The organism is Propionispora vibrioides, from assembly GCF_900110485.1.
Lineage (GTDB): Bacteria > Bacillota > Negativicutes > Propionisporales > Propionisporaceae > Propionispora > Propionispora vibrioides.
In genome coordinates this window covers 173015-230685 of the sequence record NZ_FODY01000004.1, presented here as the reverse complement: position 1 = coordinate 230685, position 57671 = coordinate 173015, and the positions used below count along the sequence as shown (strand labels likewise).

Sequence of the window (57671 nt, the reverse complement as noted above, 5' to 3'; positions counted from 1 at the left end):
ACCGATATTGTCGTGCAGGGCAATACCAAAGTATCGACCGAAAAAATTACGGATATACTGAAACTGGAAAAAGGAAAAATCCTGAATACTAAGACGCTGAATGAAAATGCCAGAGGCATTGAACAGTATTATCATGATCAAGGTTATATTCTGGCTAAGGTCAGTGATGTGTCGATGAGTCCTGGCGGAGTGTTGACCGTTTCCATTAATGAAGGCATGCTGGAAGACATCCAGGTAAAAGGAAACGACAAGACTAAGGACTATGTTATAACCCGTGAAATGAAACTGAAAACGGGACAACCTTTTAATGTAAAGGATGCCCGCCGCAGTATGCAGAAAGTGTACAACCTGGGTTATTTTGAAGACGTTAACATGAAACTGAACCCGGGTAAAGAACCCAATGCCGTGGTGCTGGAAACCGATGTGGTGGAACAAAAGACCGGTACCTTTACCATCGGCGGTGGTTACAGTGAGAATGACGGGTTAATCGGTATTATTGAACTGGGGGACAATAACTTCCGGGGAACCGGTGACAAAGCCAAAATCCACTGGGAGTTTGGCGGCGATACCAACAATAAGAACTACAGCATTGGGTATACTAAGCCTTGGCTGGACAGCAAGGAAACTTCGGCCAGCTTTAACTTTTATGATATGACCAATGAGTATACCGATTATCAGAATGGCAAGTCATTTTCGACTTACGACCGGAACCGCAAGGGATGGGATGTTACGTTGGGCCGGCCGCAAAATGAGTATATGAAAAATTTCATTACCTTTAAAAGCCGGGACGACAAATATGTGGAACATGTGTCAGGTACAGATGTAAGTAATGATACAGAATATTTACAGGATAATTTCGGCTTGACCCACAGTGTCACCTTATCAAGAGTATATGATTCCCGTGATAATGTGTTCAATCCGACTGAAGGTAGCTACTATTCCTTATCGGCAGAATTTGCTGGCCGTTTTATGGGCGGCGAGTTCAATTTCAATAAATATACGGCAGAAAGCCGCAAATATTACAAGGTTGGTAAGGACCAGGTTGTTGCAGTGCGGGCGGAAGCAGGCTATGCCGACGGCAAAATGCCGCAAAGCGGCAAGTTTAATGTCGGTGGCAGCGACAGCCTGCGCGGCTATGACGATGACCAGTTTGAAGGCGATAAGATGCTGCTGGGTTCGGTGGAATACCGTTTCCCGATAGCCAAAAAGGTACAGGGTGTTGTCTTTAGTGATATCGGCAACGCCTGGGAAGGCGAAGGCTATAAGTTGAACGACCTGAAGGGCAGTGTCGGTGTCGGTGTGCGGGTCAATACGCCGCTGGGACCGGTTCGCCTGGATCTGGCTAAGGGTTCGGAGGGCGCTAAAACTCACTTTAGTTTTGGCGGTCAGTTCTAACTGGATAGAGGACAAGCTTCTCGACAGAGAACGATTGTTCAGGCAAGAGTCAGGTGCAGGCCTGACTCTTGCACTATTCATTGATGAGAAAAAATGTTAAACCGTTGCACCTGGAGGTGTACCTGCTATGAACAAGAAGCCTTTGCGCTGTTGCCTGAGGCTGTGCTTGCTGCTTATATTCTGTTTGTTGCCTACGGTGGCGGGCGCGGCTGAGGCTACGGTGGTAGATTCTATTACTGTTGTCATTGTTCCCGCTCCGGGAGCGGCTAAACCGCCTGTTTTGGTGGCAAAGCGGATGGCGGCCAGTGTCAATACGGTAGGAGAGCATGTGCTGCTGGGTCATAAGGTGGCAGATATTGCTGCTAATGAGGCGGCTTATGAAAAAATCATACAGGAAGTATTTGACCGGGTGCTCATTGGTTATGAAATCTATCAGGTACAAATTGAGCCGGGCAATAACAGTACCATTACGCTGGAAGTGGCTCCCTGGGGAGATACGGTGGAAAAGGTTGACTGGGAATATGACTATGGCGGCCTTTCGCCGGAGATGGTTGCTTTGCTTAAAAAAGACCTGGGGAATCTGGAGGAAAAAGCTGACAATGTTTTACTGGGATTGCCGGTGGACGCTGTTGATTGGGCGGGAGCAGTAACTAAAACGCTGATTCGCGATATATTCGATGAACAGTTGCCGGAATTTCGGCCCAGCATGGATATTGTACCGGGACAGCATACCATGATCCGGGTGTCAGTGGTACCTATGGGGAAAACCATTCAAAACACTACGGTTTCTCTGCGTTCGGAGACCATTCCCAATTTGCTGTTGTTCCAAATGCGTCCTGCGGTGGATGCGTTAAGTAGGCAGTTAAGAGGATTGCCGGTAGCTTTCGTTGAGCGGCATAACACTTATTTTACCGGTGCTTTGGCGACAACGGCCGTTTCGCCCGAGACGATCAGGAAATACGGCTTAACGGTAAACCCGGTCATCAATGCTGGTCAGGACACCGATGTACTATTGCAGGTGGAAACCAGCCGTTATAAATTGTGGCTGGAAGGTTATCTGGATTTTGGCCGGCAGGAGAATAATACTTCGGCTAAGCTGCATATCGGCAAGTACCTGGACAATCGCAATGAAGCCTTTTTTGAAGCCGGCTTTGTACCCGGTACGGTATCCTGGGAGCTGGAACCGGGCTGGGGTCACCGGTTTACCGCTAGTACAACAGCCGGATTTAAGTATGAACTGACTCATGGCAAAAATATTCTTTGGCTCCGGCAGCATTTGAGTCCGTCGTGGGATATGCGCCTGGAGCATACGGTGAAGGATCACCACAATGAACTGGGGATTCGTTATAAGCTGCATGAGTTTGCGAGCCTGGAATATGTTGTTGATGAAAACGATCATTGGCTGCGGCTAGTTGGTAATTTGTAGGTTGAACAAGCCGAAGCTCCTTGTTATAATAGAAAAGGACAAAATTGATGCCGTACGGCAAGAGAGAAGGGTTACAATGTTGAAACTGGAAAAGAAACAGGTAAAACTGGTTACAGTGGCCATTGCATTATTTTTTGTGTTGGGAATCGTGGGTCTGGCTTTATCGCAGAGCCATTTATCCTACGCGGCAGGTGCAAGCAGTCAGTCGAATATCGGTGTGATTAACGAACAGATGGTCATTTCCCAGCATCCGGACATTGCCAAAGTGCAGGAAACCATGAATGCGGAAATTGACCAAGCCAAAAAAGATTTTGATGCCAAAACGGCAAGCATGAACGACCAGGAAAAACAGCAGTACTATTCGCAGACTTCGCAACGCTTGAGCTTAAAACAGCAGGAACTGATGGCGCCGGTACTGGATAAAGTCAGAAGCGCTATTCAGGAAGTGGCGGCGGCTAAAGGTTTGACCGTGGTATTGGATAAAAGTAATGTTGTCTATGGCGGCCAGGATATTACCGATGAGGTATTGAAAAAAATCGGCGCCAGCAAATAAATAAGGCTTACTGAACCGAGCAGGTAATCCAGCTCGGTTCTTCACTAGAAAGGGGGGAGCCGGAATGAATCGAAAGGTACCGATTTTTTTACTCTTTTTAGTTACCGCAGTTCTTGTTACCGGTTGCAGTTCCCGGTCTTCCCAACAAAATACAACGCCTCCTCCCGCCGCGCCAACAGTCGGTGTTATCGATATGCGGCAGGCGGTGCAGGCCCATCCGAAATACAGCGAGCATGAGCCGCTGCAAAAGGCTATCACTACGCTGGAAGCCCAGCTGGCCGCAGCCCAGACCGGTGCCGCTGCAACCCCGTCAGGTAATCTCTCACCGTCCGGCAGTTATGGCGATCAGGTGATGTCTGGCGTACAGGCTACTCTGGAACAAGAATTTCGGGCAAAAATGACGACCAAGCAAAATGAGCTTACTCAGCGTCTGGAAAAAAAAGCGGCAGAGCTTAAGGCCGGAATAGCCGAGGAATTAAAGGCCTATACGGCCGAAGTGGAGCCAAACTATCAGCCCCAAATTTTTAATTTGCAACTGAAAATGAAAACGGTACAGTTAAGCAAAGAAGAAATAGACAGCCTAAGTAAGCAAATGGAGGCCCTGCAAAAAGAACGGGATGAAAAAATTGCGGCTAAAGATAAGGAACTGGCCGACCAACTGACAGAACAGATGAAACAGGAGCAGGCCGGTGCCAACACAGAGCTCAATCAATACGCTGAGCAGCTCCGGAAAGAACAGGCGGCACAGGCAGTGGCCAAACAGCAGGAAGCGGCCGCCCGCATCCCAAGTACAAGCGCTTCTCTCAGCATGCCGTCCGGTGGTGACCCGCAACGGGTAGAGTTGGAGCGGCAATTGGCAGCTAAACAGCAGGAACTAAGAAACTTGGAAGATACCATTGTCGAAGCGGTAAGGGATAAGGCGGCTCAAATTGCAACAGCCAAAGGGTTAAGCGCCGTTTTGACCAATGTAAATACGAATATCAGTGCGGTGGATATTACGTCCGACGTAATTGCCGAGTTTAAGAAGCCATAGGGCGGTATATACTATGTCTTAAAGAAATAGCCAGTGTTCCGCCAACTTTGAGACTGCAAATTAAATTTGCGAGGATTTTTTCGTAAGGCAAGGCGGAGGAGGCGTACCTAGCGGACATAGGTAAGCCGACGACAACGAAGCTTTACGGAAAAAGGTCCGTGAAGAAATTGTAGGTTCAGAGCTGGTGGAGCACTAACTAGGTTTGTTTCTTAACGCTATGCACTTAAGGATGGAGGAAACAGGATGAAACGTACGATGAAAACTTTGCTGCTGCTGGTTGCAGTGGTGGCTGCGGCCTTGCTGTTTAGCGGCTGCAGCTCAACCCAGAATGTCGGAGTGCTGGATGTCAACAAGGTGATGACCGACAGCCCGAAAGTAAAGCAGTTCCAGGACCAGCTCAATACCAAGGGCAAGGAACTGAGTGACCAACTGGAAAAAGATAAACCGAACATTTCAGCGGAGGAGTTTCAAAAACGCCAGGAAGCGGCCTATAATGAATTTCTGAAAATGAAACAGGATATGGAAGGCCAGATCGACACTAGCATCAAGCAAACACTGGAGCAAGTGGCTAAGGATAAAAAAATGAGTATTGTTCTTTATAAAAACGGGGTGGCCCAAGGCGGTACGGATATCACCGATGAAGTGATCAGTAAACTGCAATAGTGCCCGGGGAGGCTTTTGGTTGAAATGAAGTTACGCGAAATTGCTGAGTTAGTCGGTGGTAGCGTTGTGGGAGACGAAACTGTCGAAATACGAGGAGTTACCAATATTGAAGAGGCCGGCAACGGTGACATTACCTTTGCTGTGCCACCTCATCTGGAAAAAGCGGCAGCTTCCCAAGCTGCTGCCGTTATCATCCCTTCTGATATTCATGAATTTGCCAAATCGGCTGTCCGGGTGGATAATCCCCGCATGGCTTTTGCCAAACTGTTGGAACACTTTACACCACCTGTGGCAGTAGAGCGGGGAGTTCACCCTACGGCCGTCATCGGGAACCGGGTTACCTTAGGACAAAATGTCGCCATTATGGCTCATACTGTGCTGGCTGATGATGTGGTAATCGGTGATAACACGGTGATTTATCCCCATTCCTATATTGGTGCCGGTGTGGTGATTGGCAGTAATACGCTGATTTACTCTAATGTATCGGTCCGGGAGGGCTGCCAGATCGGCAGCCGGGTTATCCTGCAGAACGGCGCAGTCATCGGCAGTGACGGTTTTGGTTTTGTGACTGTCCAGGGTCGTCATCATAAAGTGCCTCAGGTAGGGAATGTCATTATTGAGGACGATGTGGAGGTTGGCGCCAATACGGCGATTGACCGCGCCACTACCAGCAGTACCGTTGTGAAACGGGGAACGAAAATTGATAATCTGGTTCATTTAGGCCATAATGTAGTAATTGGGGAAAATTGCTTTGTTGTGGCATTAACCGGCATCTCTGGCAGCACCAAGGTAGGCAATCAGGTTACTTTTGCCGGGCAGGTAGGTAGCACCGGTCATATTACCATTGGCGACAACTGTGTATTTGCCGCACGGGCAGGCATCATTGGCGATGTGGCACCCAACTCGTTTTATGCCGGTTTCCCGGCCAGGCCGCACAAGGAATGGCTGCGCTCCGAAGCCTATATTAATAAATTGCCCAATTTGGTCAAAAAGGTAAAGGAACTGGAGAAAAGGGTGGCGGAGCTGTCCCCGAAGGAATAACGGATAAGACTTTAAAAGGTATTAGTAAGGCAAAGGCGGTTAGGTAACTCCTGACCGCCTTTGTGTTGGTTGGCACTTGTTTCCGGCAGGATTTCCGACAGAATATGCTGAATATGAATACAGAACCAATGTCTTTGAAAGTAGGGGGATTTTATCAATGCGAAGGCTGCTTTATTTCTTATTGCCGCTGCTAACTTGTATCAGTTCCGTTCAGGCGGCTCCTTCGCTGGCTGGTTCCACCGGTATGATTGACAATCCGTCGGCTGATGTGCTGCGCGAGGGACAAGTATCGGCCGGCTATTATCATGTCGTCGAAGGAAATCAATTTTCCTTTACTGCTCATGTAGCGCCACAGACCGAAGTGGGGGCCGTTATCTTCCGTGACCGGGACAGTGAGCGTATCGGACTAAACGCCAAGTTCTCCCTGCAGCAGGAGCGGGTGAATACGCCGGCTGTAGCGATCGGTGTCGAAGGTCTCACTGGCTACCGGGATACTTCCTGGTATGCAGTAGCCAGCAAAAGCTTGCCCTTTGGTATTCGTTTGCACGCCGGTATAGGAAACGGCCGGTTTAACGGCGTGTTTGGCGGCGTGGAAAAGCAATTAAATTCTTTAAGTGTGCTGCCGGGAAAATACTTGCCCACGGCATCGCTTATGGCCGAATTTGACGGCCGGCAAATGAATTATGGACTCCGTTTTGCCGTAGCCCCCGGTGTTAAACTAGACGGTGGCTGGCGGAAGCACGGAAGCTATTTTGGCATTAGTTATACGTACTGATGGTAAGTGCATTTTATTCGATGGCTAAGTCGCCGGATAATTCCGACTAAGCTTCGGGCAGTGTCACCCCCGCAGTCAGTCTCCCTTTATGTCTGGAGGAATCCTTGATGATCTATCAGCTTGTGAAATTATGTAGCCGTTTGTTGTGCTTGCTGCCTGTCAGACTGCAACGCAGTGCCGGTAATTTGCTAGGAGCCGCCTGCTGGCCCCTGGTGCCGCCTAAACGGCGCCGTATGGCCATTGACAATATTATGCGGAGTTTGGCGGTAGACAGACCGACGGCGCAGAAAATTGCCAAAACCAGCGCGACCCGCTTTGGGAGAATGTTTACCGAAGTACTTTGCCTGCCCGAGCTTAGGGCGGATAATATTGGCTGCCGCGTGGAGCTTAACGGGAAGGAGCATTTGGAAGAGGCTTTATCCTATGGGCACGGGGCGGTGATAGCCACGGCTCATGCCGGCAATTGGGAACTGTTAGGAGCGTCATTGGCAATGCACGGCTTTCCGTTGATCGCTGTGGCGCAAAAGCAGACCAACGAACAAATGGACCGCTTTATCAACGAATACCGGACCATGGCGGGCATGCATGTAACTTATAAGACCGGCGTCCGGGAGATGATCAGGATGCTAGGGCAGGGTAAAATTATCGGTTTGTTAATGGACCAGCATGCCGGACGGGACGGGGTGTGGGTGGATTTTTTCGGCCGTCGGGCCTCCACGGCGACAGGCGCCGCCGCTCTCGCCCGGATGAAAGGAGCGCCGATTGTACCGGCCTTTATTACCGAGAAGCCGGACGGAACGCATACCGTGCTGCTGCATCCTATTGTGTGGCCCGATAAGACCGAGGTTAAGGACGAGGATATCCGCCAAACCACCCAGCGTCTGACGACTATTATCGAAGCCCACATCCGCCAATACCCGCAGGAATGGTTCTGGCTACACAACCGCTGGAAACACTCCCCGGATCAATAAGGGCTAAAAGAACCACTGTTCTTTGGGTTAGTGTACTTTGTCCTAGCTATATGGCACTTTTCCTTCTGAAAGAGGGTGCTTCAACAATAAATATTACCAAGATTGCGGGAGCTGCCGAAATAGTAATATTAGGGTAGCTCCATTCTTTTTCCGGCGTTCCCCCGTCGGCCTTTTCCGGGAATATACGTTCCGTAGGATGAAAAATGGCAGGCTTACGTTAAGAAATCCGTTTGTTTGAGCGAAGCGAGTTTACGGATTTTAGTAAGCCTGCCATTTTTCAAGTATGTTGGAGGACAGGCCTAGCCTTTTTGGTCCTTTTGTGGCAATGACAAAAGGACAACAGCCGTAAAGTACTTACTATACTTTAAGTCGATAATAGGTCGAGTAGAAGTATCTTCAGCCGCTTTTTCAAGTCTTTTGGAGTGTCAGGCCTAGATTTTTTGCCTACTTTTGTATCATGACAAAAGTAGGGAAGGAGATCTTCCAGTATATACATTACGCAATTATAGTATATACGAATAGACATAAAAGTGATATACGTGCTATAATATAAGCCGGAAAAGAGGTGAGTGACTCATGCCGGCTATTAGCAATAAAAGAGTGGATACGGTAAAAAGAATGATGAGAAGACTGCTTACCGATACCTTTAACCGTGACCTGTTGACCCTGCTCATTGTCAGCATCGTAATTGGGTCACTGCTCGCCAGTACGGTATCGTTAGCAGCCAATGCTTATTTTTCCAAGACACTGGCGAACCTCGTCGGTGACTATGGTGAATATGATCTGGTGATTCAGTCACGTGAAGAAATGAAACAAGATACGGCGACACAGATACAAAAAATTATTGATGATGTTTTTCCGGGAGCAGTCCTTAAGGAGGGACCGACCATTACCGGTAAAACCAACTTTTTCGTATCGTTACCGGCTCAGTACCGGACTAAAGAAGTATATGAAAATATGGGGAAAACCTTCGGCAGCATACCAGGCGGTGCCGGTGTAGGCTTTATGACCGAACCGCGTCTGACCCTGCGTGGCGTGCCAGAAGGAGCCCGCAATATGTTGATTGAACGGATTGAGCAAATTGACGGTGTAAGTTTTGCATTTCATGACGGTGCTTCCATTGGAGTTATTTTGACCTCGCTGGATAAATCGTCAGCCGTTAATGAGCAAATTAAGTCGCTGTTGCAGCAGTATCAGGTAGTGGAAATCAGTTTTCCTGTAGGCAGCGAACCGGCCAATCCGATTCGTCTGGGTCAAGCCATTACCGATACTATGAAGGAACGGCTTAAAGTCGACTATGCGGAGAATGTTTCGGTAGACGGCAAGGATGATGATATGACGGCTACCGTCAGCACAATGATGGAGTTAAAGCGCTTTCTGGCAGCCTATGCTTCGGACATTACCATCACGCTGAACGACAGTGCCAAGCTGCTAAAAGGAGATTCCGTGGTATTTCAGGGCAGTGCGGAAAGTGCGCCGGTTAACGGCGCGCCGGTCGGCACAGGTAATGTTTTGGTGGAAGTGACCGAAGTGGAAGCTAACGGTACGGTGAAAGGCATGATTACCCAGGGTGATGCGTCGCAGCTAACCAATACTCAGGGGTATAAGCTGACTAATAATGTAGTCGGCGAGGCCGTGGGAACAGTTGCTTATCGCAATCCCCGTCAAGAACTGGGTAATGCCTTGGGAGAAACCAATAAGTTAGTAGCGCAGATTCCGGGTTTTGCTGCTGACGGACGCAACGTATCGGATATTGCCTTACAGACATTGAATAATTATGATACCAGTGTTGCCGGTTTAGAGAAGCTGCTGGATAATTTGCAAGCGGCAGGCAGTACGATTCAGACGGTAACTGGCAGTCTGGCTAACCTTGATACCCGGGCTATACGGAGCCAGGTGGATAATTCGAACCAGGCATTAGGAAATCTGGCCACAGGTATGCAAGTGCTCCAACTGATCAATCCGGATGCGAAAAATACGGTAAACAATATTACCGGAGCACAGCAAAACTTAAATAATCTCAGCCAGACGCTGGGAGCTATGGAGTCAGTATCCGATCAGGCCCGGCAGGCGCAAAGCGTCATTGACGGAATCACTGCCAATGGACAAACGACTATTGCTAATTTGCGGGCTTTTGATGCGGCTGGCGCTAAAAAGAATCTTACCGATGCGCAAAGTCATCTGGCCAAGCTGGATGAAGTCAATATCCCGCTGGTTACAGCGCAACTACAGTACTTGTCGGCAGCTGTGCCTAATCTAAAGGATGAGGAAATCGGCCATTCTATCAAGCTGTTGGATAAGTTTATTGCCGGACAGGTTATTCCCGGTGAACGTATCCAGATTCTGACCAGCCGTAATATCAGTACCGATGCGATCGCGCCGATTGTATATGAAAAGGCCGGTCACAATAATGTATCGCTCTATTCAACCGACCTGGGCGTCATGGAGCCTAATGCCCGGGGCGAGGTTTACAAGGTACTGAGCGAAGTGCGGGCCACGCTGGCCGGCATGACGGCGATCATTATTACCCTGGTGTTTTTGGCGCTGGATCATACTTCGGTCATGACCGTGATGCGCCGCAAACGTCTGACGATCAAGGAGACGCGCCAAGGCTGGCGCGGTGTGTTATACCGCCTGGCGATTACTTTTACCGCGCCGGAAAGACGGTACGGTATGGCCATGGGAGCAATCATGCTGACGGCTATGTTTATTTTGGCTAAGGGTGGTATTCCGTATCTGCCCTGGCTTGGTGTACCGCTGATCGGAGCTATGCTGGGACTGATTGCGGCTAATTACGCCGAAAAAATTAATCCTGTGTCAACTGAAGAGGTTATGGCCGGTGAAGCTATCGGCCTGTCGTTCGATGAGATTATGCGGGAAATCGTTATTCCTGCCGGACGGCCTGGTTTGCTGCAAAAACTCAATACCCGCAAGGTGAAATTCAAATAAAACAGGGAAGGAGGTGAGCAGACATGTTAGAAATTCAACATTTGAAGAAACATTTTGGCAAAGTGACGGCGGTGGAGGATGTGAGTCTTCAGGTGGCGGCAGGCGAAACCGTCGTGTTGATGGGGCCGTCGGGATGTGGCAAATCAACCACCATTCGTACTGTCAACCGCCTGATTGAAGCGGACGGCGGCTCCGTCCTGTTTTGTGGCAGGAATATTTTGCACATGAACGACGAGGAGTTGCGACAGGTCCGGAAAAAGATCGGCTTTGTATTTCAGCAGTTCAACCTGATTAGCCGTCTTACGGCGGAGGAGAATGTCATGCTGGGCCTGATTATGGACGGTATGCCCCGGGAGTTGGCTAAGGAAAAGGCCCGGGAGGCACTGCGCAAGGTAGGCATGGAAAGCCATGCCACGCACAAGTCGGGTGAAATGTCCGGTGGCCAGCAGCAGCGGGTAGGTATTGCCCGGGCCCTGGCGTTTGAGCCGGAACTGATGCTTTGGGATGAACCGACGGCTTCCCTTGACCCAATTTTGGTACGGGAAGTATTGGTGGTCATGGAGGAGCTGGCTAAATACCGCTCCAGTGCCATGCTGGTGGTGACCCATGAGATACCCTTTGCCTTGCATGTGGCTGACCGCATTGTACTGATGGAAGAGGGGAAAATCAGGGAGGAAGGCATTCCTTCCGAGGTGTTTGTCCGGCCTGTTTCGGATATCGGCAAAAAGTATAAGGAACTGATTGAATATCAGACTAATACCAATACCCTGACGCTAGCTGGCAAGCGCATTGCGTAAGCTTTTAGCGGAAGGCGAAGTTAGTGGTCTGGCAATAAAATTTCACAAATTCTTTCACTTTTTCAAAGTAGACAAACCACTAGGCCGAAATAGGCCTGTAGAAAAAATATCCTGCTTATCTATTGCGGGATACAGTAAATTTCTGTAGAATAAGGAAAGGTTATCATGTCAGAAAGGTTTATATACTATGCAAAATGAGACGACCCTTGCCCGGCGAATATCGTATACCGGGATTGGACTGCACTCGGGACAGGATGTGACGATCACCCTGTGTCCGGCACCGGCCCAGACCGGCATTGTTTTTGTTAGAACCGACTTGCCGGAAGCACCGCAGGTCAGGGCCTGCGCTTCTTATGTTACTAATACGATGCGGGCGACGACCCTGGAGAACGGCCCGGCGAAAGTCTTTACAGTGGAGCATCTTTTAGCTGCACTGGCTATGTTGGAAGTGGACAACTGCTTCGTGGAAATCAATGCGGTGGAGCCGCCGGTGGCCGATGGCAGTTCCCTGGTTTTTGTCAGGCTGATTGAGGAAGCCGGTAAACAGGAACTGGCAGCCCCGCGGCAGATTTTTTGTGTAACAAGGGAACACACCGTGCGTGTCGACGATAAATTTATTACCATTTTGCCCTATGACGGTTTACGGGTTTCCTTTACGTCGGTCAATCCTCATCCTGCGCTTGGGGTGCAATTTGGCGATTATGAGATAAATCCCGCTACGTTTACCGAGCAGATTGCGCCGGCCAGAACCATCGGGTTTATGCACGAAGTCAAAGCCCTGCAGGCAAAAGGGCTGGCACTTGGCGGCAGCATGGATAACGCCGTGGTCTACGAGGACGGCAAGGCGTTAAATCCTTTACGTTTTCCCGATGAACTGGTGAGGCACAAAATTTTGGACGTATTGGGTGATTTAGCGCTGGCTGGCCAGCTTCGCGGTCATATCATCGCGGTTAAGTCCGGCCACGCCTTAAATACGGCATTAGCCAGGGATATATTAGCAAGCCAAAATAGACTCTAATGTGGGAGTGATGATACCGATGTTATCTTCAGCAGAAATTCAGAAAGTGATACCGCACCGTTATCCGTTTTTATTGGTGGACCGGATTATTGAACTGGAACCGATGAAGCGGGCCGTGGGCATTAAATGTGTTACTTCGACCGAACCGTTTTTCCAGGGCCATTTTCCCGGTCATCCGGTGATGCCGGGCGTGCTCATTTTAGAAGCCATGGCTCAGGTCGGTGGTGTGGCTATGCTGTATCCGGAAGAAAATCGTGGTGATATTGCGCTGTTTGCCGGCATCGACCGGGTGAAATTCCGTAAACAGGTCGTTCCCGGCGATCAGCTTAAAATGGTGGCTGAATTGATTAAAGTCCGCAGCTCAATGGGGAAACTTTGGGCGGAATCTTTTGTGGACGGCCAATTAGTGGCCGAGGGCGAATTTTTATTTGCCCTGACTAAACGGTAAAGGTAAAGCAACGTGTTTGATTTTTATATAATATCGTATGCTTAAGAAAAAAGGCTGAATTTGTTTGAAAAATTGTGGAAATAACCGCAGAAAAGGAATAAGAGCTTTTTTTGGGCTAAAATGAATTGCCATACCGTGACTGGTGAGTCGGATTATATGAGTAGAGAGTAGGTAATGCGTGCAAAGCGGTATCAGCCATGTGCTCATTTTTAAAGGAGTTGATATACGATGAAACCTGAATCTGTCGTAATTCCATTACGTAAAATACACGAAACAGCAGTCGTTCATCCAGGGGCACGGATCGGTAAGGATGTGGAAATTGGTCCTTATGCGGTAATCGGTGAGAACGTACTCATCGGCGACGGCACGGTCATTGGCGCCCATGTTGTGGTTGACGGCTGGACAAGTATCGGAAAAAACTGCGTGATTTTCCATAGTGCCTCGATTGGCACCGAACCGCAGGATTTGAAATTTAACGGTGAAAAGAGCTATGTGTTTATTGGTGATAATACCAAGATTCGCGAATTTGCCACCGTGAACCGGGCAACCGGTGAAAATGAGGAAACCCGAGTGGGTTCCAACTGTCTGTTAATGGCTTATACCCACGTGGCACATAACTGCGTAGTGGGCAACCATGTAATTATGTCCAACGCCGCGACACTGGCCGGCCACGTCATCGTGGAGGACCGGGCGGTCATCGGCGGGTTGGCCGGTGTGCACCAGTTTGTCAAAATCGGGCGCAATGCCATGATTGGCGGCGCTTCCAAGGTAGTACAGGACGTACCGCCTTATGTAATTGTCGACGGCCATCCGGCTAAGGTTTCGGGGCTGAACAATGTGGGCATGTCCCGTTCCGGCATTAGCCTGAATGCGCGGCGCAACCTGAAGAAAGCTTATAAACTGCTGTACCGCTCGGGCTTAAGTCTGGCGCAGGCCATCGCCGTAATGGAACAGGACCTGGAATCCTGCGAAGAGATTGAACACTTTATGCGTTTCCTGCGCAATGCGGAACGGGGAGTATGCCGCAGCCGCAAGGATACGTCTGAATAAAGGGGTATTGGTTGATGAAAAAAATCGGTTTATTAGCTGGTGTTGGAAGACTGCCGGTAGAATTTGCCCGTGCCGCTCGCGGCATGGGCTTTGCCGTGATTGCGATTGCCCTGCTGCCGGAGGTGGATGAAGAACTATCCCGGACGGCGGATGTGTTTTATTCCATTCCCGTGGGGGAACTGGAACGTATGCTGACGGTGTTGAAACAAGAGGAAATCACCCAGGCTACGATGATTGGCAAAGTGACAAAGGAATTGTTATTTAGCGGCGTACAACGGCCCGATGCCCGGCTGCAGAAGCTGCTATTCAGATTACCTGATCACAAGGATGATACGATTATGTTGGCCTTGGTTAAAGAACTGGCTACTGAGGGAATCGGCATCCTGGACCAGACCGCCCTGCTTAAGCTGCTGATGCCTGCATCGGGTGTGTTGACCGAACGTCAGCCGACTCCGCAGGAAGAAGCTGATATGAAGTTCGGTTTTACCATGGCCAAGCATATGGGTGATTTGGATATTGGTCAAACGGTAGTTGTCAAAAATTGTGCCGTCATGGCGGTGGAAGCCATTGAGGGTACCGATGCCTGCATCCGGCGTGGCGGTGAGTTGGGCCGGGGCGGAGTTACGGTGGTAAAAACAGCCAAACCCGGTCAGGATATGCGGTTTGACGTCCCCAGCATCGGGCTGCAAACCATCCGTTCCATGGTGGAAGCGGGTGCTACGGCGCTGGCTATGGAGGCCGGTAAAACCCTGCTGGTGGAAAAAGAGGCTGTGCTGGAATTGGCTAACCGCCATCAAATGACCATTGTGGTTATGTAACACTAACGAGTTATAACAGAACATTCCGGCAGCCGAAGGCGCGTAAGCGCCTTTTTATCATACTTAGTGCCTCGCTAGCTTTGAAACTGAAAGATGACGACAACGCTGGCTGGTGAAATTTTGACCGTCAGTAATTTCTGTTTTCAAGATTGGGGAGTACTAGTATCGTGTAACCTCTAAAACAATATATAGGCTGGCGAGGTGATTTTCCGTAAGACAAGGCGGAGGAATGAGGCGTAGTGGTTCCTACGCCGATTGACGACAACGAAGTATTGCGAAAAATATTCCGTCAGAATAGTATTGGGATTAGAGGTCACACGATACTAATAGCCGGAGGATTTGTTTATACTATAGAATACCCGCATCTTATGGAGGCTGTGCTATGCATAAAATTATGATTTCCGTCGGCGAGGCATCGGGCGATTTGCATGGAGCCAGTTTGGCAGAGGCCCTGAGGCAGCTTGAACCGGATATTGCCGTATTCGGTATGGGTGGACAAGCCATGCGTGACGCCGGCGTGGATATCGTATACGATATTGCCGATATTAACGTTATGGGTTTTGTAGAAGTAATTAGAAATTTGCCCCGCCTTTTTCGCCTGAAAGATAGTCTGGTTGCGCTGATGGCGGCCGAGAAACCGGATGTGCTGGTTGTGATCGACTATCCCGATTTTAATATGCGGCTGGCTAAGGCAGCTAAAAAACAGGACATACCTGTGGTATACTATATTAGTCCACAGGTATGGATTTGGCGTAAAGACAGGGCTAAGGATATTGCCGCCATGACCGAACAGGTGGCTGCAATTTTTCCTTTTGAGGCTGACGTGTACCGGGAAGCCGGCGCCAACGTGACCTTTGTCGGACATCCACTCTTAGATATTGTGAAACCCAACTGGGATAAAGAAACTGCTTATCAGCATTTTGCGGTCGATCCGGAGCATCCCGTTGTACTTTTGATGCCTGGCAGCCGGAAGCAGGAAGTGGACCAACTGCTGGATATTATGCTGTCGGCGGCGGAAAAAATAAGAAGAGTTATGCCGGAATGCCAATTCCTTTTACCGGCGGCTACGACAATTTCCCGGGAAATGCTGCAAAATAAGCTGGATAAATATTCCTTGCCGGTGCAAATTACTACTGGCAATACCTATGATTTAATGCAAATTGCCAACCTGGCCATTGCCGCTTCTGGCACGGCCACGCTGGAAACGGCGCTCATGCAGGTGCCGACCATTGTTGTGTACAAGACTTCGCCAATTACGTACTTCATTGGAAAGCAACTAATTAAAATTCCTTATGTCAGCCTGCCTAACATCATTGCCGGACGTCAGATCGTCCCGGAATTGCTGCAGGAAGAGGCCAACGCTGACCGGGTGGCTGATGAAGCCTTGCGGATTTTGTCTGATTGGGATATATACAGTCAAACTATAGAGGATTTAATTGCCATGCGCCAGACTCTGGGCAGCGGCGGCGCCGTACGGCGTACCGCCGAACTTGTTCTGGAAGTTGCCGCGCAGCAGGCTGGAGGGAAAGAATGAATACCTATTTGCGCTTAATTGCCTTTATCCGTCCATACATTCCCCGTCTGATTCTGGCAGTCATTTGTATTATGATGGCAGCCAGTGCCAATTTGTATATTCCTTGGATTTTAAAAGAAGTCATTGATAAGGTTCTCGCCGATAAAGATCTGCTTACTCTTAACATTATTGCCGGCGGTATTGTCGTAGTCTTCCTTTTGCGAGGCATTTTCTTTTATGGACAGACCTATCTGATGGCCTATATCGGTCAACGGATAATTATTGATATCCGCTCAGCGGTATATCGCCATTTTCAGCGTTTGTCGCTTTCCTATTATGAGAAACGGCAGACAGGGACGCTGATGAGCTATGTGACTAATGATGTGGCAGCCTTGCAGAATGCATTGGTCGACAATGTGATTGACGGCGTGACCGAAGGGATGACTCTGATCGGGTCTTTGGGGGCCATGTTTTATATTCACTGGAAACTGTCTCTTTTAACCATTATTACACTGCCTCTAGTGGCGCAGACTATTAATATTTTCGGAAAAAAACTGCGTAAAACCAGTCATGTCATGCAGGAACGGGCGGCCGATATTACTTCAGTGCTGCAGGAAACCATTTCGGCCATCCGGGTCATCAAATCCTTTGTCAGAGAAGACCATGAAATCCAACGTTTTGAAAACGAGAATTATAAAAATTTCCGGGCGCAGATGAAAAACGCCCAGTTGATGGCCCTATTAACGCCGATTGTTGAATTTTTGTCGGCCGTGGGAGTTACCTTGATAATCTGGTATGGTGGTTTAGAGGTGATTAACGGCAATTTGACGGCCGGATCACTGATTGCCTTTCTTATGTATGTTGTCAATCTTTCCAATCCCATTAAACGGCTTAGCCGGGTGTATGGGGGAATACAGCGTTCCTTGGCTGCTGCACAGCGGATTTTTACCGTTCTTGATACCGAGCCGGAAATACAAAATATGCCCGGCGCCGTACCACTGCCGGCCATTTGCGGTGAAGTGGTCTTTCACGCAGTTGATTTTTCTTACAAAGCAGGCGAACCAACGCTGCAGAATATTTCCATTCAGGCCCGGCCGGGGCAGATGGTGGCTATTGTCGGGGCCAGCGGCGCCGGCAAGACGACGATCGCCAACCTGATTCCCCGCTTTTATGATCCGACTGCCGGCTATATCAGTATTGACGGTATTGACATCAAGACGGTAACCGTCGAGTCGCTGCGGGAGCAGATTGGTATCGTACCGCAGGAAACGGTGCTGTTTAACGGTTCTGCTTATGAAAATATCCGCTATGGCCGGTTGGATGCAACACGGGATGAGATTATTGGGGCGGCTAAGGCAGCTAATGCTCATCAGTTTATCAGCCGTATGCCCGAGGGTTATGACACCCAGATCGGCGAACGGGGTTCGAAGCTGTCCGGCGGCCAGCGCCAGCGGATCGCTATTGCCCGCGCTATTTTAAAAAATCCCCGGGTGCTTATTCTGGATGAAGCCACCTCGGCTTTGGATACCGAAAGCGAGAAACTGGTACAGGAAGCGCTGGACAAATTAATGGCCGGCCGGACTTCCTTTGTCATTGCCCATCGTCTGTCCACCATCAAACGGGCCCATGTGATTCTGGTTATGGAAAAGGGGCGGATTGTCGAAGAGGGAACGCACGAACAGCTTATGGCGCGCGGCGGCGTGTACTATAATTTGCATCAGGTGCAGTTTTCCAGTAATAAAGCGGCACAATAGGTCGCAATTTGGCAAGAATGATTGTTTACCTTGACGGAAAGAGGTATGGTGTATGTATTATCTATATAATGTACTGGGACTGCTGCTGGTTATTGTCGCGCTGCCTGTCTTTATGGTCCGGCTGGTCCGGGAAAACGGATTTGGCGAGCGACTGCGGCAAAGCTTTGGCTTTTTACCTGACGAGGAGATTGACAAAGTGGCGCAGCGGGACTGTATCTGGGTCCATGCCGCTTCGGTAGGGGAGATTGTAGCGGCCAGTCCGATTATCAGAGAATTTCGCCGGGAGTTTCCGGTTCAGCCTATTCTGGTTTCGGTAGTCACCTCCAGCGGTTATGAAATGGCCCGGCGAATTGTGAAGGATGCCGATGCGATCATTTATTTTCCGCTTGATTTGCCCTGGATCAGCCGGGCCGTTGTAAAAAAAATCCAGCCCAAGGTTTTTGTGCCGGTAGAAACCGAGCTGTGGCCGAATTTTTTAAAGAATATGCGGCGCAGGGGTATTCCGGTTATGATGGCGAATGGACGGATTAGCGATAAAAGTGTTACCCGTTATCATTACCTGCGGAATGTTCTAAAAGATATGATGGGAACGGTTACCCGCTTTTGCATGCAGTCGGCAGTGGATGCCGAATACATCGTTAGGCTGGGGGCCGATCCGGACCGGGTTATTGTCACCGGCAATACCAAGTATGATCAGACCTATACGGTTGTCAGCCCGGAAGAAAGAGAAAAATTATATATGGAAATGGGCGTTTCCGGCAACCAGCCGATTATTGTGGCCGGCAGCACCCATAAGGGAGAAGAGGAACCATTGCTTACCGCCTTTACCGCTATTCAGGCGGAGTTTCCGGCTGCCAAGCTGATTATCGCTCCCCGGGAGACGCTGCGGACACAAGAGATTGTGACCCTGGCCGCCCAATACAAGCTGCAGGCGGTTGCCCGTACCGAACTGAAAGAGCAGCCCCGTACCGGACACGATATTGTCATTGTCGATACCATTGGTGAGCTGGGAAAAATTTATGGTATTGGCGACATTATTTTTGTCGGCGGCAGTCTGATCCCCCATGGCGGTCATAATATTCTGGAGCCGGCGGCTCATGGCAAGCCAATTTTGACTGGACCTAACATGTTCAACTTTAAAGACACCTATGCTCTGTTCGATAGCCGCCAGGCTTGCATTACAGTGAAGAGCGGCGAGGAGCTGAAAAGCGCTATGCTGCAACTGCTCCATAATAGTCAGGAGCGGACTGTCATGTCCAGCCGTTCCTTGGCGATTATCCGGGAAAATCGCGGTGCCGCCCGCAAGAGCGCACTCCATTTGAAAGAACTGTTAGCCTCGCCTGAAAGTGCCGCCGACCGGAAACGGGCAGTCAGGATGCGGCAGCGGGAAAACTCGCAGCTTTATTTGTACCGGTTGGTGCATGGTGAAAAAGAAGGTCTATTGGCCGATTGCCTGCTGGCTGTTTTGCGTCTGCTCTCCTTTTTGTATGAAATCGGTGTTTCCCTCAAGCTAAGCTTATACAGGAGCGGTATACTGAAACAGCACAAGCTGCCCTGCCAGGTCATCAGCCTGGGCAATATTACGGTAGGCGGCACCGGCAAGACACCAACTGCCCAGCGTTTAGCCGCCATTATTCGGGATATGGGCTGCCGGGTGGTGATTTTAAACCGGGGCTACCGGGCCAAGCACAAAGGAGAAGTCGGTGTCGTATCGGACGGCAAGAAAATCTACATGTCGGCGACTGAAGCGGGAGATGAGGCCTATCTGTTGGCCAAAAACTTGCCCGGCGTTCCTGTGCTGATTGGCAAGCACCGTGCAATAACCGGCCAGTATGCCGTAGACAAGTTCCAGGCGGAGATTATTATTATGGACGATGGTTACCAGCATTGGCAGTTGGTTCGGGATCTGGATATTGTCCTGATTGATACCATCAATGTTTTCGGTAATAATTTTATGCTGCCCCGTGGTACCCTGAGGGAGCCGCTGGAAAATCTGAACCGGGCCAATGCTTTTCTGCTGACCAAGGCCGACCAGTCTACCGAACATGCCCGCTTTGATATCCGGGACAAAGTAAAAATCTATAACTCTCAGGCGCTCATCGTTGAAAGCATCCATAACCCTCGCTGCTTTATTGAAATTGAAGAGTGGTATAAGGGGGAAATTTCCAAGAATATTGCGCCGCTGGAAGCTATACAAGGCAAAAAGGTGATGGCGCTGTCAGCCATCGGTAACCCTTCCTCTTTTGAACAAACCATTGTTGATATCGGTGCTGAGGTAGTCTATTCAGCCCGCTATCCCGATCATCACAGTTATAATATGAAGGAAATGCAAGAGGTGCTGCAGCAGGCAATTGATAATGACGTATATGCCATCATTACGACGGAAAAAGATGCTGTTAAGATTCCTGCCGAATTTATTCATTCCGAACGGAAAGTGCCTATTTATGTATTAGGCATTGAACTTAAGTTTACTGAGGGGTCTCAGGAACTGATGGCCTTGATTGCCGCCATGGCAGCTAGGGATCAGAAGAAAAAAACAACTCAGGAGGTGGGATAAGTGAAAATCCTGTGTGTCATTCCGGCGCGGTATGCATCCACCCGCCTGCCGGGAAAACCACTGGCCGATATTGCCGGTAAACCGATGATTCAGCGGGTGTATGAACAGGCGAAAAAGGCCCTTCGTCCGGCGATGGTACTGGTGGCGGCCGATCATCCGCTGGTGGCCGACGCCGTGACCGGCTTTGGCGGCGAGGTGATGATGACTTCGACTAACCATCCTACCGGCACCGACCGGCTGGCAGAGGTTGCCCGGGCTTTTCCCGGGTTCGACGTCATCATCAATGTACAGGGCGATGAGCCGCTCATTGAGCCGGCGGTGATCGACCAACTGGCGGCCGCCTTTGTCGAAGAGCCGGATCTCTTAATGGCTACCCTTAAAACAAGAGCAGATGAAGCAGAATACAATAATCCCAATGCAGTGAAAGTTGTGACCGGACTGAACGATTATGCCCTTTACTTTTCCCGCTCGCTGCTGCCATACCCGCGGGTCCGTCCGGAAACCTTTGCCGTGTACAAGCATATCGGTATTTATGCTTACCGCCGGGATTTTTTGCTAACCTATGCCGCCCTGGCGCCGACACCACTGGAAAAGGCGGAATCTTTAGAACAGCTTCGCGCCTTGGAACATGGCTACCGGATTAAAGTGCTGGAAACCAGCTTTAAGCCGGTTGGTGTGGACACTCTGGAGGATCTGGAAAAAGTACGAACTATATTGCAAAAATAAGCTAAGGGGGATTTACTTATGAATACTGTAAAAATCGGAAATATCACGGTAGGTGGGCAGAATCCCATCGCTCTCATTGCCGGACCCTGCGTGATTGAAGACCCGCAGCGCACGCTGAAAATCGGCCAGTCCATCAAGGCCATTGCCGAGCGACTGGGGGTTCCCTACATCTTTAAAGCCTCTTTTGATAAGGCCAACCGTTCTTCCCACAGTTCGTTTCGCGGTCCCGGCCTGGAGGAAGGTCTGGCTATTTTGAAACATATTAAAGAAACGCTCAAGGTGCCTGTACTTAGCGATATTCATTGCAGTAACCAGATCGAAGCGGCGGCTGCGGTGCTCGATATTCTACAGATTCCCGCTTTTTTAAGCCGGCAGACCGATTTGCTGCACCAGGCGGCGCTGACCGGTAAAGTGGTCAATGTCAAGAAGGGCCAGTTCCTGGCGCCTAATGATATGAAAAACGTCATCAACAAATTGCGGGAAGCGGGCAACGAAAATATCCTGCTCACCGAACGGGGAGCAAGCTTCGGTTATAATAACCTGGTGGCCGATATGCGCGGTTTGCCGATTATGCGATCCATGGGCTATCCGGTAGTGTTTGACGCTACTCACTGCGTGCAATTGCCCGGCGGCGCCGGCACTTCCTCTGCCGGCCAGCGCGAATTTGTACCTTATCTGACCCGTGCGGCTGTGGCCACTGGAATTGACGTGCTGTTTATGGAAGTCCATGACAATCCGGAGGAAGCGCTGTCCGACGGTCCGAACATGCTATATGTCGACCAACTGGAAGACCTCTTGAAAGACGTTATTGCTATCGACAATGTGGTAAAACGGCATAAGTAAATATTAATATAAACTGATAGACACGCTGTCTTAGGTCACAGGGGACGTTTTATCATAAAACAATTCGTCCCCTTTTAACAAAAAAAGGAGGCACTGTCCATGAGTATACAAGAAGAAGCAAAAAAGGTGCTGTCCATCGAGGCGGCAGCCATTGAAAATCTGATTCCCCGGATTAATGACCGGTTTATGGCGGCGGTAGACAGAATTTTGACCTGTAAAGGGCGGATTGTCATTACCGGTATGGGTAAATCAGGCATTATCGGCAAAAAAATGGCGGCAACTTTTGCCAGTACAGGAACACCGGCCTTTTTCCTGCATCCGGCGGAAGGCATTCACGGTGATTTGGGCATGGTTACGCCCAACGATATTGTTATTGCTATATCCAGCAGCGGCGAGTCAGATGAAATCCTGGGTATTTTGCCGGCTATCAAGCGAATCGGCGCGTCGATTATTGCCATGAGCGGCCGGGAAGCTTCGACGTTGGGTCAGGCTGCCGATCTGTTTATTGATGTCAGTGTGGAAAAGGAAGCCTGCCCGCTGGGACTGGCACCGACGGCCAGCACGACGGCCACACTGGCCATGGGCGACGCTCTGGCTATTGCCCTGCTGTCATCCCGCAAGTTTACTCCGGAGGATTTTGCCCTGTATCATCCCGGTGGTGCGCTGGGCCGGAAGCTCTTGTTGACGGTGGAAAGCGTCATGCATTCCGGCGAGGAAATGCCGCTGGTGACTTTGGATAAGACGGTGAAAGAAGCGCTGTTTGTCATTACCGATAAGGGACTTGGCGCTACCTTGGTGGTGGATAAAGCTAATACCCTCCTGGGACTTATTACCGATGGCGATATCCGCCGCGGTTTGGAAAAGGGGCATGAGTTTCTGGATAAAACGGTGGAGACGCTGATGACCAAGACGCCCCGGACGATTACGGCCGACAGGCTGGCAGCCGAGGCACTCCGGACGATGGAAAAAAATCAGCCCCGGCCGATTACCGTGCTGCCGGTGGTGGATGGACAAAACCGGGCAATTGGCATTATTCACCTTACTGACTTATTGCGTCAAGGAGTGGTATAATGAACTATAAGGCGCGGGCCCGGAACATCGAACTCATCGTGCTCGATGTGGACGGTGTGCTGACCGGCGGCCAGCTTATCATTGGTCCGGCGGGGGAAGCTATGAAGTTTTTTCATGCCCACGACGGCATGGGTATTTCGCTGGCTCAGCAGGCGGGCCTATATACCGCCATTGTGACTGCCCGCGAAAGCCAGATTGTGGCTTGGCGCGGCACGGAGCTGAAAATCCGGGATATTTGCCAGGGTGAAGGCGACAAAGCCAGGGCAGTAAGTAATCTGATGGTCAAATATGACCTGAAGCCTGAGCAGGTTGCCTATGTGGGGGACGACCTCAACGATCTGCCTGCCTTCAATCAGGTGGGACTGGCTTGTGCTGTAGGCAACGCCGCTCCTGAGGTGAAGGACCGGGCTCACTATGTGGCCGGGAAAGACGGCGGCCAGGGGGCGGTGCGGGAAATCATGGAGATGATTTTGAAGTCCCAGGGTAAATGGGACGATCTCGTACAGTCTTATCTGGCGGCAGCTAGCCTGCATGTGGTGCAATAAACGGGTATAGATGGGAGGTGCGGTACGTGGCATCAAACTGGCAATATCATATGTTTAAGTCGATGAGCCGCCTGATTTCTTCGCTGCCGTACTCATGGGTCCTGCTGATTGGCAAGTGTCTGGGACGATTATATTATCATGTGGCCGGTCGGCAACGAAAAAGAGCCCTGCAGCAAATCTGCGAAGGCATGTCGTTGACGGTGGCCGAAGGCGAGCAAATTATCAAAAGTTTGTTTACCAAAATCGGGCAGACCTTTTTGGAGATTATGTATACACCGGTGCTAACGCCGCAAAATTTCGAGCGGTATATCACTCTGGAAAACCGGCACTATATGGATGAAGCTCTGGCCCAGGGGCATGGTGTCGTCATTCTGACGGCCCATGTCGGCAACTGGGAGTGGCTGGGGGCCGGCCTGGCCCTGACCGGCTGGCCGATCACCAGTGTAATTAAACGGCAGCCGAACGATCAGCATACGCGACTGTTAAACGAGTATCGCGAAATGGTGGGCATGGAAATTTTTGCCCGGGGCACGACCGAACTTGTGGCGGCGGCCAAAGCTATGAAAAAGGGCAAGGCCCTTGGTTTTTTGGCTGACCAGGATGCCGGTCGCAGTGGGATTTTTGTTGAATTTTTTGGTAAAACAGCCTCTACGCCGCCAGGCCCGGCGGTGTTTGCCAAGCGCTTTAAGGCGCCGGTGGTTCCTTGTTTTGCCGTACGAAAGAAAGAAGGCGGCCACCGGCTGCTGATTTATGAACCTATGTATTATCAGGATACGGGCAACGAAGCGGAAGATATTAAAAACTTCACCATCCGGATGACCAACATGCTGGAAGATGTAATCCGGACTTATCCGGATGAGTGGCTGTGGTTTCAAAAACGCTGGACTACCCAGCCGGAAAATCCGGCGGTGGACAGTTTGCAGGCGATGACAGCTACCGTGGCGGCCGGAAAAGCTGATAACAGGAGAGAGGGGGGGGGCAGGCTTGACTAAAAAACAATATGCAGTAATTGCCTGCGCCGTCATTGTCCTGGCCGGCGGACTATACTATATACTGGGGGGAGACTCGGCTTCTTCCCGCCAGCCAGTATCGGAAGCAGGCAGTGCCGTAACGGATAAGCTGTCCTATTCCGGCAGTTCCATTATCGAAGAACATGACGGCAAACGTTCCTGGGAACTGTCTGCCGAAACGATAGAAGTAGATCCTAATACGAAAAATACAACATTAAAGAATATAACCGGTACGTTTTACCGGGATAATGGCGGTAAAATTATAGTAACCGCCCCGCAAGGCTTTATTGACGGCACAACCCGGGATATTGTCCTGGACAGCCAGGTGGAGGCAGTGGCCGAGGACGGAGCCACTTTTATGGCACCTACTGTACGGTTTAATAATGCCGAAAAACGCTATTACGGTACCGGCGGTGTCCGGGTGACACGGGACGATACCGTGCTTACCGGGGACCAGCTGGAAAGTGACGCCAATATGGAAAAAATAAAAGTGTCGGGCCATGCCCACATTATACAGGGAGGGAAAGCCCAGTGAAACATCTGACGAAACAAGTGATTAGCAGTATGGCCGTGCTGATGGTACTTGGCCTGTCCGGTGCCCGCATTGATGCCGCACAGCAGCAGCCGGTGGAAATGGATGCCGACACCATTGAATATAACTCAACTAGCGGCCTGATGCAGGCTGACGGTGGTGTCCGGTTCGTACAAGGAGAGGCAGTTTTGACCGGGCAAAGCGCTCAGTATAATACCCAAACCAAGGAAGGCTATGTAACCGGTGGTGTTAAGGCAGTCAAAGATACGGCCACCCTTACGGCGCCGGAGGTGCGTTCCTATGGCGATAACCATCTGGTAGCATCCGGTGGCGACGTGGTCTTGACGAAAGATGACAGCCGGTTGGAAGGTGACTTGGTTGATTATTACACTGATAAGGATTATGCCGTAGTGCCTAATGGCGGGGTAGTTACCATGCCGGACGGTACCATGAAGGCCGACTATTTGGAAGCGTTCTTAAAAGAAAACCGGGCAGTTGGCAAGGGAAATGTTCATATTATCAGTGAGGCACGCAAGCTGGACGCTACCTCCGATCAAGCGGTATATTACGGCGGTCAGGATGGTAAAGACGGCAAAGCAGTGCTCACCGGTAATGCCCGTGCTGTACAGGACGGCAATGTGTTGACAGGCAGTACGTTGACCATCACGATGGACGACAAAGCCATGACGGCTTCCGGAAGGCCACGGCTGGTTGTCGCGCCGCAAGATACGCAAGAAACTAAGAAATGAGGATACGGCCGGCATGTATATTGAAACTGTCGATCTGGTAAAAAACTATAAGGGACGAAATGTGGTAAACGGTGTCTCAGTAAAGGTGAAACAAGGGGAAATTGTGGGGCTGCTTGGGCCGAACGGTGCGGGGAAAACCACCACCTTTTATATGATTGTCGGTCTGGAGCGGCCAAACGCGGGACGGGTGATTGTTAATGGCGAGGATGTGACCTCCCTGCCGATGTACCGCCGTTCCCGTTTCGGCATCGGCTATTTGCCCCAGGAGGCCTCGGTTTTTCGGAAACTGACGGTGGAAGATAATCTGATGGCTATTCTGGAAACTACGCCGCAGAGCGGAGCGGAGCGTAAGGACATGTTGGAAAAACTGCTGGAGGAGTTCCACATTACCCATGTGCGCCACCGGAAGGGGTCGGAGCTCTCCGGCGGCGAACGCCGCCGGGTGGAAATCGCCCGCTGTCTGTCGACCAATCCGTATTTTATTCTGCTCGATGAACCCTTCGCCGGCGTGGACCCCATTGCAGTGGCCGATATTCAAAATATTATCGGCTATTTGAAAGAACGAGGCATCGGCATTCTTATCACCGACCATAATGTCCGGGAGACGCTGAGCATTGTGGATAATGCCTATATCTTAAGCGAAGGGCAGATTCTGGTGGCCGGTGACAGCGATACCATTGCCTCCAGTGAAGTAGCCAGAAAGTTCTATTTAGGAGAAAATTTTGCCTTGTAGACATACTTTGCCAGGGCCGTTTGGCAAAAGGTATGATATAATAGAGTAAACTGACTGTTAACGTGGTATTATGAAGATAATACCACGTCTTTCGTGTATGGGATATTGTGTGGCAGCTTTGGGCTTGCGGCAGCACCATAACCGATCTTTTATTGCAATACATTGATTCTTTTGTGCCGGAGCGATACGGACAGATTAAAGGAGAATTGCCTTGAGAATACTCGATAAATATATCATCAAAGAATTGTTGGGACCTTTCCTGTTTGGTGTTGCTTCTTTTTCCAGTATCATCATCGGGACAAGCACTCTCTTTCGTATTGCCCAGTATGTTACGCAATACGGCGCTTCACTGTACTCAGTGACCCGGTTGTTTTTGTATAGTCTGCCGTCCATCGTGGTGCTTACTTTTCCTATGTCGATGCTGCTGGCAGCGTTGATGGCCTTTGGCCGGCTGTCCGGCTCCAGTGAGATTACCGCCATGCGTTCCGGTGGCATCAGCTTCTACCGGTTGTCAGCCCCGGTGTTTGTGGTAGCGCTCTTCGTCAGTATTTTTTCGATTGCCTTTAACGAGCTGGTGGTGCCCCAGTCTACGTCGGCTTATAATCAAATCATTCAGAATGAAATTATGAAAAACACTACGCCCAAGGCACAGGAGCATATTATTATCAAGGATTTGAATAAAACCGGTTCCTTGGAGCGGCTGACCTATGCTCGCCGTTATGACGAGGCTAGCCAAAGCATGCAAGGCGTCGTGGTAGAGGAATTTGAAAACGAACGGATGGTGCGGGTAGAAAATGCCGACCGGGCCGAGTGGCAAAATGAACGCTGGGTCATGTACAACGGCGTGATCAATGACCTGAGTACGGAGGGCAGTGTGGAACGGACCATGCGGTTTAATCAGCAGTTTATGCCGGTTAGTAAGAACCCCAAGGCCATTTCCCAGGAACAGAAGAAGCCCGATGAAATGACTATCCGTGAATTGAGGGAAAATATCAAAGCCCTGCAGCGGGAATTTGTCAATACCAAACAGTATGAAGTAGAGCTTCACCAGCGGTTTGCGGTGGCCATGGCCAGTTTCTTGTTTGCCATGATCGGTACTCCGTTGGGGCTGCAGCCTAACCGTTCCAGCTCTTCCATTGGTTTAGGTCTCAGTATTATCATCATCTTTATTTACTATATCATTATGACGACGGCCAAGGCACTGGGGCAGGGGGGCGCGATTGCGCCGATGCTAAGCGCCTGGATTCCCAATCTGGTCGCCTTTGTTGCCGGATTGTTTTTGATTTACCGGGCTTCGAAATAGACTGTACCGACAGAAGTAATGAAGGGGGGAACAACGTATGTACGGAATAGTGCTCATTGCTGTGCTGGCTGTTACCGGTGGCGCTATCGCCTATATCGGCGACCGGCTGGGAACCAAAGTGGGCAAACGGAAATTGACCATCTTTGGCCTGCGGCCCAAGCATACTTCTATATTAGTCACGATTATCACCGGCATTCTGATTGTATCTTCCACTTTAGGAGTGCTGTCTTTGGTATCACGGGACGTTCGCACGGCTCTGTTCGGTATGGACGAACTGAGGGCCCGCCTCTCATCGCTGTCGGCCGATGTGACCACGAAGAATCAGGAACTGGAAGCCAGCCGGGCCGAACTGGAGGCTAAGACCAAAGAATATAGTGGCTTGACCGCCAAAATTAAGGAGACATCAGCCCAGTTGGCGGCTATTACTGACGAATTATCCAAAGTAGCGGCCGAACGGGATCGTACGGCGGCCTCCTTAAAACAGATGCAGGCCGACTATGCCCAGGCGAAGGGTGATCTGACGAAAGCGGCTACCGAAATACAGGCGCTGGAAGCTACCAAAAAAGAACTGGATACGCGAGTCACTTCGCTAAATCAGGCGAAAACTAACTTGCAAAGCGATGTGGACCGGTTAAATGAACTGACAGTCAACTTAAAAGAGGGTTTGCAGGTTGTCCGGGAAGGCTCTATCCTGTATCAGGCGGGAGAAGTACTGTCGACCTCGGTCGTATCCGGCGCCAGTAACCGGGAGGATATCGAAAATCATCTGCGAGGTATTGTCTATAGTACTAATCAGATGCTGATTAATAAGCTGGGTCTGACCGGTAAAGAGATTAATGTCCTTTGGATTAGCAAAAGCGATTTTGACCAAGCTGTAGAAGCGATTGCTTCTGAACCGGAAACGGCGGTGGTGCGGATTGCCGCTTCCGGTAATACTGTTTATGGTGAGCCGGTTATCGGCAGCCTTTCGGTATTTCCTAACCGCCATCTATATAGCGAAGGAGCGGTCGTCTACTCGCAGGTTTTTGATATACCCGACTCGTCCAAAGCGACGGAGGAATTAGTGCTTCGTTTCCTGCAGCAAGTGAATGCGGCCGCTATCAAGCAAGGCATTCTGGCCGATCCTCTGCAAGGGACGGTTGGCTCCATCAGCGGCGCCCAGTTTTACGATACGGTCAACAAGGTAAAACGCTACAATAGCGGCAAAATCGAAATGATGGCTGTGGCGAATGACAATGTCACCACCATTGGGCCGCTAACCATTGATATCCGGGTTCGCAATATAAATTGACATAATATACCGGCGGAGAATCCTGCTTAGTAAGCAGGATTCTTTTATTTTTCGCCGAATTTATATATCTATAAAATACATTATGTAAATGTGTTTTATTTTTCGACAATACGTGACTGAGTAGTCAATGCTTGATTGGCAAGGGTTATGGTAAAATTTACACCAGCTGATTAAGCAGGAGAACGAAAAGAAACGTAGAATTATGTAAACTATAAAACCTGTGAAACGCGACAGGGGCAATAACAAGAGTAAGCCAAAGTGAATGAGGCCTATGAGGAAACGTGGAAACTCATATCATCCTCCTAAGCTGACGGTTTATGAATGGAAAGCCGGTGGCAACACCCGCGAACAAACATTAATTTTTTAGGGGGATTTCGCAAATGAAAAAGAGACTCTTACAAGCAGCTATCGCTGCCGCATTGACCGTGGCCTTCGCTGTTCCTGCCTTCGCTAATCCGTTCTCCGATGTCCCTGCCAAACACTGGGCCTATGATGCCGTAAACAAATTGGCGCAAGCCGGTATTGTTGACGGTTATGACGACGGCACCTTCAAAGGTGACAAAACCATGACCCGTTATGAAATGGCTCAAGTAGTTGCCAAAGCTATGAACAAAGACCTGACTGCTGATCAACAGGCTACTGTGGACAAGCTGTCCAAAGAATTTGCTACTGAATTGAACACCTTGGGTGTAAAAGTTGATGGCTTGCAAGATCAAATGGACAACCTGGTAAAAATGTCCGGTGACGCTCGTGTCCGTTATGGCAGCGTGGAAGACGGAGCCAGCAAAGTTGACTACCGCGCCCGCTTTGGTGTTGACGGCAAAATCAGCGACAACATGAAATTCAGCGCTCGCTTGACTACTGGCGACATCAATGCAAAAGAAGACAATTCCGATGCCAAAATCGACCTGGATACTGCCAATGTTAGCTTCAATGCTCTTGGCCTGGGTAACACCATTGGCCGTCAGGACCTCTTCCTTGGTTCAGGTGCTATCATGGATGGAACCTTAAACGGTATCTCTTCTCAATTGGGTAACGTAAAAGTATTTGCCGGTAACACCAAACAGGCAGACCGTGTATACGCTGCTGAATACGGCACAACCTTCAACGGTGTGAAATTGGGTGCCGACTTCCTGAAAAACGATACTACCGGAAATAAACTGTATGGTGCTAACGCTGCTTTCGGTATCGCTAAAAACGTAACTGCCAATGCTGAATACGTTAAAAATGATACTACTGACGCAACTGCTACCGCTTATGGCGTGAAATTTGACAAAGTTGGCTTAAGCGCAACCTACAGAGACATCGAAGCCGGTGCTCTTGACACCTACTCTACGTTAAATGATGGCTTAACCGGCCTTGACGTTACCGGTAAAGTAAAAGGTATGGAATATCAATACGACAAAGCTCTTGACAAAAACGTTGACCTGAACGTTAAATACCAAGACTTTGACAATGATAACCACCGTACTTCCGCTAGCGTAAATGTAAAATTCTAATATAACTGATTTAACTAAGGCGTCCTTCCGGGGGCGTCTTTTTTTGTTAGTTTGATGTTTAAAATTATTATTTTTTGTAAGGTGGAGGAACAGTACCGATAAAAGCGTTTTTTCTGTACAATACCGACCTGTGTTGCATCAATTAAAAGCTTTTCCTTTTTACTCTTTGGCAGTAATGACAATGGGCAAAAGGACAAAGTTCCCATTGCAGGTATATCCCTCTTTTTCCACGAATACACTAAACCTGAGAGAGGGGACGATAAGATGGTTGATTGTGTAATTGCCGTGGACCCGGGGCGGGAAAAATGCGGCGTAGCCGTGATGAGCAGGACCGATGGGGCGCTTTGGCAAGGCGTGATTGCCACTAAACAGCTTGTTGAAGAAGTCCGGCAACTTGCCTTGAGATATGGACTGACTACCCTGGTGCTTGGTGATCGGACGTCTTCCGGCAGGGCCAAGGAGGTACTGTCGGAGCTGTTAATAGAAGATAAAAAATTAGAAATTGTAAGTGTCGATGAGCATCATACTACCGAATTGGCTCGCCAGTATTACTGGCGGGAACATCCGCCGCGCGGCTTGAAGCGACTGATCCCTTTGACAATGCAGGTACCGCCGGTGCCGGTTGATGATTATGTGGCGGTTATCCTGGCAAAGCGTTACTTTGCGTCAGGAAACTAGTGGTCTGTCTAATGGAAAGTGTAAAATAATCCGTGGGCATTCTTCCGTAAGGCGAGGTGGCGAAGGTACACCTTGCGAACATGGTAGCCGATAACTGGAAAGCATTGCGATAAAAGGCCTGTGAAGTAATTATGATTTTAAAGTAGGCAGACCACTTCGGAATGTGCAGTTGGTATATGATAAAAGAACAAGAAAAAATCAACATAAACCTGTGCATTATTAAAATCAGTATATTCAGACTACATGGTATTTATTTCCTTGACAGGCAGTAGGAGATGGAATATAATGTGAACAGTTGAGGAATTTTCTTACACAGTTGAATGATATGATTACACAGTTAGAAAATGTTCTTGCACAGTGTTAAAAAAAGTTTAAAAAAATTTAACAAACAAGCAGGAATATTTTAGCCCAAATAGAATATTATGAATACATAGGCAAAAATTACATACCTTATAGGTAGTGATGGTGATCTTTCACCGAAGAGGACTGGATAATAGTCCTTGGAGTTGTGATAGATAGAGCAATCTCTTTGAGAGAGGAATAAAGGCTTGAGGAAACATGGAAACTCAGTCGCTGCATTCCTTCCTTAGGAGAAGCTCGCAAAAAAATAAACCTAAGGAGAGATTATCGAATGAAAAAGAAACTTGCTGCATCCTTGGCTCTTGCATTTACCATGGGTATCGCCGGTACTGCATTTGCTGCAAATCCGTTTGTTGACGTTCCTGCCAAACATTGGTCCTACGACGCTGTTTCCAAATTGGCTGCTGACGGCATCGTTGACGGCTATGGCGACGGAACCTTCAAAGGTGACAAAACCATGACTCGTTATGAAATGGCTACTATCGTAGCTAAGGCTTTAGCTAAAGAAGAAAAAGCTAACGCTGCTGACAAAGCCTTAATCGAAAAACTGAGCGCTGAATATGCTCAGGAACTTGACAACTTAGGCGTAAAGGTAGCTGCTCTGGAAAAGAAAGCTGCAGCTGACACTGTAAACATCAGCGGTGAAGCTCGTCTGCGTTATGAAGACCACAAATATGAAGCCGGTTCTGCAAATGATATTACTCTTCGTACTCGTCTCCATGTAAATGGCAAAATTAACGATGAATGGGGCTATTATGGTCGTCTGCAAGCTGTTACTGATTTAAATAAGAGCGATGACGAAGGAACAACTGATGTTACTATGGACAATGCTTATGTAAGTGGTCCTGCTTTCGGCACAACGGTAACAGCTGGTCGTTTTGACTATTTCAAAGGTCATGGTTTGATGATTGATAGCACGTTAAATGGTGCTAATGTGGCTTTCGGTAGCAAATTGAAAACTAATGTGTTCTATGGTACTGATAACCATGACAGTGTTTTGTATAGCGATGTAAAACCTGAAACCTACGGTGTTGACTTTAAATATGCTGCTGGTAAGACTAACCTGAATGCTGGTTACTATGTATTCAAAGATTCTTCCTATTCGACAACTTTTGATAGCGATAAAGTAAAAGTATGGGAAGTTGGCTTCGATAGTCCGATCGTTAAAAACTTGACCCTGAATGGCGATTATGGTAAATCTGATGCTGATGATCAGGACAAAGCTTACACTGTAGGTTTGGCTTATAAGGCGACTGATTTGAAAGCTCCGGGTTCTTTCAGTATCTTTACTAACTATCGTAATATTGAAGCTGCTGCTTCGCCGGAAGCTACATTTGACCAAGCATATGCATTTGGAACCCAAATAGCTGGTGGTAAAGGTTATGAAGTTGGCTTCAGCTATGTACCAATGGCTAATGCATTGTGGAAATTCCAATATGTTGATGTAAAATCAACTGTTGATGGAGCTACCAACGATAAATCCAAACTGTATCAAACTCAGGTTGAATTCTTCTTCTAAGAATAATTCACTAATACCGCCGGATGTGTCCGGCGGTATTTTTTATTATATCCATTATATAATGTAAGACAGAAAGTACCTTCAACTGATAGTTTGTTTTGGGGTCAGTTAGCTCATAAATTGATATATAAAATTAAAGGTGTTTAGTAAATATAGGAAGAATATAATTTCATTGTAAGATCTATTTTTTTAAACATAGTATTAATTATTGTGGAGGGATTGTTTTGAAAAAGATCTGGGTATGTTTTTCTCTGCTAACGGTGCTATTAAGTGGTTTTTCCTATGCAAACCTCAATGACACACAAGCGACAATAACAAATAAATATGGAGATTATGGTACGGTCGTTGACGAAAGCAAAAATCACTGGACTAAAGATGAATGGGATAAGGAGGGACATAAATATTCTAAAGACCCGACTTATATCTATTCCTTCGTTACCAGCGGACTTCCGGTACATATGTCGGTTATGTATGAAACTACGAAACCCGGTGCGTATGTCCAAATTCAACATTTTAGCTTCAACTATGCCATCAAAATAAAAGATCTTAAAATCTATTTCCCGGAAGCCTATGAATTAGTGACTTCTCCGGCAGCGCAAAGCTTTACTTCCAAAAGAGAAATTACTTCTAATTTTTTTGAACCGCAATCACCGGTAAGTTTGGGGGTCATTGTTAAAGAAAATGCAAAACAAAAGGGTAGTTATTTTACTTTGTTAGCATTTAATGTACAAAATGAGGGGAAATTTATCAATCATCCCGCCATGATCAGTGGTGATACTTACATTAAGGAATTTACTATAGAACGTTTTTCTGCTTATAATGCTAAACGTGCTTTAGAAGGTAAACTGTATGATTGGACAATGTTAAAAAGTCCTTTTTAATACTTGTTAGTTAATAATATAAATATGAATGTAGCTATTATACAGCGATAAATAAGCAGGCTTGTCTGGGTGACTAAATCACCGCTTAACAGCCATAAAAACTTTTTACGTTGTGTAATGGCTTTTTTTATGAGAGTTAGCAACTTTCCTTGTTTAAACACTAGATAATGGTATGGCCCAAGATAAAGAAGGGAGGTATAACAGGAGTCAGACAACAAAAGAGAGGCTAAGATATTGCCGCTATTCACTGGATTAAGGCTGATAATTGATGCAAATTCCTTTGGTTTCATTTAAGGATAGATAAATAATCTCGTATAAATTCCGCAAAAAACTTGGTTACGGGAGTCTCTTATGCTAAAATAGACTATATAGTCAGTATGACAGGAGGGATTGGCTTGGGCTTTCTTTTTGTATTTATTGTGTTTGCTGCATTACTTATTGTTGTTTGGCCCTTCTCCTGGATTTATAATTTTTTGCTAATGAATTTCCCGGTACTGGCTTCCGTGGATGCCGATGATATATTGTTGCGGGTAACAATGGTGATTGTTGCCCTTGTGGTTTGGTACGTTTACTCTCGTTTTAATCTTCCTTCTATGCAATTGGGTAAGCTAAATCGCCGGCGAACCAGTTTGCTTATCTATAGCTTTATAATTGGCTGCGTTGCTGTGTTGGCTTTTTATACAGCAAAGTGTCTGATGGGGTATGGGTTTCTGGAATGGGAGCGTTTTCCTGCTGATCATATATGGCGTACCTTACTTTGGTATTTGTTAGGGGCATTGACGGTAGCGTTCATTGAAGAGGCTTTTTTTCGCGGTATTGTGTATAAGGCCTTTTGGCGGGATTTACAAAATAAGATGCCGGCGGCTTTGCTGGCGGCTGCTTTTTTTGGCAGTCTTCATTGGATTAGCTTTGCCTGGTTATTACGCTGGGCTGCGGGGGAAGAAAATCTTATCCAGACTTTTGTTTCGCTGGAATTTATCAATGCTTCATCAGTAGGAATGTTCTTCTTTATCACTGCATTAGGTCTTCTTTTGATTTATACATATGAATATATGGGCAGTTTGTATGCTGCGATTGGTCTTCATGCCGGTATGGTGTTTGCCGCTCGGGTAGGGGGGAAAGTAGCGATATCCTTCTCTCAGGATGGCTCAATGGATATTTTGAAGGCTTCTGTGACAAATGCGCCTTATTTGGGCTTTGCTCTATTGATAGCAGCATTGCTTGTAATTTTTGTGAAGAAAGTAAGGGGATTTTCTTTTTTGGATAAGGAAAATCCGGGAGTTTTGTAGATATGATAAATATAGTTTCGTTATTGAGAAGATCATTTATAGGGAGGATTACGTATGAAAAGGCAAAAACAATTTGTTGTGGGTTTATTGCTGGTTTGTTTGCTTTCTGTGGGAGCTGTACCGGCGGCACAGGCTTTTGGCTTAGGAGATATTCTTAAAGTTGGCGGTATCGCAGTTGTAATTGACAAGTTTGCCGGGCCGCTGAACAATTTTATTAATACCCTGACAATGCAGCACGGGGCCGGATCAGATTATGCAACCAAAGTGGTGCCGATATTAACGTTTGGCAGTGGCGGCTATGTGGGGGCTGTGCAGGTGACGGGGCCTCAGAACCTGGTAGATAGGGTGCAGGCGGTTGTACAGATTGAGGGAAACTTCAACGGCAGCCAGTTCCGGGTTAAAGCCTTGATTCCCATTGACAGTAAAAATCCGGTCAATTTCTCCCGGGTGCAGGGAGTGGGCGTTTCAGCCATGATTGATGTAAGAATCTAATAATCTATTCATATCCTGCCGTTTGGCAGGATATTTTTTCGAAAAAGAGAATTATTATAGAGTATAAGAGGATAACAAAGGAGGCAGGTTATGTTTCGTAAAATATTGTCAACAGTTGTACTGGGTTTGTTTCTTATGTCTTCTATCGTAGTAGCGGCTGATCCTTCACAGGAAATCAACGCACTTGATAAAACAGTTGCGGTGGAAAAACTAATTTATGGCGTTGAGCAAACAGGTGCACTGGTCGACCGGGTGAGGAAACTGGAAACAGATATTTACAATGTCGATAGTCAGGATGCATTGCTTACTAAAATTGATAAGTTATACGACTATGTAAAGGGCGGAAGTGGCACGGATTCTTCCTTGGTGCTGCGTTTGAATGCGGCGGAATGGAGCGTTACTCACTCTGTTAATAACGGACCGGCTTTGCAGCGCCTGGATAATCTGGAACATTCCATTTATGGTGCTACGGAAAAAGGCGGTATTGATGAACGGATCACCAAGCTGTTGAGTCTGACCTATCCGGCTGGTCAGGTAAATGCCGTGCACACGACGGTAAATAAGGATTTGCTGATTAAGATTCAAATGGTTTCTTCTCTTGACTCCCGCTCCAGCCGTGTTGGTGACGAGGTGTTATTCCAGGCTGCTGAGGATGTCTATTCCGGAGGGGTACTGGTGATTGCCAAGGGTGCTATGGGCAGCGGCAAGGTTACTAAGGTGGAACGGTCCCGCAATTTTGGCCGGGATGCTGTGCTGGAAATGTCTTTTGATTCGATTGCTTCGCTTGATGGCTCGCCAATTGCCACCTATGTAGGGGAAAAAGCGAAGGAAGAGACTAAATCTCTGGCCAAGGCTGCCGGAGCTTCGGTCGCTGGTATGGTTGTATTAGGTCCTATAGGGGTAGTTGGTGGTGCGTTCATCAAAGGGAAGGATATTACGATTACTCCTGGAGCGGTTATGTATATCCAGACCCAAGCCGACACTTTGATAGAGGGGTTAAGTGTAACGAATTAAATATAAGAGAAGGCCGCAGGCTATGTAGCCTGCGGCCTTCTTGTATATTTTCCCGGCGCAGATTGTGCAGGATAAAGGCAGTCTATGTAGAATAGTATACCTGATATGCAAAATGTAGGAGTGATTTCTGTGGAAGAGCTGATGCGGGAACTCTTAGGCGAAGTCAAATCCATAAAGAAAACGGTTATGGCCATTGAACAGCAGGTTGGGGCTATTGAGCAGCGGGTCGGCGCTATGGAGCAACGATTGGATAAGCTCGAATGCCGGGCGGAAAATATAGAAGAGCAATTGCAGGAAACGAATCAAATCGCCAAAGCCTTATTGCATCAAAACGAAGTGCAAAAGGCACAGTTGGATGCCTTGTCGAATGCGGTGGCACGTGCCGAAGGGGATATCAAGTCGATTCGGGTGGATTTACATGCCGTTGAGGCGATAACTGCAAAAAATTGGAATGATATTGTATTATTGAAGGCAGTGGAGTAAACTATATAAGGATAGGATGACACTATTACGCTAGACAGGAGTACTTTTATGAAAAAGCAACAACAACTGGCAGCTTGTACCGCAGGGATTCTGTTGGCCGCTGCTGCTTTTTTTCCGGCTTTGGCAGCGGACAATCATGTTAAAACCGATAAAGCTAAAGATGCTGATTCCGACAAAAAGACTGCTCAACAAAAGGCTCCGATTGTTATTGATGCTGATCAGCTTAAATATGTCGATTCCAATGGTGACTTTTTTGCCCAGGGCAATGTGAATGTTACTCAGATGGATAGCAAAATACTGGCGGACTTGGTAGAAGGAAACGCTAAGCAATATGAAGTATGGATTCAGGATAAAGCTGTACTCATGCAACCGGGAATGGACTTAACAGGCAATTCCTTACAATATAACTATCAAAAGCATACCGGCACTATGGCGGACGTTAACGGAAATATAGATAAGGAACGGGTTCATGCGAACCAAATTGAGTTGCAGCCGGATAAGAGCATTATCAACAAAGGCTGGATGACCCGCTGCCCGGCTATTGTGCCTGATTACCGCATTAGCGGGGAATCGATTGAAATCTGGCCAGGGGATCATTATATTGTTCATAATGCGAAGTTTTGGATAAAGAATACCGTCGTGTATTCTATGCCCGCTTATCGTGGGTCGTTAAAAAAGGATAAGACGGATAATAACCCTTTTCCCACTATAGGATATGACCACGATGGAATTACACTGAAACAACATTTAGAGACCCCTATCGGTAATAACAGCAATTTGTCGGCTTTTGCCGATTTGCGTTATTATTCTCAAAAGGGATTTAAGCCTTTCTATGGAGTGAAGGATGAAGAAAAGGGCTATAATTTGCAGTTGGTGCAGGGATATTTAAAAGACAATGATGATTCCTGGATTAAAGTAGAACCGGAACTGAGACTGAATACGACCAGCAAGCGACTGGGCGAATCTCCGTTTAGCTATACTTTTGGCGCTTCTTACGGTAAATGGGTAGATTCGGCTAAGAGCAGCTGGCGTCAGGATTATCATGTATATTTTAGTAGAGATCCTATTAAGCTTAGCCAATCAACTACGTTAAACTTGGGGACAGGCATTGGGTATATTAAGGAAAGTTACAATGACACTACCTGGACGCCGGTTCGTTTTGATGTAAACCTGAATAAAAAAGTATCGGATCGCCTTTCTACTTGGGTGGGATATTCCTATAATCATGATTACGATACCACCTTTGACTATAATCAACCCAACTCGGAACAGGAACTGCGGACTGGGTTTAGCTATAAGGTTGATCGGTTAAACTCAATCGCAATTAATCACACCTATGAAATTGATGGTCACCGGGTACAGGATGTTGATTATACCTGGACACACAACCTGCATTGCTGGGATGCCAGCCTCACTTACCGGGCTAAACGCGATCAGGTTAAATTTGACATTACCATGGCTCATTTTTAGGGAACCGCTGATTTAATGCGCCTGACAGGCTAGCGAGAGATTTTTTCGGCTGGCAAGGAAGTAAAAACGTAGGAATAGCGGTCCCTATTTCGAGATTCTGCTGACGTAGCCAGACGGAAAAAGATCCGCCAGGATGCGCGGTGTGAATAAATCAGTGATTCCCTAGAAGGAGACGTTAATTTTGCAGACTTTGCTGGAGCTTGTGCCCAAGTTAAAAGATAAAAAAATTATGGTTATCGGTGATATGGTTGCCGATGTGTACTTGGAAGGAAAGATCGCCCGGATTTCCCGTGAAGCGCCCGTTTTGATCCTGGAACACTCGGCAGAGCATGTTGTTCCCGGCGGTGCTGCCAATGCAACCTACAATGTGGCTGCCCTGGGCGGTGAAGTGTTTGCTATGGGGGTTGTAGGCGATGATTATGCCGGTAATCAACTGCGGCAGGAATTGGGTGATAAAGGCATTCACACGGACGGGCTGATTAGTGGTCCTGATCGGCCGACAATTACCAAAACCCGTATTATGGCCGGGGGACAGGCGACCGTCCGGCAGCAGATTGTCCGCATTGACCGGGAATGTAAGCAGCCCTTTTCAGAAGAAACGGAAGAAAAAATAGTAAAAAGCATTAAAGAGAATCTTAGTGCTATGGCTGCCGTAGTCCTAAGTGACTATGGCAGTCACACCGTGTCATCCCGGATCCGGGACTATGTCATTGCCTACTGCAAGGAGATGCAGATTCCCTGCATTGTGGACTCCCGCTATGATGTTATGTCCTATAAAGGGGTTACCGTGGTTAAGCAGAACGAATCGGAGGCCGCCGCCGCTTTAGGCTTGAAGACTGTTGATGCCGTATCTCTGCAACATGCCGGTAAGATCATTCTGGAGCGGCTTGAGGCAGAGGCCGTACTGATCAGCCGGGGTCCTGACGGCATGATGCTTTTTGAACGAAGTGGTAAGATTAGCAATATTCCGGTGACCAATAAAAGTGAAGTCTATGATGTGACCGGCGCCGGCGATACGGTAGTGGCGGCTATGACATTAGCCTTGGCTGCCGGTGCATCCTATTATGATGCTGCCAGGTTATCCAATTTTGCCGCCGGCATTGTGGTTAGAAAACCAGGAACGGCTACAAGTAGCCCGGAAGAATTGAGAGAAGCGATTGGCAATCATGATGGAGCATAATGTGTTACTGGAGGTTTTACCATGTCCGTTGTATCACGGGAAAAAGTCCAATTAATAGCTGCTAGCTTGAAAGCCGCTGGTAAAACGGTCGTATTTACCAACGGCTGTTTTGACATATTGCACGTAGGTCATGTCCGGTATTTGACAGCCGCCCGCAATCAGGGGGACTGTCTGATTGTAGGGCTGAATACAGATCAATCGGTACGAATATTAAAAGGTCCTACCCGTCCGGTAAACAATGAAAATGACAGAGCTGAAGTACTCTCTGCCCTGTCTGTTGTTGATTATGTAGTGCTGTTTGGAGAAAACACGGCCTCCGAATTAGTTGAGGTGATTCAACCGACCATTTATGTTAAAGGTGGCGATTATGCCGTTGCCGAGCTGCCGGAAGCGGAAGCAGTAGCAAAGCATGGGGGTAAAATTGTTCTCGTTCCCATGGTAGAGGGAAGATCATCAACTCAGATTATTAATAAAATAAAAGCATAAAGAGACCACAGGTGCGTGGAGATTGCAGAAGTTCAAATAGGGTGCGCGATGTTGCGGATGAATTGAATTGCCTCTGTGCTCTCTGCGTATTTTGCGGTTGAAAAGAGGTGCCTGATGTCTTACCGCAACATTCTTATCGTCAAATTAAGTGCCATCGGTGATGTAATTCATGCGTTGCCTGTAGCTCATGCTTTGAAGCAGTGCTACCCAGAGGCGCGTATCACCTGGGTAGTCGAAAAACCGGCTTATGATCTCTTGACGAACAATCCGGATATAGATGAAATTATTGTTTTTGATAAACCGAAATTTAAATCAATTGGCGGCTTGTTGCGGCATGGGCCGGGTTTTGCAAAAGAATTAAAACAGCATCATTTTGATTTGAGTATTGATTTGCAGGGATTATTTAAAAGCGGCATGATTTCCTGGCTTAGTGGCGCCCGGGAACGCTTGGTTTATTGCAATGCCCGGGAAGGCAGTGATTTTCTCGGTAGAAAGGTATGCGGCCCTTTTGCTGACGGACATGTGGTCAACCGTTATCTGGATGTGGTTCGTTCGCTGGGATGCCAGGTTGATGCCCCTGTATTTCCAATCGAGATTACGGAGGAAGAAGCCGGGCAGGCGTTGGCCATCGCAAAACATAGCGGATTAGACGTACAAAATTCCTATGTTATTTTGGCAATCGGTGCCAACTGGCCTAATAAGTGCTGGCCGGTTTCCCGCTTTGCGGAATTAGCAGACAGGCTCTATGAAGATGGTGTTATTCCTGTCGTTATTGGCGGCGCCAAAGAAACAACAGCCTTTGCTGAAATGCAAGCTATAATGCGTATCCCGCCTGTCAACATGATAGGTAAGACCACATTGAAGCAATTAGCCTATTTAATCAGAAGGTCCCAAGCTTTTGTTGGCGGCGATACCGGTCCGATGCATTTGGCTGCAGCAACCGGCGCGCCGGTTGTTGCCCTATACGGACCTACGGACGCCAACCGTAATGGCCCTTTTGGTTCAGGCCACAAAGCGATTATTATCGACCGGGATTGTGCCGGCTGTTGGCAGCGGCAGTGTCCTAAAAGCATGGACTGCCTGGAGCAGATTTTGGTTGTTGAAGTATATAATTCTTTACAAGCCATCCTTGGGCGGAAGGCATAACTTTTGTTGGAGGATGATACATTGAAAAAGCTGGTGTCGATTGTTATTCCGGCCTATAACGTGGGAACGGAAATTGAAGAATGCCTTCGCTCCATACAACAACAGACGTATCTGGAGTGGGAGGCTTTAGTCGTAAATGACGGCTCAAAGGATAATACGGCCGCCATTGTGGAAAAGCTGGCGGCAGAGGACTCGCGTATTCGTCTAATCAATCAAAGCAATGCCGGTGTATCCAGCGCAAGAAACACCGGCATAAAGGAAGCTGTCGGGGGATACCTCGCTTTTCTTGACGGGGACGACATGTGGGAACCTGATTTTTTAGATGAAATGATAACGGCGAAAGAGCAAGACGATGTGGCTATGGTGTATTGCGGATACTCTCACTTATACGCAGGCGGAATGAAACGGAAATTTACTTATCCCTATGTAAGCGGGCATATTTTGCTTGATGTAATCAATAAAAAAACGCAAGTGCATATAGGCGCAATCCTGGTTGATAAGAGTATTATTGACTCGTACAATTTACATTTTACTGAAGGCTGTCTGGTTGCCCAGGACCAGGAATTTATCAAAAATCTGGTGTCTCTCGTAAAAGTAAAAGCAGTTCCCAAAGAACTTATGATTTACCGGATTCGCACCGGGTCGGCCATAAGGGCTAAATGGAACTGGCAGAAACATATTCACGGGGTTTATGCTTTTCGCCGATCAGCCAAGTTCATTTTGGAACAAGAACTTGGCCATTATAACAAAACACAACTGGCATATGATCTGGCTGCCCGTGAGGCTTTCAATTTATATAAACTAATATGGCGAATGATTAAAAACGGCTATGAAAAAGAAGCAATAGAATTAATGGATGACCAAGAAAATATGCTTACCATGGAAAAGCTGGATGTGACCAGGTTAAAATTCAGTCATCGGTTGAAGTGCAGGGCGGTCAAGTCTAAAAATAAATTCCTCTGGTGGTTGTTGCGTTACGTATAAGGCGTTTTTGAATTATTTGGATAAAAGGTTTTGATATAGCTGCGCAAGCTTTGCGGCAATGATTTTAATATCATAATGAGCTTTCATATACGAAGCTGCTTTCCGTCCTAGTTCGGCGATGTTATCCTTCTCGGTTAGCAGTTCATTAAGCTGCCGGCTGAAATCCTGATAATCACCGCTGGCGAACAAGAGTCCTGCTTTTTCAGGGGATATCAGGTCAGTGTTGCCGCCAATATCAGAGGCAATACAGGCGCAGCCGCAGGACATAGCCTCGATGAGTGCATTGGGCAAGCCTTCTTTTCGTGAGGGAAATAAGAAAATATCGGCAGCCTGCATGTACGGTGCCGAGTTGGCTACTTGACCAACTACGGTAATCGCAGACGGTGAAGTCTGTTGTGTAAGCTTTTGAATATGAGCCTGCGCTTCTGCGTTGCCGTCACCCACTATTACCAGATGTAAGTCTTGATGGTTTTTCCATATTTCGGGCCAGGTGTTAATGATTAGATCAAAGCCCTTGCGATGAATCAGGCGGCTGCAAAATAAGGCAAGGATTTTATCTTCCGGCAGGCCCAATTCCCTCCGCAGCGCGGACTGTTCATCCGGTGAAATAGGCTGAAACTTACTCATATTAACGCCGTTTGTAATATGTTGAATTTTTTCCGGAGTAAAATGACAGTCAATTAGCTCTGCCGCAATTTCCTGGCTTATGGTAATAACAGCGGAAGATTGCCGGGAAAGCCAGTTGATGCATTTCCGAAAGGGAATGGATTTTTTTGGTAAAATCTTATCGATTGAGGTAGGAGCAAAAACTTGCTTGCTAATGGTAATTTTCATTACAGAAGGAATAGCTAACAGTTTACAGATCCAAGCGGCCAGGGCGGTGAATACATGCTGGCCGTGAAGGTGGACAATATCAAATTGTTTTCTTTTTTTCCATAATAAAAAAGCAGTCAGGATACTGCGAAACCCAGTAGGCCATACCCGATAGACATCTATTCCGTCTATCGTTTCATAGAATTTACTTGTTTTTGTTTTCTTTTTGGCAATAACCGTAATAGAATGTCCTAAAGCCTGTAGGGCGCGAAGCTGCGTATCAGCTTGCAGTTCTGCTCCGGTATGGGTTCTTCCTGGTTCTTTATAACTGGTTACTATCATACAAATGTGCATTTGTGAACCTCCAGAGTAAAGTTACAAGGATATATTAACATAGTCAATACGGGATGTATATCAAAAAAAATTTGATATGTTATCAAATTCTAATATAGTTACACAATGTTGGAAAAGTCATCATCTAAAGAAATAAAGCTCTTTCGTAAAATAAGGGGAGATGGTAAATATGTTTAAAATAGCGGTGGCGGGAACCGGGTATGTGGGCCTGGTGGCAGGAGTTTGTTTCGCTGAGGTCGGTCATCAGGTAATTTGTGTTGATATTGACGATCATAAAGTAAAAATGATGAAGCAAGGAATTTCTCCTATTTTTGAAGCCGGACTGGAAGAATTAATGCGCAAGAATTATAAGGCAGGCAGACTGGATTACACCACAGACTATGTTTCAGCTTATAAAGCAGCCGACGCTATTTTTATCGGTGTGGGGACTCCCGAGCAGCCGGATGGTTCTGCTAATTTATCCTATATTGCAACGGTAGCAAGGCAGATTGCGGAAAACATTGAAAAAGATTGTCTGGTGGTAGTTAAATCCACTGTCCCTGTGGGAACGAATGACAAAGTGGAACAATTTATCAACGATTTTCTGGTGAATGATGTCAAGGTTGAAGTAGCGTCCAACCCTGAGTTTTTGGCGCAGGGAACTGCAGTGTATGACACCTTGCATGCAAAAAGGATTATTATCGGCACGGAAAGCAAGTGGGCTGAGAATATGCTCATGCAGATATATGAGCCGTTTAAGCTGCCGATCGTGTCTGTCAACCGGCGTTCGGCGGAAATGATTAAATATGCGTCCAATGATTTTCTGGCACTGAAAATTTCTTATATGAATGATATTGCCAACCTTTGCGAACTGGTGGGGGCCGATATTCAAGATGTTGCAAAAGGCATGAGTTTTGATGACCGTATTGGCAGTAAGTTCCTTAATGCGGGGATTGGTTATGGTGGTTCCTGTTTTCCTAAGGATACCAAGGCATTGGAATATCTGGCCCGGCAGAACGGGTATGAATTCCGGACAGTGAAGGCTGCCATTGAGGTTAATGCGGATCAAAAGACACTATTGTTTAAAAAGGCAAGTAGAAGACTCATTACCTTTCATGGATTGAAGGTAGCAGTTCTGGGCTTGACATTTAAACCGGGAACAGATGACCTGCGAGAGGCTCCTTCCTTGGAAAATATACCGTTATTACTGGAACAGGGAGCCGATATTTATGCCTATGATCCTGTTGGAATGGACAACTTTAAGCGGAAATACCCCGAAGGAGCAGCAAACGGCAGCGGCAGCATTACGTATGTCAATGGCCCGGAAGAAGCGCTAAATGGTGCCAATGTCTGCTTTATCTTTACTGAATGGGGTGAAATAAAGGCTGTTAAACCTGCAGAGTATAAGGCCAAGATGAGAACCCCTCTGGTTTATGATGGCAGAAACCTATATGAAGTTAGCACAATGAAGGAAGCCGGGGTAGAATATTATTCCGTTGGCAGGAAATAGGCTAAAAGGAGCGAGTTGTATATGCCAACATACCAACCATTAAATACAGATAAAACGTATCTAATTACTGGCGCGGCAGGATTTATCGGATATTTTTTATCCCGGAAACTGCTGACGCAAGGCTGCCGGGTAATCGGCATTGACAATATCAATGATTACTACGATGTTAAACTAAAGTATACTCGCCTGGAAGAACTAAAAGCTTTTAGTAAGTTTGTGTTTGTCGAGGGAGATATTTCCGACAAGACGGCAGTTTCTCAAGTATTTGAAAAATATAAGCCTGATATTGTAGTTAACCTGGCAGCTCAAGCCGGTGTGCGCTATTCTCTCGAAAATCCTGACGCCTATATCCAGAGCAATGTGGTAGGTTTTTTTCATATTCTTGAGGCCTGCCGGTTTCACTCGGTAGAACACCTTGTCTATGCATCGTCCAGTTCCGTTTATGGTGCAAATAAAAAGGTGCCCTTTGAGGAAGCGGATTCAGTCGATCATCCTGTTTCCCTCTATGCGGCGACTAAAAAGTCAAATGAGCTAATGGCCTACACCTACAGCCATCTGTACCATATTCCGGCGACCGGCCTTCGCTTTTTTACTGTCTATGGACCATTGGGCCGTCCGGATATGGCTTATTTTGGCTTTGCCCAAAAATATTTTGCCGGTGAAGCGATTCAGGTTTTTAACAATGGTGATTTAGCGAATGATCTCTACCGGGATTTTACGTATATTGATGATATTGTGGAAGGAATAGAACGGCTTTTGGCTAATCCACCTGATGGTAAAAATGCCGCACTGCATCGGGTTTTTAATATTGGTAATAACCAGCCGGAAAAGTTAATGGTGTTTATTACAACATTGGAAAAATGCCTGAGTAAGTCCATGGGCAAAGAGGTTGTATTTAAAAAGAAGTTTGAGCCGATGAAACCTGGCGATGTGCCTGCCACGTATGCTTCAACCGATTTATTGTATCAGGCCATAGGCTTTAAGCCAGCTACAACAATTGAGGAAGGTTTGCAAAAATTTACTGATTGGTATTGTAAATATTATCAAATAAGATAGATGGCTTTAATGTTGAAATTAAGGAGATTGTTATTGTGAAAGACAGTATACAAAATATCTTGATGATCAGGCGTGGTGCTATTGGGGACATTATTTTTACTCTTCCTGCTTTTTATATGCTTAAGGCTAATTTCCCTAACAGCAAAATCAGCTTTTTAGTCAAGGACAATTATGCCGAGGTACTAAAAGGTTTTCCCGGGCTTGATCAGGTTCTAATTATAAAAAAGAGAGATCTTGCTTCAAAGCGCATCTCCCAGCTATGGAAAATGAGTTCAGATTTGTACCGTACGGTCCAACAGAACCATTACCAATTAGCTATTGATTTTGTCGGTCATGGCGAGCATGCTTTTTTTCTTTGGTTAAGCGGCATACCGCATCGCTGGGGATCGATAAAAACTCCAAAACCGTTACGGCAATGGTTTTATACGAATTACTTTATAAGAGAACTGGAGGATACTCATCTGATTGATCAGCACTTGATGCTTTTGGAAAAGGGCGGCTTAACCCGCTTTCCGGTCAAAAATCAGTATGTTATTCCACAGGAAAATATGAACAAGGCTACTAGGCTATTTCAGCAATGGGGACTTTCGGTGCAAAAGCCTACGCTATTTATTCAGCCCTTTACCGGTAACGGTGTAGCCGGCAAGATATGGCCGTTGGAATGTTATGAGGCTCTCGCGGATTATTGGAACGAACGGGGAATGCAGATTATTTTTGGCGGAGGGCCTGCAGAAAGAGAAAAATTAAGCAACGTGGCCGGGCGTTACCCGGTTGCTGCCGGAGAAGCTGACTTTGTTACTTCTGTTGGATTAGCTTCCTTGGCATCCGTTGTAGTTGGCGGAGATACCGGGTTAATGCATGCGGCGCTGGCAGCGGGTAAAAGAACCGTAATGCTTGTCGGTCCTACCAATTATAAAAGAATTGGACCATATCAACATCCGGAATGGGCTGTAAGGCCGCAAAGTGGAAACCTGATTCAGGATATTCGTGTGGAACAGGTTTTGGAAGCTACCAATATTGCCTTTAATGATCTGGGGATTTAAAATAGAGCAAAGTGGCTGTTGTATACATGATGCTTGATTACAGGAGGAGTACTTGTGGGACGGACGAAATCAATAAAGGTACTGCAGATGAACTCCATGAATATGTGGGGGGGCGGTGAAGTTCATGTCTTGCTGCTCTGCAAACAATTGCTTGCACTGGGAGACAGCGTGGTGCTGGCATGCCGTTCCGGCAGTGCTATTGATCAAAGGGCGAAGGAGGAACAGATTCCGGTTTTAAATTTACCGCTCAAGGGAGCCATTGATATAAAAAGTGCCTGGAGAATAGCTAATTATTGTCGGGAACATTCGGTTGATATCATACATGCACATAATGGGCGGGATTATTGGATAGCAGTTCTGGCTAAGTGTTTTTATCCTAATCTAAAGGTGATCATCACCAGGCATATTTTAAGTCCGTTAAAAGAGACTCTTTTGCACCGGTGGTTGTATAAAAAAATAGACCGGGTTATTTCCGTGTCTCAAGCCGTAAAAAGTAGAATTTCGGTTTTTCCGTCAGAGAAGATAACTGTGATTCATAATGGCATAGATATAAATGTATTTTATGCAGCAAAGCCGGGTATGCTGGGGAAAGAGCTAAATCTTTCCCCAGCAACCAAAATTGTCGGTATGGTCGGACGCGTGCATCCTAGCAAGGGACATGCTACTTTTCTGGAAAGTATTCCGGCAATAGTATCCCAATGTCCTGATGTGGTTTTTGTTATTGTTGGAGACGGTGAATATGTTACGCAATTAAAGAAAACGAATGCGCCTGTACATTTTTTGGGCAAACGTAACAATATCCCGGAAATCATGAAAGACTTGGATGTTTTTGTCATGGCATCGTTAAATGAACCTTTTGGTCTAGTAACAGTGGAAGCCATGGCAGCGGGCGCGGTTGTTGTAGCAGCTAATTCGGGGGGGACTGCCGAAATCATTACCGATGAAGAAACAGGTCTTTTAGTTCCTCCACAAGATCCGGAGAAATTGGCTCAGGCTGTAATTAGGGGATTGAGCAATACTGAACTGGCTGTACGATTAAAGGCAGGTGGAATTCAGCATGCAAAGAAATATGATATTCAAGAAATGGTAACAAAAACTCGTAATGTTTATGAAAGTGCCAGAGATAATCTTTGATTCGAATTATCTGATAAAATTGATACAATTCTTAACTTGTAAGAGGAGTTTATCACGTGAAGATTACAACCATAGATAATGCAGCTTATTACCTATTGTTATTTTATGCGCTGTTCTCAAGTACTTTTAAGGAAATAGGAGCGGGATTTTTGTACATTGCAGCTCTATGTGCGATTATCCGTCATGTTAAGCAACCTTTGCTTTTTACTGTAGATCCAAAATTAAAGAGGGCAATTATTCTGTTTTTCCTGACGGGCTTTTTGTCAATACCTTTTTCGGTGCAGCCATTTAATGGTATTGGTGAATTAGTAACCTTGTTATTACGTATGGTGCTTCCATTTGTTCTGGTAATAGGTTTTGTCAAGGAACGACGGCAATTATTCAATATACTTATTGCTATGGTTATTTCTTTGTTTATTGCCGATGTGTGTGCGATGTGGCAAGGCATACATGGTAATTATAGGGCGCTTGCATTTAGTGAACATCCAATGACTTTAGCCGGATATTTATTGCAAATGATACCTTTAATCCTGGTTTTTTTTGTTGAAGATCGAGAGGTTTCTAAGAGATGGCGTATCGTTTTTGGGATGGCTCTAATTTTTTCCACAGTTGCTTTAATCTATAACGGGACAAGAGGAGCGTGGATTGCTGTTATATTAACATTATTGTTCTACGGATTTCTTAATATCAAGAAAAAACCCAAGATTCTACTTGGAATGTTTACCTTATTCGTGATTATAGGAATAATCGCTTTTCACAGTCCTTCTTTAAAACATAGAATCGATACTATTGACGACGATAAATTTCAATCTAATGCAGAGCGATTATTGATATGGCATAGTGCATGGAATATGTTTTTGGATCATCCTATCACCGGAGTGGGGCTCGGTAACTATGAGAAGGCCTACAAAGAACAATATATATCTCCGAACGCTAAAGAACCCAAATTAAGCCATGCACATAATAATTTTTTGCAGGTTTTGGCTGATAGAGGGATTGTTGGCTTTTTGGGTTTCACATATTTATTTGGGTATATTTTGTTTTATGCCCATACCTGCTATTCTAAGCGTAAAGATTTATGGGGATTAGCAATTTTTTTAGTTACTATTAGTCTTTTATTACAAGGTTTCACCGAGTATAACGCGGGTAATTCCGCGGTAACCCGTATGTACTGGTTCCTTTTAGGGCTTAGTTGTTCGGGGATAAATTTAGATTTCCTAGCAAAAAAGGATGAATTAAGTAAGTAGAATATATATACAAATTAAGAATAATTGCTATTTGGAGTTATATGGAATTATTGGAGAATATTTTGGAATATATATTTTTCAGGAGGGAAGTTATTGTTTCTGTCGAAGTTAATTATAAAGTATTTTGTCCAATTTTGTTGATAGGGAGCGAATAACATGGATAACCAAAGTTATACGACTATTAGAGTAAATCCGTCAATGATGAGTTCCCTTTCCTGGGATAATTTAAGATCTTTTTTTATATCAGTGGCTTTTATCTTAATGGATTACTTGGCGATTGTTGCTGCTGCTTTGACAGCTTTCTTCATAAGAGCCAAGTTGATTCCTCTGCTTCACGACAATCTTATAGTGCCTGACGTATTTATTTATGTTATTATTCCAGCAGCGTTTATGCTGTTTTTGCATTTTGATAGAAAATATATTAACAAATTATATTTTTGGCAGCAGGCGGCTCGGTTATTTAAAGCGAGCTTGTATGCTATGTTACTGACCTTGGTTGTATTGTTTTTTAGTGGATCGGTCAAAGAGGTATCTCGCATTTTTACTGTGTTGCTATGGTTTTTTAGCTTCGGATATTTGGCAATTGGACGTTATTTCTTTAAAAAAATGGTTATGAATATTGGAGCACTGCAAGCGCCGACTATTCTTGTTGGAGCAGGTAAAACAGCAGAACTTTTATTAGAATCTTTTAGAAAAAATGGCGGCTCGGGATATAAAATTGTAGGACTGATAGAAGACCAACCACAAAAGAGCTGTGTGGCAGGACGATATCCGGTTCTCGGTACTTTTGCGCAAGCAGAGACAATCGTACAAAATGCAGGCGTCAAACATGTGTTGATTGCGGCTCCTGGATTAATACGGGAAGAATTACTGGATTTGGTATATCGTTTGCAACCCTATGTTAATCATGTTACCTTTGTACCGGATTTGTTGGGTGTACCGGTAGGAAGTATGGAATTGGATACACTGTTTAATGAAAAAACTGTCTTGTTAAGAATAAAAAACAATTTGAGTCAAATCCATAATCGAGCTTTAAAATTGCTATTTGATTGTTTCTGCACTATTATTGGCGTTGCTTTGGTTGCGCCGCTTTGTTTTTTGATAGGTGTAATTATCTATCTAGATTCACCTGGTCCGGTAATTTTTGCCCATAAGCGCGTAGGGTATAAAGGGAAAAAATTTCCTTGTTATAAATTTAGGACAATGGTGAATAATTCACGCGAGGTACTAGAACAATACCTTCGGGATAATCCTGCAGCACGGGAAGAATGGGAACGGGACTTTAAGTTAAAAGACGACCCACGTGTTACTAAAATAGGGCGGTTTTTGCGGAAAACCAGTTTAGACGAATTGCCACAATTTCTTAATGTGTTAAAAGGTGAAATGAGTCTGGTTGGTCCGCGTCCAATAGTTGATGTTGAAGTAGAACGATATGGAAAGTATATTAACGATTATTATTTGGTACGTCCGGGTATTACCGGCATATGGCAAGTGAGTGGCCGGAATGACGTAGGGTATTCTGAACGGGTTGAGATGGATTCTTGGTATGTTCGCAATTGGTCGTTATGGTTGGATATTATCTTATTAATAAAAACGGTAGGTATTGTGTTAAAACGTAAAGGTGCTTATTAAGCATATTAAATAAAATAGATAGGTTGATTTGTATGAATACAAAGTTATACACAGAAAAAATATGTGTGATTGGTTTAGGATATATAGGGTTGCCAACAGCAAGCTTATTAGCGACAAAAGGATTTGAGGTATATGGTGTAGATGTAAATGAACAAACTGTAGACATGATTAATCGTGGACGGGTTCACATCTATGAACCAGATCTTGATGTAATGGTAAAGGCGGCGGTACAAAGTGGTAGGTTAAGAGCCTTTTACGAACCTCAAAGGGCTGATGTTTTTATTATAGCTGTTCCGACACCTTTTACAGATGGGCATAAACCGGACTTATCGTATATTCAGCATGCCGTAAGAACAATTGCTCCTTTGATGGAATTAGGCAATTTAATCATTTTGGAGTCAACCAGTCCGGTAGGAACCACTGAAAGAATTGGTGAGTGGTTAAGAGAAATTCGTCCCGATTTATGTATTGCCAATCGAGGCGTTGTATTAAATGGTGAGCAGAATCAAACTGTATATCTAGCCCATTGTCCGGAACGTGTACTTCCAGGACAGATTTTGCGTGAGCTAGTTGAGAATGACCGTATTATCGGGGGAATCGAAAAAAGGTCGGCTCAAAAAACTAAAGAGCTGTATCAGAAGTTTGTAAAAGGTGAATTATTGTTAACTGATTCACGCACAGCGGAAATGTCTAAATTAACGGAGAATGCCTTTCGTGATGTGAATATTGCCTTTGCCAATGAGCTTTCGCTTATTTGCGAGGATATGGATATTAACGTATGGGAACTTATTAAACTAGCCAATCGTCATCCAAGAGTAAATATATTGCAACCCGGTCCAGGTGTAGGTGGGCATTGTATTGCTGTTGATCCGTGGTTTATTGTGGATGCAGTGCCACAAAAATCAAAGTTAATACGTACGGCTAGAGAAGTGAACGATTTTAAGCCTCAGCATGTTGTTAATAAAATTATAACTTTAAGTGATAGATTTAAAAAGCCGGTTATTGCATGTTTGGGCTTGGCATTTAAACCGGATGTTGATGATTTAAGGGAGAGTCCTGCGGTTCAAATTGTTACCAAGTTGTCTGAAAATCTTTCCTATCGGATTTTGATTGTTGAGCCCCATGTTACGCAATTACCAGAACAACTTAGAGAGAATGAAAATGTTCAGCTTTCTTCAACGATGACCGCTATTCATGAGGCCGATATTGTTGTGCTGCTAGTCAATCATAAAGCTTTTTCTGATGTGGATTTGACTATGCTTAAAGAGAAATTTATTATCGATACTCGAGGTATGTGGCAATGAAACAAGTTATTGTAAAACAAGGGCAAGTTGTAGTAGAAGAGGTTCCGGCACCACAGGCGTCAGCAGGTACTGTTTTAGTCAGAGTTGAGTATTCTTGCATTTCAGCCGGTACTGAAATAAGTGGGGTAAAGGGAAGCGGCATACCTTTATGGAAGAAAGCCTTGCAGCAGCCGGAAAAAGTAAAAAAAGTCTTTGACATGGTTATGTCACAGGGAATTGAAAAAACGAAAAGTGTAGTAGCTGGAAAGCTTTCTAGCGGCAATCCTACCGGGTATTCCGCAGCTGGTGTAATTGTGGAATGCGGAGAGGGGGTTTGCGATCTTAAGCCAGGTGACTATGTGGCTTGTGCTGGTGCACAGTGTGCTTTTCATGCGGAATATATATCTGTCCCACGCAACTTAGTCGTGAAAATTCCTGATAGTTTGGATTCAGACAAAGCTAGTACGGTGACACTTGGTGCTATCGCTATGCAGGGAGTGCGTCGAGGTAGTCCCACATTGGGAGAGACTTTTGTAGTCATTGGACTGGGGATTATTGGACAATTGACAGTTCAGTTACTGAAAGCCAATGGCTGCCGTGTTATTGGAGTTGAAATAGATCACAATAGAATTGATCTAGCCTGTCAATTGGGTTTGGATTATGGATTACATCCTGAGGATGGTTTAGATATTGAGCAGGTACATCGCCTGACGGATGGAAATGGTGCCGACGGTGTTATTATAACAGCAGCGACCCTTTCAGATACAGTAGTGTCTACTGCTTTCAAGATGTGCCGTCGAAAGGGGCGGGTCGTGCTGGTTGGTGACGTTGGTTTGCACTTAAACCGTGCTGACTTCTATCAGAAAGAACTGGATTTTTTTATTTCTTCTTCCTACGGTCCGGGGCGCTATGATGAAAACTATGAAGAAAAGGGATTGGATTACCCCATTGGATATGTCCGTTGGACCGAAAATCGTAATATGGTGGAATATTTAAAGCTTGTTTCGGAAGGAAAAATCCAGGTTAATCTACTAATTCAAAAAACTTATTCGATTGAACAGGCTACTGAGGCATATGAAGCTTTAAAAAGCGGTCAGGATAGGCCCATGATCGTATTGTTAGAGTATCCAAGGGAGAAGTTGGCTACTAGCAGAAAAGTTTATAATCTTTTAGCAAAAGGTAAAGTAGAAGGTAAGATAGGGGTTGCATTGGCTGGAGCAGGTGGTTTTGCGAAAGGAATGCATTTACCTAATATAAAATCGTTGTCAGACTATTTTCATTTAAAAGCGATTATGAGTCGGACTGGGCATAACGCGAAAGCAGTCGCCAGTCAATTTGAAGCAGAATATTCAACCACAGATTATCAAGAGTTATTAAATGATTCGAATATTGATTTAATTGTTATTGCTACCCGGCATAATTTACATACGAATATGGCATTGCAGGCATTGAGAGCGGGAAAACATGTATTGGTCGAGAAACCTCTTGCGCTATCAAATGAAGAATTGGTTAAGATTAAAAACTTTTATGAATCCTTACCAACTGACAAAACAGCTCCTGTTTTATTGACGGGATTTAATCGTCGTTTCTCGCGTTATGCTCAAGCGATGTATCAACTGACTTCGGGGCGGACAAATCCCCTGATGATTAACTATCGAATGAATGCAGGGCATATTCCGCTGAATCATTGGGTTCATACCGAAGAAGGGGGCGGGCGCAATATCGGTGAAGCCTGTCATATTTATGATTTATTTAACTTCCTCACGAATAGTAAGGTGCGGGATGTTCAGGCACAATCCATAGTGCCTGTGACGGCGTATTACAGTCCTAGTGACAATTTTGTTGCTACTGTGTCTTATGAGGATGGTTCTGTAGCAACATTGACCTATACGGCGTTGGGGGCAAAGGATTATCCGAAGGAACAAATGGAAGTCTTTTTTGATGGGAAAGTATTGGTTATGGATGATTATAAATCATTGCAAGCGGTAGGCACTAAAATTAACTCTTTACAAACAAAGTTAAGTGAAAAAGGCCAATATGAAGAAGTTGAAATATTGGCGAAAACTATCCGGAGTGGCGGCGAATGGCCGATACCTTTGTGGCAGCAAGTACAAGCAATGGAAATTGCATTTGAGGTAGAGGCAAAATTAAGGTTGAAATCCAATGAAATTGGGTGAAAACATTTGATTAGAATAAATCCAGTAGTTAAATTTTTAGTAAATCCTGTATTTATTAAAGAAAGATTTTTGCTGAAACGCTCTGAGAAATATTCGCAAGATCAATTACAGTCATTAAAAATGAAAAGATTACAAGATTTGTGTATATATGCGTATGAAAATTGCGGGTACTATAGAGAGATATTTAATCAAACTGGTTTTAACCCTGAACGTTTACGTTATTTCGACCAAATTAAGTGTCTTCCTTTTTTAACAAAGGAGATAGTTCGAAATAATCTAGCTGGCTTGACTTCAAAAAAAATGAAATCTAGTCAGTTAGAGTATGTTACAACTGGTGGCTCTACAGGAACTCCGCTAGGTTTCTATTTACAAAAAAATGTAACATATCCACTTACTTATGCTTATGAGTGGAGACAATATAATTGGGGTAGGATAAATTTTTTTGATAAGCGTGCTCGGATAAGAGGCTTAGTGATTCAGAAGGGAATATTTCAAAAAACATCAGATACATTATTTTTATCAGCATTTCATTTGATAGAAAAGAATGCAGTAGAATATGTCCGGTTACTTGAGAGCTTTTGCCCCAATTTTATCGAAGCATATCCATCTGCTATTCTTTTTTTAGCAAAATGGATAATTAATAATTCTTTAAAACCGATATTGCCTAATTTGAAAGCTATTTTTTTATCATCTGAAACTGTGTCCATGGAGCAAAAAGAGGTAATATCCCAAGCTTTTTCAGGTGTAAAAGTGTTTAATAAATATGGAAATTGTGAACAGGCGACCATTATTGGTCAGTGTGAATTAGGTAGATTACATGAATTTGAAGAGTATAGTTATACAGAATATCTTGATGATGATAATAACCCCGTAACGGAAGGAATTGCTAACTTAGTTAGCACAAGTTTTGTTAATAAGGCTACTGTATTAATTAGATATAAAACCGATGACATAGTTGAGCTTGGAAAAGAAAAGTGTTTGTGTGGACGCAATCACAGAGTTATAGAAAATATTGTTGGACGGACTCACGAGTATTTATTGGGGCGTGATGGGCAACACATTACTATAGCTGCAATTAATAGTCACTCAGATGCATTTGATGAGGTTTTGGGGTTTCAATACTATCAAGAGATTCCAGGAGAAGCAATCATTAAAGTAATTTGTGAGGATAAGCTTTCTAAACAACGTAAAGAAAAAATGATGGCGGAAGCAACATTTCGCTCTGCTGGTTTGATAAAGTTCAAAGTTCAACAAGTCGAGGATTTAGTCAAGAGTCCCCGGGGTAAATCTCTTTATATAGTGAGAAGGTGCAAAGGTGAATAATATATCAGTTAATATTAACCCTCAAGTAAAATACTGTTTTAATGCTCCGTTTAATCCTCCGGAAATATTCCCTGAATTTGAAAAAAAAAGCATGATAGATACCTCTAATCTTATATACGCACACGTGCGTGAATGTATAAAAAATTTACAATTGGATAGAGAAAATTTTGGTAGTGATGTATGGAATCCCTTTGGAGATTTTATCAAGCCGGGAAATGTTGTTTTAATAAAGCCTAATTTAGTGTTGCACTATAATGGTAATAGTGAAAATATTCAGGCCGTTGTAACCCATGGATCAGTAATTCGTCCAATCGTTGACTATACTTTATTGGCTTTAAAAGGGCTTGGAGAAATTATTGTGGGGGATGCTCCGCACGGGAATGCTGATTTTGATAAAATAGTACGTTATAACGGTTTGAAAGAATTAGTGGAGTGGTATCAGGCGCAAGGATATCCAGTATCTTTATATGATTTTCGTAAGTATGTTTATGGATCTGGACCTAGTGGTTTTGTGGATGAAACATATACGGGAATTGCTGGAGATCCGAATGGATATAAACTTGTGGATTTAGAAGATAAGAGTTTTTTAAATAATATATCAGGAATTGAACGCCTGTATGGGTCGGATTATGATCGAGGATTTATTGTGGAAAATCATATGCAAGGTCATAAGTACCTCATTTCTGGGTCTGCTATTAAAGCTGATGTTATCATAAGTGTTCCCAAGTTAAAAACTCATAAAAAAACTGGTGTAACTATTAATATGAAGAATTTAGTTGGTATTAATGGTAATAAGAATTATTTAGCTCACTACCGGATAGGCAGTTCTGTGAAAGGGGGAGATGAGCATCCTTTTAATGAAAGTATTGTAGTTAATATTTTATATTGGTGGGATCGCTATTCCAGAGATAAGTTGTTAGCTCCCAATACTCTTTGTGGGCGTAGACTTTTTAAAATTTTCAACAAACCTTTTTCTTTGATGCGTAAGATATATTGCCGAGCAACAGGTGCTAATTTGATAGAGCATGGAGATTGGTATGGTAATGATACTACTTGGCGTATGTGTCTAGATTTA

At 45.9% G+C, this 57671-nt stretch carries 51 protein-coding genes (2 of these 51 running past the window's edge); 50 read left to right on the top strand and 1 reads right to left on the bottom strand.

The window, feature by feature from the left end; all coding sequences use genetic code 11:
* From BMW43_RS05595 to BMW43_RS05400, 40 genes are all read left to right on the top strand, one after another.
* Positions 1–1395: the 3' portion of a BamA/OMP85 family outer membrane protein gene (locus tag BMW43_RS05595; RefSeq protein WP_091744626.1), read on the top strand. The gene continues 330 nt to the left of window position 1, outside the view; 1395 of the gene's 1725 nt are visible here — the last part of the coding sequence; its start codon lies beyond the left edge, outside the window; it ends in the stop codon at positions 1393–1395.
* Positions 1396–1522: 127 nt separating this feature from the next.
* On the top strand, positions 1523–2821 hold the full coding sequence (locus BMW43_RS05590; protein ID WP_245732234.1) for a hypothetical protein: 1299 nt from the start codon (positions 1523–1525) through the stop codon (positions 2819–2821).
* 76 nt (positions 2822–2897) lie between these two features.
* Positions 2898–3374 carry an OmpH/Skp family outer membrane protein gene (locus BMW43_RS05585; protein ID WP_091744624.1) on the top strand — a complete coding sequence of 159 codons (477 nt, stop codon included), beginning with the start codon at positions 2898–2900 and terminating at the stop codon, positions 3372–3374.
* A gap of 64 nt (positions 3375–3438) precedes the next feature.
* Positions 3439–4407: a hypothetical protein gene (locus BMW43_RS05580; protein WP_091744622.1), complete on the top strand. Its 969-nt coding sequence runs from the start codon at positions 3439–3441 to the stop codon at positions 4405–4407.
* A 243-nt stretch (positions 4408–4650) separates the two neighbouring features.
* On the top strand, positions 4651–5070 hold the full coding sequence (locus BMW43_RS05575) for an OmpH/Skp family outer membrane protein (RefSeq protein WP_091744620.1): 420 nt from the start codon (positions 4651–4653) through the stop codon (positions 5068–5070).
* 24 nt (positions 5071–5094) lie between these two features.
* Positions 5095–6111 carry a UDP-3-O-(3-hydroxymyristoyl)glucosamine N-acyltransferase gene (gene lpxD / locus BMW43_RS05570; RefSeq protein WP_091744618.1) on the top strand — a complete coding sequence of 339 codons (1017 nt, stop codon included), beginning with the start codon at positions 5095–5097 and terminating at the stop codon, positions 6109–6111.
* A 157-nt stretch (positions 6112–6268) separates the two neighbouring features.
* Complete coding sequence (locus tag BMW43_RS05565) at positions 6269–6886, top strand: YjbH domain-containing protein (protein WP_091744616.1); 618 nt, start codon at positions 6269–6271, stop codon at positions 6884–6886.
* Positions 6887–6993: 107 nt separating this feature from the next.
* On the top strand, positions 6994–7857 hold the full coding sequence (locus tag BMW43_RS05560) for a lysophospholipid acyltransferase family protein (protein WP_091744614.1): 864 nt from the start codon (positions 6994–6996) through the stop codon (positions 7855–7857).
* A 576-nt stretch (positions 7858–8433) separates the two neighbouring features.
* The gene (locus tag BMW43_RS05555; RefSeq protein ID WP_342725056.1) at positions 8434–10806 is read left to right on the top strand and encodes a hypothetical protein; all 2373 of its coding nucleotides are present in this window, start codon (positions 8434–8436) and stop codon (positions 10804–10806) included.
* 23 nt (positions 10807–10829) lie between these two features.
* A complete protein-coding gene (locus BMW43_RS05550; protein WP_091744612.1) occupies positions 10830–11603 on the top strand; it encodes an amino acid ABC transporter ATP-binding protein in 774 nt (257 codons plus the stop codon).
* Between the two features lie 187 nt (positions 11604–11790).
* On the top strand, positions 11791–12621 hold the full coding sequence (gene lpxC, locus BMW43_RS05545) for a UDP-3-O-acyl-N-acetylglucosamine deacetylase (RefSeq protein WP_091744610.1): 831 nt from the start codon (positions 11791–11793) through the stop codon (positions 12619–12621).
* 19 nt (positions 12622–12640) lie between these two features.
* Positions 12641–13069, top strand: a complete 429-nt coding sequence (gene fabZ / locus BMW43_RS05540) for a 3-hydroxyacyl-ACP dehydratase FabZ (protein WP_091744608.1) — start codon at positions 12641–12643, stop codon at positions 13067–13069.
* A 228-nt stretch (positions 13070–13297) separates the two neighbouring features.
* On the top strand, positions 13298–14119 hold the full coding sequence (gene lpxA, locus BMW43_RS05535) for an acyl-ACP--UDP-N-acetylglucosamine O-acyltransferase (protein WP_091744606.1): 822 nt from the start codon (positions 13298–13300) through the stop codon (positions 14117–14119).
* A 14-nt stretch (positions 14120–14133) separates the two neighbouring features.
* Positions 14134–14937: an LpxI family protein gene (locus tag BMW43_RS05530; protein WP_091744604.1), complete on the top strand. Its 804-nt coding sequence runs from the start codon at positions 14134–14136 to the stop codon at positions 14935–14937.
* Between the two features lie 382 nt (positions 14938–15319).
* Positions 15320–16471 carry a lipid-A-disaccharide synthase gene (gene lpxB / locus BMW43_RS05525; protein ID WP_091744602.1) on the top strand — a complete coding sequence of 384 codons (1152 nt, stop codon included), beginning with the start codon at positions 15320–15322 and terminating at the stop codon, positions 16469–16471.
* Complete coding sequence (msbA, locus tag BMW43_RS05520) at positions 16468–18204, top strand: lipid A export permease/ATP-binding protein MsbA (RefSeq protein ID WP_091744600.1); 1737 nt, start codon at positions 16468–16470, stop codon at positions 18202–18204. Before lpxB ends, msbA begins: the two co-directional genes overlap by 4 nt.
* A gap of 52 nt (positions 18205–18256) precedes the next feature.
* Entirely contained in the window at positions 18257–20761 is a 2505-nt protein-coding gene (lpxK, locus tag BMW43_RS05515; protein WP_091744598.1) for a tetraacyldisaccharide 4'-kinase, read from the top strand.
* Complete coding sequence (kdsB, locus tag BMW43_RS05510; protein WP_091744596.1) at positions 20762–21487, top strand: 3-deoxy-manno-octulosonate cytidylyltransferase; 726 nt, start codon at positions 20762–20764, stop codon at positions 21485–21487. It begins immediately after the preceding gene.
* Between the two features lie 18 nt (positions 21488–21505).
* Entirely contained in the window at positions 21506–22330 is an 825-nt protein-coding gene (kdsA, locus tag BMW43_RS05505; RefSeq protein WP_091744594.1) for a 3-deoxy-8-phosphooctulonate synthase, read from the top strand.
* Positions 22331–22429: 99 nt separating this feature from the next.
* On the top strand, positions 22430–23401 hold the full coding sequence (locus BMW43_RS05500) for a KpsF/GutQ family sugar-phosphate isomerase (protein WP_091744592.1): 972 nt from the start codon (positions 22430–22432) through the stop codon (positions 23399–23401).
* Positions 23401–23946 carry a KdsC family phosphatase gene (locus BMW43_RS05495; protein WP_091744590.1) on the top strand — a complete coding sequence of 182 codons (546 nt, stop codon included), beginning with the start codon at positions 23401–23403 and terminating at the stop codon, positions 23944–23946. Before BMW43_RS05500 ends, BMW43_RS05495 begins: the two co-directional genes overlap by 1 nt.
* Positions 23947–23972: 26 nt before the next feature.
* On the top strand, positions 23973–24938 hold the full coding sequence (locus BMW43_RS05490; RefSeq protein ID WP_091744589.1) for a lysophospholipid acyltransferase family protein: 966 nt from the start codon (positions 23973–23975) through the stop codon (positions 24936–24938).
* Positions 24931–25491 (top strand): LPS export ABC transporter periplasmic protein LptC, encoded by a 561-nt coding sequence (gene lptC / locus BMW43_RS05485; RefSeq protein ID WP_091744586.1) that lies wholly within the window; start codon positions 24931–24933, stop codon positions 25489–25491. Before BMW43_RS05490 ends, lptC begins: the two co-directional genes overlap by 8 nt.
* Positions 25488–26237 (top strand): LptA/OstA family protein, encoded by a 750-nt coding sequence (locus tag BMW43_RS05480; protein ID WP_091744584.1) that lies wholly within the window; start codon positions 25488–25490, stop codon positions 26235–26237. Before lptC ends, BMW43_RS05480 begins: the two co-directional genes overlap by 4 nt.
* Before the next feature lie 13 nt (positions 26238–26250).
* Entirely contained in the window at positions 26251–26970 is a 720-nt protein-coding gene (gene lptB, locus BMW43_RS05475) for an LPS export ABC transporter ATP-binding protein (protein ID WP_091744582.1), read from the top strand.
* Between the two features lie 211 nt (positions 26971–27181).
* Positions 27182–28273 carry an LptF/LptG family permease gene (locus BMW43_RS05470; RefSeq protein ID WP_091744580.1) on the top strand — a complete coding sequence of 364 codons (1092 nt, stop codon included), beginning with the start codon at positions 27182–27184 and terminating at the stop codon, positions 28271–28273.
* Between the two features lie 37 nt (positions 28274–28310).
* Positions 28311–29564: a DUF3084 family protein gene (locus BMW43_RS05465; protein WP_091744578.1), complete on the top strand. Its 1254-nt coding sequence runs from the start codon at positions 28311–28313 to the stop codon at positions 29562–29564.
* A 380-nt stretch (positions 29565–29944) separates the two neighbouring features.
* Positions 29945–31063 (top strand): S-layer homology domain-containing protein, encoded by a 1119-nt coding sequence (locus tag BMW43_RS05460; protein WP_091744575.1) that lies wholly within the window; start codon positions 29945–29947, stop codon positions 31061–31063.
* A gap of 264 nt (positions 31064–31327) precedes the next feature.
* Positions 31328–31741: a RuvC family protein gene (locus tag BMW43_RS05455; protein ID WP_091744573.1), complete on the top strand. Its 414-nt coding sequence runs from the start codon at positions 31328–31330 to the stop codon at positions 31739–31741.
* Positions 31742–32372: 631 nt separating this feature from the next.
* Positions 32373–33620 (top strand): S-layer homology domain-containing protein, encoded by a 1248-nt coding sequence (locus tag BMW43_RS05450; protein ID WP_091744571.1) that lies wholly within the window; start codon positions 32373–32375, stop codon positions 33618–33620.
* Between the two features lie 224 nt (positions 33621–33844).
* Positions 33845–34501, top strand: a complete 657-nt coding sequence (locus BMW43_RS05445) for a hypothetical protein (protein ID WP_091744569.1) — start codon at positions 33845–33847, stop codon at positions 34499–34501.
* 395 nt (positions 34502–34896) lie between these two features.
* A complete protein-coding gene (locus tag BMW43_RS05440) occupies positions 34897–35790 on the top strand; it encodes a CPBP family glutamic-type intramembrane protease (protein WP_177173471.1) in 894 nt (297 codons plus the stop codon).
* A 54-nt stretch (positions 35791–35844) separates the two neighbouring features.
* The gene (locus tag BMW43_RS05435) at positions 35845–36282 is read left to right on the top strand and encodes a hypothetical protein (RefSeq protein WP_091744565.1); all 438 of its coding nucleotides are present in this window, start codon (positions 35845–35847) and stop codon (positions 36280–36282) included.
* Positions 36283–36372: 90 nt separating this feature from the next.
* A complete protein-coding gene (locus tag BMW43_RS05430; protein WP_091744563.1) occupies positions 36373–37296 on the top strand; it encodes a hypothetical protein in 924 nt (307 codons plus the stop codon).
* A 129-nt stretch (positions 37297–37425) separates the two neighbouring features.
* Positions 37426–37779, top strand: coding sequence for a hypothetical protein (locus tag BMW43_RS05425; protein WP_091744561.1), 354 nt, complete (start codon positions 37426–37428; stop codon positions 37777–37779).
* A 48-nt stretch (positions 37780–37827) separates the two neighbouring features.
* The gene (locus BMW43_RS05420; RefSeq protein ID WP_091744559.1) at positions 37828–39249 is read left to right on the top strand and encodes an LptA/OstA family protein; all 1422 of its coding nucleotides are present in this window, start codon (positions 37828–37830) and stop codon (positions 39247–39249) included.
* 178 nt (positions 39250–39427) lie between these two features.
* Positions 39428–40429: a bifunctional heptose 7-phosphate kinase/heptose 1-phosphate adenyltransferase gene (locus tag BMW43_RS05415; RefSeq protein ID WP_091744557.1), complete on the top strand. Its 1002-nt coding sequence runs from the start codon at positions 39428–39430 to the stop codon at positions 40427–40429.
* A 21-nt stretch (positions 40430–40450) separates the two neighbouring features.
* Positions 40451–40915, top strand: a complete 465-nt coding sequence (gene rfaE2 / locus BMW43_RS05410) for a D-glycero-beta-D-manno-heptose 1-phosphate adenylyltransferase (protein WP_091744554.1) — start codon at positions 40451–40453, stop codon at positions 40913–40915.
* A gap of 114 nt (positions 40916–41029) precedes the next feature.
* Positions 41030–42061 carry a glycosyltransferase family 9 protein gene (locus tag BMW43_RS05405; protein ID WP_091744552.1) on the top strand — a complete coding sequence of 344 codons (1032 nt, stop codon included), beginning with the start codon at positions 41030–41032 and terminating at the stop codon, positions 42059–42061.
* A 21-nt stretch (positions 42062–42082) separates the two neighbouring features.
* Positions 42083–43045, top strand: coding sequence for a glycosyltransferase family 2 protein (locus tag BMW43_RS05400; RefSeq protein ID WP_177173470.1), 963 nt, complete (start codon positions 42083–42085; stop codon positions 43043–43045).
* 12 nt (positions 43046–43057) lie between these two features.
* Here BMW43_RS05400 and BMW43_RS05395 read toward each other — a convergent pair whose 3' ends face one another.
* The gene (locus BMW43_RS05395) at positions 43058–44212 is read right to left on the bottom strand and encodes a glycosyltransferase family 4 protein (RefSeq protein ID WP_091744549.1); all 1155 of its coding nucleotides are present in this window, start codon (positions 44210–44212) and stop codon (positions 43058–43060) included.
* A gap of 169 nt (positions 44213–44381) precedes the next feature.
* Here BMW43_RS05395 and BMW43_RS05390 point away from each other — a divergent pair, with 169 nt between their 5' ends.
* From BMW43_RS05390 to BMW43_RS05345, 10 genes are all read left to right on the top strand, one after another.
* Positions 44382–45701, top strand: coding sequence for a UDP-glucose dehydrogenase family protein (locus BMW43_RS05390; RefSeq protein ID WP_091744547.1), 1320 nt, complete (start codon positions 44382–44384; stop codon positions 45699–45701).
* Between the two features lie 21 nt (positions 45702–45722).
* Complete coding sequence (locus BMW43_RS05385; protein ID WP_091744545.1) at positions 45723–46757, top strand: SDR family NAD(P)-dependent oxidoreductase; 1035 nt, start codon at positions 45723–45725, stop codon at positions 46755–46757.
* Positions 46758–46792: 35 nt separating this feature from the next.
* A complete protein-coding gene (locus BMW43_RS05380; protein ID WP_091744543.1) occupies positions 46793–47800 on the top strand; it encodes a glycosyltransferase family 9 protein in 1008 nt (335 codons plus the stop codon).
* A gap of 87 nt (positions 47801–47887) precedes the next feature.
* On the top strand, positions 47888–48934 hold the full coding sequence (locus BMW43_RS05375) for a glycosyltransferase family 4 protein (protein WP_143050572.1): 1047 nt from the start codon (positions 47888–47890) through the stop codon (positions 48932–48934).
* A gap of 56 nt (positions 48935–48990) precedes the next feature.
* Positions 48991–50181 carry an O-antigen ligase family protein gene (locus tag BMW43_RS05370; RefSeq protein WP_091744539.1) on the top strand — a complete coding sequence of 397 codons (1191 nt, stop codon included), beginning with the start codon at positions 48991–48993 and terminating at the stop codon, positions 50179–50181.
* 156 nt (positions 50182–50337) lie between these two features.
* Positions 50338–51813, top strand: a complete 1476-nt coding sequence (gene wbaP / locus BMW43_RS05365; RefSeq protein WP_245732233.1) for an undecaprenyl-phosphate galactose phosphotransferase WbaP — start codon at positions 50338–50340, stop codon at positions 51811–51813.
* Between the two features lie 32 nt (positions 51814–51845).
* Positions 51846–53117, top strand: a complete 1272-nt coding sequence (gene wecC, locus BMW43_RS05360; RefSeq protein WP_091744537.1) for a UDP-N-acetyl-D-mannosamine dehydrogenase — start codon at positions 51846–51848, stop codon at positions 53115–53117.
* Entirely contained in the window at positions 53114–55273 is a 2160-nt protein-coding gene (locus BMW43_RS05355; protein WP_091744535.1) for a bi-domain-containing oxidoreductase, read from the top strand. Before wecC ends, BMW43_RS05355 begins: the two co-directional genes overlap by 4 nt.
* Before the next feature lie 6 nt (positions 55274–55279).
* Positions 55280–56596, top strand: a complete 1317-nt coding sequence (locus BMW43_RS05350) for a phenylacetate--CoA ligase family protein (RefSeq protein WP_091744533.1) — start codon at positions 55280–55282, stop codon at positions 56594–56596.
* Positions 56589–57671 carry the 5' portion of a DUF362 domain-containing protein gene (locus BMW43_RS05345; protein WP_091744531.1) on the top strand. It continues 369 nt past the right edge of the window, so 1083 of the gene's 1452 nt are visible here — the first part of the coding sequence; its start codon is at positions 56589–56591; the stop codon falls past the right edge of the window. Before BMW43_RS05350 ends, BMW43_RS05345 begins: the two co-directional genes overlap by 8 nt.

What these genes read in the sequence shown, in the direction of transcription:
- BMW43_RS05590 (WP_245732234.1), top strand. Translation starts at nt 1,523, where the DNA reads ATGAACAAGAAGCCTTTGCGCTGTTGCCTGAGGCTGTGCTTGCTGCTT.
- BMW43_RS05585 (WP_091744624.1), top strand. Translation starts at nt 2,898, where the DNA reads ATGTTGAAACTGGAAAAGAAACAGGTAAAACTGGTTACAGTGGCCATT.
- BMW43_RS05580 (WP_091744622.1), top strand. Translation starts at nt 3,439, where the DNA reads ATGAATCGAAAGGTACCGATTTTTTTACTCTTTTTAGTTACCGCAGTT.
- BMW43_RS05575 (WP_091744620.1), top strand. Translation starts at nt 4,651, where the DNA reads ATGAAACGTACGATGAAAACTTTGCTGCTGCTGGTTGCAGTGGTGGCT.
- lpxD (WP_091744618.1), top strand. Translation starts at nt 5,095, where the DNA reads ATGAAGTTACGCGAAATTGCTGAGTTAGTCGGTGGTAGCGTTGTGGGA.
- BMW43_RS05565 (WP_091744616.1), top strand. Translation starts at nt 6,269, where the DNA reads ATGCGAAGGCTGCTTTATTTCTTATTGCCGCTGCTAACTTGTATCAGT.
- BMW43_RS05560 (WP_091744614.1), top strand. Translation starts at nt 6,994, where the DNA reads ATGATCTATCAGCTTGTGAAATTATGTAGCCGTTTGTTGTGCTTGCTG.
- BMW43_RS05555 (WP_342725056.1), top strand. Translation starts at nt 8,434, where the DNA reads ATGCCGGCTATTAGCAATAAAAGAGTGGATACGGTAAAAAGAATGATG.
- BMW43_RS05550 (WP_091744612.1), top strand. Translation starts at nt 10,830, where the DNA reads ATGTTAGAAATTCAACATTTGAAGAAACATTTTGGCAAAGTGACGGCG.
- lpxC (WP_091744610.1), top strand. Translation starts at nt 11,791, where the DNA reads ATGCAAAATGAGACGACCCTTGCCCGGCGAATATCGTATACCGGGATT.
- fabZ (WP_091744608.1), top strand. Translation starts at nt 12,641, where the DNA reads ATGTTATCTTCAGCAGAAATTCAGAAAGTGATACCGCACCGTTATCCG.
- lpxA (WP_091744606.1), top strand. Translation starts at nt 13,298, where the DNA reads ATGAAACCTGAATCTGTCGTAATTCCATTACGTAAAATACACGAAACA.
- BMW43_RS05530 (WP_091744604.1), top strand. Translation starts at nt 14,134, where the DNA reads ATGAAAAAAATCGGTTTATTAGCTGGTGTTGGAAGACTGCCGGTAGAA.
- lpxB (WP_091744602.1), top strand. Translation starts at nt 15,320, where the DNA reads ATGCATAAAATTATGATTTCCGTCGGCGAGGCATCGGGCGATTTGCAT.
- msbA (WP_091744600.1), top strand. Translation starts at nt 16,468, where the DNA reads ATGAATACCTATTTGCGCTTAATTGCCTTTATCCGTCCATACATTCCC.
- lpxK (WP_091744598.1), top strand. Translation starts at nt 18,257, where the DNA reads ATGTATTATCTATATAATGTACTGGGACTGCTGCTGGTTATTGTCGCG.
- kdsA (WP_091744594.1), top strand. Translation starts at nt 21,506, where the DNA reads ATGAATACTGTAAAAATCGGAAATATCACGGTAGGTGGGCAGAATCCC.
- BMW43_RS05500 (WP_091744592.1), top strand. Translation starts at nt 22,430, where the DNA reads ATGAGTATACAAGAAGAAGCAAAAAAGGTGCTGTCCATCGAGGCGGCA.
- BMW43_RS05495 (WP_091744590.1), top strand. Translation starts at nt 23,401, where the DNA reads ATGAACTATAAGGCGCGGGCCCGGAACATCGAACTCATCGTGCTCGAT.
- lptB (WP_091744582.1), top strand. Translation starts at nt 26,251, where the DNA reads ATGTATATTGAAACTGTCGATCTGGTAAAAAACTATAAGGGACGAAAT.
- BMW43_RS05465 (WP_091744578.1), top strand. Translation starts at nt 28,311, where the DNA reads ATGTACGGAATAGTGCTCATTGCTGTGCTGGCTGTTACCGGTGGCGCT.
- BMW43_RS05460 (WP_091744575.1), top strand. Translation starts at nt 29,945, where the DNA reads ATGAAAAAGAGACTCTTACAAGCAGCTATCGCTGCCGCATTGACCGTG.
- BMW43_RS05455 (WP_091744573.1), top strand. Translation starts at nt 31,328, where the DNA reads ATGGTTGATTGTGTAATTGCCGTGGACCCGGGGCGGGAAAAATGCGGC.
- BMW43_RS05450 (WP_091744571.1), top strand. Translation starts at nt 32,373, where the DNA reads ATGAAAAAGAAACTTGCTGCATCCTTGGCTCTTGCATTTACCATGGGT.
- BMW43_RS05435 (WP_091744565.1), top strand. Translation starts at nt 35,845, where the DNA reads ATGAAAAGGCAAAAACAATTTGTTGTGGGTTTATTGCTGGTTTGTTTG.
- BMW43_RS05430 (WP_091744563.1), top strand. Translation starts at nt 36,373, where the DNA reads ATGTTTCGTAAAATATTGTCAACAGTTGTACTGGGTTTGTTTCTTATG.
- BMW43_RS05420 (WP_091744559.1), top strand. Translation starts at nt 37,828, where the DNA reads ATGAAAAAGCAACAACAACTGGCAGCTTGTACCGCAGGGATTCTGTTG.
- rfaE2 (WP_091744554.1), top strand. Translation starts at nt 40,451, where the DNA reads ATGTCCGTTGTATCACGGGAAAAAGTCCAATTAATAGCTGCTAGCTTG.
- BMW43_RS05405 (WP_091744552.1), top strand. Translation starts at nt 41,030, where the DNA reads ATGTCTTACCGCAACATTCTTATCGTCAAATTAAGTGCCATCGGTGAT.
- BMW43_RS05395 (WP_091744549.1), bottom strand. Translation starts at nt 44,212, where the DNA reads ATGCACATTTGTATGATAGTAACCAGTTATAAAGAACCAGGAAGAACC.
- BMW43_RS05390 (WP_091744547.1), top strand. Translation starts at nt 44,382, where the DNA reads ATGTTTAAAATAGCGGTGGCGGGAACCGGGTATGTGGGCCTGGTGGCA.
- BMW43_RS05385 (WP_091744545.1), top strand. Translation starts at nt 45,723, where the DNA reads ATGCCAACATACCAACCATTAAATACAGATAAAACGTATCTAATTACT.
- BMW43_RS05375 (WP_143050572.1), top strand. Translation starts at nt 47,888, where the DNA reads ATGAACTCCATGAATATGTGGGGGGGCGGTGAAGTTCATGTCTTGCTG.
- wbaP (WP_245732233.1), top strand. Translation starts at nt 50,338, where the DNA reads ATGGATAACCAAAGTTATACGACTATTAGAGTAAATCCGTCAATGATG.
- wecC (WP_091744537.1), top strand. Translation starts at nt 51,846, where the DNA reads ATGAATACAAAGTTATACACAGAAAAAATATGTGTGATTGGTTTAGGA.
- BMW43_RS05355 (WP_091744535.1), top strand. Translation starts at nt 53,114, where the DNA reads ATGAAACAAGTTATTGTAAAACAAGGGCAAGTTGTAGTAGAAGAGGTT.